At 70.0% G+C, this 53,529-nt stretch carries 51 protein-coding genes, 1 pseudogene and 1 riboswitch (1 of these 53 cut by a window edge); of the genes and pseudogenes, 32 read left to right on the top strand and 20 right to left on the bottom strand.

The features are described from left to right. Nucleotides 1–138 precede the first annotated feature (138 nt). A complete protein-coding gene (locus Afe05nite_RS10585) occupies nucleotides 139–1,653 on the bottom strand; it encodes a glycosyltransferase family 39 protein (protein WP_203816819.1) in 1,515 nt (504 codons plus the stop codon). Nucleotides 1,654–1,708: 55 nt separating this feature from the next. After that, entirely contained in the window at nucleotides 1,709–2,353 is a 645-nt protein-coding gene (locus Afe05nite_RS10580; RefSeq protein ID WP_239117708.1) for a hypothetical protein, read from the bottom strand. 169 nt (nucleotides 2,354–2,522) lie between these two features. Here Afe05nite_RS10580 and Afe05nite_RS10575 point away from each other — a divergent pair, with 169 nt between their 5' ends. Together Afe05nite_RS10575 and Afe05nite_RS10570 are read left to right on the top strand one after the other, a co-directional pair. Then, on the top strand, nucleotides 2,523–2,945 hold the full coding sequence (locus Afe05nite_RS10575; RefSeq protein WP_203816818.1) for a MarR family winged helix-turn-helix transcriptional regulator: 423 nt from the start codon (nucleotides 2,523–2,525) through the stop codon (nucleotides 2,943–2,945). Nucleotides 2,946–2,955: 10 nt separating this feature from the next. Continuing rightward, nucleotides 2,956–4,743: an MFS transporter gene (locus Afe05nite_RS10570; RefSeq protein ID WP_203816817.1), complete on the top strand. Its 1,788-nt coding sequence runs from the start codon at nucleotides 2,956–2,958 to the stop codon at nucleotides 4,741–4,743. A gap of 2 nt (nucleotides 4,744–4,745) precedes the next feature. On the opposite strand, the gene Afe05nite_RS10565 is transcribed toward Afe05nite_RS10570, so the two are convergent. Beyond that, nucleotides 4,746–5,348, bottom strand: a complete 603-nt coding sequence (locus tag Afe05nite_RS10565) for a TetR/AcrR family transcriptional regulator (RefSeq protein WP_203816816.1) — start codon at nucleotides 5,346–5,348, stop codon at nucleotides 4,746–4,748. Nucleotides 5,349–5,425: 77 nt separating this feature from the next. On the opposite strand from Afe05nite_RS10565, the gene Afe05nite_RS10560 reads away from it, so the two are divergent. The 6 genes from Afe05nite_RS10560 (at nucleotide 5,426) to Afe05nite_RS10535 (ending at nucleotide 12,074) form a co-directional block, all read left to right on the top strand. Next, nucleotides 5,426–6,643 (top strand): MFS transporter, encoded by a 1,218-nt coding sequence (locus Afe05nite_RS10560; protein WP_203816815.1) that lies wholly within the window; start codon nucleotides 5,426–5,428, stop codon nucleotides 6,641–6,643. Between the two features lie 96 nt (nucleotides 6,644–6,739). Continuing rightward, complete coding sequence (locus Afe05nite_RS10555) at nucleotides 6,740–8,338, top strand: alpha/beta hydrolase (protein ID WP_203816814.1); 1,599 nt, start codon at nucleotides 6,740–6,742, stop codon at nucleotides 8,336–8,338. A 254-nt stretch (nucleotides 8,339–8,592) separates the two neighbouring features. After that, entirely contained in the window at nucleotides 8,593–9,180 is a 588-nt protein-coding gene (locus tag Afe05nite_RS10550; RefSeq protein ID WP_203816837.1) for a TMEM165/GDT1 family protein, read from the top strand. Between the two features lie 9 nt (nucleotides 9,181–9,189). Further along, complete coding sequence (locus tag Afe05nite_RS10545) at nucleotides 9,190–10,137, top strand: cyclase family protein (protein WP_203816813.1); 948 nt, start codon at nucleotides 9,190–9,192, stop codon at nucleotides 10,135–10,137. Nucleotides 10,138–10,150: 13 nt separating this feature from the next. Continuing rightward, on the top strand, nucleotides 10,151–11,410 hold the full coding sequence (locus tag Afe05nite_RS10540) for a tetratricopeptide repeat protein (RefSeq protein ID WP_203816812.1): 1,260 nt from the start codon (nucleotides 10,151–10,153) through the stop codon (nucleotides 11,408–11,410). 28 nt (nucleotides 11,411–11,438) lie between these two features. Beyond that, nucleotides 11,439–12,074 carry a tetratricopeptide repeat protein gene (locus tag Afe05nite_RS10535; RefSeq protein WP_239117707.1) on the top strand — a complete coding sequence of 212 codons (636 nt, stop codon included), beginning with the start codon at nucleotides 11,439–11,441 and terminating at the stop codon, nucleotides 12,072–12,074. On the opposite strand, the gene Afe05nite_RS10530 is transcribed toward Afe05nite_RS10535, so the two are convergent. Together Afe05nite_RS10530 and Afe05nite_RS10525 are read right to left on the bottom strand one after the other, a co-directional pair. Further along, on the bottom strand, nucleotides 12,075–13,280 hold the full coding sequence (locus Afe05nite_RS10530) for a TolB-like translocation protein (protein ID WP_203816811.1): 1,206 nt from the start codon (nucleotides 13,278–13,280) through the stop codon (nucleotides 12,075–12,077). It lies immediately after the preceding gene. After that, nucleotides 13,277–13,795 carry a SigE family RNA polymerase sigma factor gene (locus Afe05nite_RS10525; protein WP_203816835.1) on the bottom strand — a complete coding sequence of 173 codons (519 nt, stop codon included), beginning with the start codon at nucleotides 13,793–13,795 and terminating at the stop codon, nucleotides 13,277–13,279. The genes Afe05nite_RS10530 and Afe05nite_RS10525 overlap by 4 nt, the downstream gene beginning before the upstream one ends. Before the next feature lie 243 nt (nucleotides 13,796–14,038). Between Afe05nite_RS10525 and Afe05nite_RS10520 the strand changes: the two genes are divergently transcribed. Further along, entirely contained in the window at nucleotides 14,039–15,331 is a 1,293-nt protein-coding gene (locus Afe05nite_RS10520; RefSeq protein WP_203816810.1) for an NAD(P)/FAD-dependent oxidoreductase, read from the top strand. Between the two features lie 61 nt (nucleotides 15,332–15,392). Beyond that, complete coding sequence (locus tag Afe05nite_RS10515) at nucleotides 15,393–16,121, top strand: LamG-like jellyroll fold domain-containing protein (protein ID WP_203816809.1); 729 nt, start codon at nucleotides 15,393–15,395, stop codon at nucleotides 16,119–16,121. Here Afe05nite_RS10515 and Afe05nite_RS10510 read toward each other — a convergent pair. After that, entirely contained in the window at nucleotides 16,118–17,308 is a 1,191-nt protein-coding gene (locus Afe05nite_RS10510; RefSeq protein WP_239117706.1) for a glycoside hydrolase family 18 protein, read from the bottom strand. The genes Afe05nite_RS10515 and Afe05nite_RS10510 overlap by 4 nt on opposite strands. A 114-nt stretch (nucleotides 17,309–17,422) precedes the next feature. On the opposite strand from Afe05nite_RS10510, the gene Afe05nite_RS10505 reads away from it, so the two are divergent. Together Afe05nite_RS10505 and Afe05nite_RS10500 are read left to right on the top strand one after the other, a co-directional pair. Next, nucleotides 17,423–19,477, top strand: coding sequence for an alkaline phosphatase family protein (locus Afe05nite_RS10505; RefSeq protein ID WP_203816807.1), 2,055 nt, complete (start codon nucleotides 17,423–17,425; stop codon nucleotides 19,475–19,477). Nucleotides 19,478–19,483: 6 nt separating this feature from the next. Beyond that, nucleotides 19,484–20,608 (top strand): outer membrane protein assembly factor BamB family protein, encoded by a 1,125-nt coding sequence (locus Afe05nite_RS10500; RefSeq protein ID WP_203816806.1) that lies wholly within the window; start codon nucleotides 19,484–19,486, stop codon nucleotides 20,606–20,608. 6 nt (nucleotides 20,609–20,614) lie between these two features. On the opposite strand, the gene Afe05nite_RS10495 is transcribed toward Afe05nite_RS10500, so the two are convergent. Further along, nucleotides 20,615–21,451, bottom strand: a complete 837-nt coding sequence (locus Afe05nite_RS10495; protein WP_203816805.1) for an SDR family NAD(P)-dependent oxidoreductase — start codon at nucleotides 21,449–21,451, stop codon at nucleotides 20,615–20,617. Nucleotides 21,452–21,555: 104 nt separating this feature from the next. On the opposite strand from Afe05nite_RS10495, the gene Afe05nite_RS10490 reads away from it, so the two are divergent. Beyond that, entirely contained in the window at nucleotides 21,556–22,500 is a 945-nt protein-coding gene (locus tag Afe05nite_RS10490; RefSeq protein WP_203816804.1) for a Dyp-type peroxidase, read from the top strand. Here Afe05nite_RS10490 and Afe05nite_RS10485 read toward each other — a convergent pair. The 4 genes and pseudogenes from Afe05nite_RS10485 to Afe05nite_RS10470 form a co-directional block, all read right to left on the bottom strand. After that, nucleotides 22,458–23,117, bottom strand: coding sequence for an HAD-IA family hydrolase (locus Afe05nite_RS10485; RefSeq protein WP_239117705.1), 660 nt, complete (start codon nucleotides 23,115–23,117; stop codon nucleotides 22,458–22,460). The two genes, Afe05nite_RS10490 and Afe05nite_RS10485, sit on opposite strands and share 43 nt — an antisense overlap. Before the next feature lie 173 nt (nucleotides 23,118–23,290). Further along, nucleotides 23,291–24,019, bottom strand: a complete 729-nt coding sequence (locus Afe05nite_RS10480; protein ID WP_203816803.1) for a hypothetical protein — start codon at nucleotides 24,017–24,019, stop codon at nucleotides 23,291–23,293. A gap of 34 nt (nucleotides 24,020–24,053) precedes the next feature. Beyond that, entirely contained in the window at nucleotides 24,054–24,764 is a 711-nt protein-coding gene (locus Afe05nite_RS10475; RefSeq protein WP_203816802.1) for a DedA family protein, read from the bottom strand. Nucleotides 24,765–24,859: 95 nt separating this feature from the next. Further along, nucleotides 24,860–25,498 (bottom strand): annotated as a pseudogene (locus Afe05nite_RS10470) (glycosyltransferase); the annotation flags it as partial. Between the two features lie 143 nt (nucleotides 25,499–25,641). Here Afe05nite_RS10470 and Afe05nite_RS10465 point away from each other — a divergent pair. Further along, nucleotides 25,642–25,797, top strand: coding sequence for a DUF6131 family protein (locus tag Afe05nite_RS10465; RefSeq protein WP_203816800.1), 156 nt, complete (start codon nucleotides 25,642–25,644; stop codon nucleotides 25,795–25,797). A gap of 124 nt (nucleotides 25,798–25,921) precedes the next feature. After that, nucleotides 25,922–27,517, top strand: a complete 1,596-nt coding sequence (locus Afe05nite_RS10460) for a glycoside hydrolase domain-containing protein (RefSeq protein ID WP_203816799.1) — start codon at nucleotides 25,922–25,924, stop codon at nucleotides 27,515–27,517. 60 nt (nucleotides 27,518–27,577) lie between these two features. Here the strand turns inward: Afe05nite_RS10460 and Afe05nite_RS10455 are convergent, their stop codons facing one another. Then, nucleotides 27,578–28,387, bottom strand: a complete 810-nt coding sequence (locus Afe05nite_RS10455) for a SigB/SigF/SigG family RNA polymerase sigma factor (RefSeq protein ID WP_203816798.1) — start codon at nucleotides 28,385–28,387, stop codon at nucleotides 27,578–27,580. Between the two features lie 388 nt (nucleotides 28,388–28,775). On the opposite strand from Afe05nite_RS10455, the gene Afe05nite_RS10450 reads away from it, so the two are divergent. The 3 genes from Afe05nite_RS10450 (at nucleotide 28,776) to Afe05nite_RS10440 (ending at nucleotide 30,606) form a co-directional block, all read left to right on the top strand. Further along, nucleotides 28,776–28,994: a hypothetical protein gene (locus Afe05nite_RS10450; protein WP_239117704.1), complete on the top strand. Its 219-nt coding sequence runs from the start codon at nucleotides 28,776–28,778 to the stop codon at nucleotides 28,992–28,994. Between the two features lie 61 nt (nucleotides 28,995–29,055). Beyond that, a complete protein-coding gene (locus tag Afe05nite_RS10445) occupies nucleotides 29,056–29,370 on the top strand; it encodes an STAS domain-containing protein (RefSeq protein ID WP_203816797.1) in 315 nt (104 codons plus the stop codon). 3 nt (nucleotides 29,371–29,373) lie between these two features. After that, the gene (locus Afe05nite_RS10440; RefSeq protein WP_203816796.1) at nucleotides 29,374–30,606 is read left to right on the top strand and encodes an SLC13 family permease; all 1,233 of its coding nucleotides are present in this window, start codon (nucleotides 29,374–29,376) and stop codon (nucleotides 30,604–30,606) included. Nucleotides 30,607–30,765: 159 nt separating this feature from the next. On the opposite strand, the gene Afe05nite_RS10435 is transcribed toward Afe05nite_RS10440, so the two are convergent. The 3 genes from Afe05nite_RS10435 to Afe05nite_RS10425 form a co-directional block, all read right to left on the bottom strand. Continuing rightward, entirely contained in the window at nucleotides 30,766–31,491 is a 726-nt protein-coding gene (locus Afe05nite_RS10435) for an SDR family NAD(P)-dependent oxidoreductase (RefSeq protein WP_203816795.1), read from the bottom strand. A gap of 14 nt (nucleotides 31,492–31,505) precedes the next feature. Further along, the gene (locus Afe05nite_RS10430) at nucleotides 31,506–32,321 is read right to left on the bottom strand and encodes a helix-turn-helix transcriptional regulator (protein WP_203816794.1); all 816 of its coding nucleotides are present in this window, start codon (nucleotides 32,319–32,321) and stop codon (nucleotides 31,506–31,508) included. A 92-nt stretch (nucleotides 32,322–32,413) separates the two neighbouring features. Further along, the gene (locus Afe05nite_RS10425) at nucleotides 32,414–33,976 is read right to left on the bottom strand and encodes a cation:proton antiporter (RefSeq protein WP_203816793.1); all 1,563 of its coding nucleotides are present in this window, start codon (nucleotides 33,974–33,976) and stop codon (nucleotides 32,414–32,416) included. A 101-nt stretch (nucleotides 33,977–34,077) separates the two neighbouring features. Next, a riboswitch (ZMP/ZTP riboswitch) is annotated at nucleotides 34,078–34,168 on the top strand. Nucleotides 34,169–34,186: 18 nt separating this feature from the next. On the opposite strand from Afe05nite_RS10425, the gene Afe05nite_RS10420 reads away from it, so the two are divergent. Further along, on the top strand, nucleotides 34,187–35,611 hold the full coding sequence (locus Afe05nite_RS10420; protein ID WP_203816792.1) for a glycine hydroxymethyltransferase: 1,425 nt from the start codon (nucleotides 34,187–34,189) through the stop codon (nucleotides 35,609–35,611). Nucleotides 35,612–35,681: 70 nt separating this feature from the next. On the opposite strand, the gene Afe05nite_RS10415 is transcribed toward Afe05nite_RS10420, so the two are convergent. After that, entirely contained in the window at nucleotides 35,682–36,179 is a 498-nt protein-coding gene (locus Afe05nite_RS10415; RefSeq protein ID WP_203816791.1) for a metallophosphoesterase family protein, read from the bottom strand. Nucleotides 36,180–36,588: 409 nt separating this feature from the next. On the opposite strand from Afe05nite_RS10415, the gene Afe05nite_RS10410 reads away from it, so the two are divergent. From Afe05nite_RS10410 to Afe05nite_RS10395, 4 genes are all read left to right on the top strand, one after another. Next, a complete protein-coding gene (locus tag Afe05nite_RS10410; protein WP_203816790.1) occupies nucleotides 36,589–38,820 on the top strand; it encodes a discoidin domain-containing protein in 2,232 nt (743 codons plus the stop codon). Between the two features lie 164 nt (nucleotides 38,821–38,984). Further along, nucleotides 38,985–40,019, top strand: a complete 1,035-nt coding sequence (locus tag Afe05nite_RS10405; protein WP_203816789.1) for a sugar ABC transporter substrate-binding protein — start codon at nucleotides 38,985–38,987, stop codon at nucleotides 40,017–40,019. 4 nt (nucleotides 40,020–40,023) lie between these two features. Then, on the top strand, nucleotides 40,024–41,043 hold the full coding sequence (locus Afe05nite_RS10400) for an ABC transporter permease (RefSeq protein ID WP_203816788.1): 1,020 nt from the start codon (nucleotides 40,024–40,026) through the stop codon (nucleotides 41,041–41,043). Next, nucleotides 41,040–41,816: an ATP-binding cassette domain-containing protein gene (locus tag Afe05nite_RS10395; RefSeq protein ID WP_203816787.1), complete on the top strand. Its 777-nt coding sequence runs from the start codon at nucleotides 41,040–41,042 to the stop codon at nucleotides 41,814–41,816. The genes Afe05nite_RS10400 and Afe05nite_RS10395 overlap by 4 nt, the downstream gene beginning before the upstream one ends. 144 nt (nucleotides 41,817–41,960) lie before the next feature. Here the strand turns inward: Afe05nite_RS10395 and Afe05nite_RS10390 are convergent, their stop codons facing one another. Further along, entirely contained in the window at nucleotides 41,961–42,191 is a 231-nt protein-coding gene (locus tag Afe05nite_RS10390) for a hypothetical protein (RefSeq protein ID WP_203816786.1), read from the bottom strand. A gap of 146 nt (nucleotides 42,192–42,337) precedes the next feature. Between Afe05nite_RS10390 and Afe05nite_RS10385 the strand changes: the two genes are divergently transcribed. After that, a complete protein-coding gene (locus tag Afe05nite_RS10385) occupies nucleotides 42,338–43,336 on the top strand; it encodes a LacI family DNA-binding transcriptional regulator (RefSeq protein WP_239117703.1) in 999 nt (332 codons plus the stop codon). Here Afe05nite_RS10385 and Afe05nite_RS10380 read toward each other — a convergent pair. Further along, a complete protein-coding gene (locus Afe05nite_RS10380; protein WP_203816784.1) occupies nucleotides 43,333–43,737 on the bottom strand; it encodes a roadblock/LC7 domain-containing protein in 405 nt (134 codons plus the stop codon). The two genes, Afe05nite_RS10385 and Afe05nite_RS10380, sit on opposite strands and share 4 nt — an antisense overlap. Beyond that, entirely contained in the window at nucleotides 43,734–44,099 is a 366-nt protein-coding gene (locus Afe05nite_RS10375; protein WP_203816783.1) for a hypothetical protein, read from the bottom strand. Before Afe05nite_RS10375 ends, Afe05nite_RS10380 begins: the two co-directional genes overlap by 4 nt. A gap of 237 nt (nucleotides 44,100–44,336) precedes the next feature. Between Afe05nite_RS10375 and Afe05nite_RS10370 the strand changes: the two genes are divergently transcribed. From Afe05nite_RS10370 to Afe05nite_RS10355, 4 genes are all read left to right on the top strand, one after another. Then, the gene (locus tag Afe05nite_RS10370; RefSeq protein WP_239117702.1) at nucleotides 44,337–45,572 is read left to right on the top strand and encodes an MFS transporter; all 1,236 of its coding nucleotides are present in this window, start codon (nucleotides 44,337–44,339) and stop codon (nucleotides 45,570–45,572) included. A 98-nt stretch (nucleotides 45,573–45,670) separates the two neighbouring features. Then, on the top strand, nucleotides 45,671–46,996 hold the full coding sequence (locus tag Afe05nite_RS10365) for a M14 family zinc carboxypeptidase (protein WP_203816781.1): 1,326 nt from the start codon (nucleotides 45,671–45,673) through the stop codon (nucleotides 46,994–46,996). A gap of 148 nt (nucleotides 46,997–47,144) precedes the next feature. Further along, nucleotides 47,145–48,287: an NHL repeat-containing protein gene (locus tag Afe05nite_RS10360; protein WP_203816780.1), complete on the top strand. Its 1,143-nt coding sequence runs from the start codon at nucleotides 47,145–47,147 to the stop codon at nucleotides 48,285–48,287. Further along, nucleotides 48,287–49,036 carry a LamG domain-containing protein gene (locus Afe05nite_RS10355; RefSeq protein WP_203816779.1) on the top strand — a complete coding sequence of 250 codons (750 nt, stop codon included), beginning with the start codon at nucleotides 48,287–48,289 and terminating at the stop codon, nucleotides 49,034–49,036. Before Afe05nite_RS10360 ends, Afe05nite_RS10355 begins: the two co-directional genes overlap by 1 nt. On the opposite strand, the gene Afe05nite_RS10350 is transcribed toward Afe05nite_RS10355, so the two are convergent. Then, nucleotides 49,030–49,590, bottom strand: coding sequence for a DUF1707 SHOCT-like domain-containing protein (locus Afe05nite_RS10350; RefSeq protein ID WP_203816778.1), 561 nt, complete (start codon nucleotides 49,588–49,590; stop codon nucleotides 49,030–49,032). The two genes, Afe05nite_RS10355 and Afe05nite_RS10350, sit on opposite strands and share 7 nt — an antisense overlap. A 454-nt stretch (nucleotides 49,591–50,044) precedes the next feature. Between Afe05nite_RS10350 and Afe05nite_RS10345 the strand changes: the two genes are divergently transcribed. The 4 genes in view from Afe05nite_RS10345 to Afe05nite_RS10330 are tightly spaced (at most 30 nt apart) and all read left to right on the top strand, a layout consistent with a single transcriptional unit that may run on beyond the window. After that, nucleotides 50,045–51,928 (top strand): putative bifunctional diguanylate cyclase/phosphodiesterase, encoded by a 1,884-nt coding sequence (locus Afe05nite_RS10345; protein WP_239117701.1) that lies wholly within the window; start codon nucleotides 50,045–50,047, stop codon nucleotides 51,926–51,928. Then, nucleotides 51,925–52,806 (top strand): ABC transporter substrate-binding protein, encoded by an 882-nt coding sequence (locus Afe05nite_RS10340; RefSeq protein ID WP_203816776.1) that lies wholly within the window; start codon nucleotides 51,925–51,927, stop codon nucleotides 52,804–52,806. Before Afe05nite_RS10345 ends, Afe05nite_RS10340 begins: the two co-directional genes overlap by 4 nt. A gap of 30 nt (nucleotides 52,807–52,836) precedes the next feature. Next, complete coding sequence (locus Afe05nite_RS10335) at nucleotides 52,837–53,454, top strand: TetR/AcrR family transcriptional regulator (RefSeq protein ID WP_203816775.1); 618 nt, start codon at nucleotides 52,837–52,839, stop codon at nucleotides 53,452–53,454. Then, nucleotides 53,451–53,529, top strand: partial view of an ABC transporter ATP-binding protein gene (locus tag Afe05nite_RS10330; protein WP_203816774.1) — the start only. 815 nt of this gene lie beyond the right edge of the window; 79 of the gene's 894 nt are visible here — the first part of the coding sequence; the start codon lies at nucleotides 53,451–53,453; its stop codon lies off the right edge, out of view. Before Afe05nite_RS10335 ends, Afe05nite_RS10330 begins: the two co-directional genes overlap by 4 nt.

Below are 53,529 nucleotides of genomic sequence, written 5' to 3'. Positions count from 1 at the left end.
CTTTTTCTTTCGCCTTTGAGACTCCTCCGGTCGGCGCGGGTGGACCCGGGCCCGAACTCCCGTCCTGGCAGGACCAAAGTCCCGGTGGCGCAAACCAGGACGGGCAGCCACTCCGCCAGGGGCCGATGGTGGCGAAGATCAGGCGCGCTTGCGTTCCAGCAGGGTGATGCCGAGCAGCAGGTAGTTCCAGCGTTGCACCGGCTGGTAACCGTCGGTCAGGCGCTTGCGCTTGGCGGGATTCATGTTCGCGTACGGGTCGGCGCTGTTGTCGACTCGCACCACCCAGATCCGGGGCGGGTTGCCGAGGCAGGTCGCGCCGGGGCACTCGGTGGCGAGGAAGCGGCCGTCGGTGCGCTGTGGGCTGGTCATCAGCACGTCGGGCGGGCGGGGCGTCGGCAGGTAGCGGTTGTAGATGTCGCGGGCCGCCCACGGGATGCTCGGGTGGGTGTCGGGGAAGACCACCACGTCGCCGGGGCGGTAGAGCGGGTGGATCACCGAGTAGATCTTCTCGGAGTCCTCGGAGTGGCCGTTCGGGGCCCGCGAGTCGAGTTGGTAGGGCCAGCCGACCAGAGCCAGCAGCAGCACGACGACGGCCGAGGGGCGGGCGCCGAAGCGCATCGCAGCCGCGGCGGCGAGCACGGCGAGGGCGGGCAGGGCCACGAGCACGTAGCGGGCCGCCCAGATCGGCTGGACCAGTCCCACGACGAACAGCAGCAGGATCGGCACGAAGCCGGCGGCGGCCAGGGTGGCGGTCCTGGGCGCCGCTCGCACGCCCAGGATGGCCAGGCCGAGCACGATGCCGGCGACCGCGCCGGACATGAAGATGCGCTCGGGGACGAGCTTCATCAGGTTGAGCGTCAGCACGCTGATCCACGAGAGCTGGTTGCGCTGGCCGTTGCCGAGTGCGGTCAGCACCAGGGCGGGCAGGCCGCCGAGCAGGGCGGCCGGGCCCCAGTGCAGGGCGGTGCGCCAGTCACGGCGCCAGGCGACCGCCACCAGGTGGCCGGCGAGCACGAGCAGGGCGCTGAGCGGATGGCTGAGCCCGGTCAGGATCGTCGCGCCGGCATAGGCCGCGGCGCGCAGCACGGTCGGCCGTTCGATCAGGCGCGTCAGGCAGAGCGTGGCGAGCGTGGCGGCGAACACGACGAGCGCGTAGGAGCGGGCCTCCTGGGCGTACCGGGAGGTGACCGGCAGCAGAGCGTAGATCAGCCCGGCGAACAGGCCGACCCATGGGCCGCCGAGGCGGCGGCCCAGCGCCGTCGTCAGCAGGACGGTCGCGATCATCGCGAGCAGAGCGGGAAGGCGCAGGGCGACCGTCGAGGTGCCGGCGATCGAGGTGTACGCCTTCATCGCCGCGTAGTAGGGGGCCAGCACGATGTCGACGTTGCCGGTCAGTTCGCGCAGCTGCGTCCAGCTGAGCCGGGCGGCACCCCAGGTGGCGAGCTCGTCGGCCCACAGGGCGGGCACGGTCAGCCGCCAGACGCCGAGCGCGGTGGCGACCACCGCGGGCAGCACCCAGAGGAGCCCGGCGAGGCGGGTCTGCTCGACCGGCGGCGGGGTGGCCGTCCAGGGGGTTTCCGGCTCCCGGACGACGATCTCCGTCGGCGCTTCTGACCAGGTGATACTGCTGGTCTCCGGGGGCCGCGTGTCCATCGAAGAGGAATAGTAGTCCGTCGTCGTGCCGAGCTCGGTGGTCAGTGCGGCCGACTCACCCGAAGAACTCCTGGATCTGGGTGAGGGTCAGATAGCCCTGGTGTTCCCTCTCGCCCGGCCGCTCGGGCAGGTGTTTGGTGGTGACCGCCACCTCCGGCACGTCAGCCGGCAGGCTCGGTACGTGCGGCGTCGGCGGCAGCCCGGGAAGCGACATGGCCTGCCTGATCACCTCGAACATCGACAGCACCTCGGTGGCCGCCCGGGCCGGCAGGTCGGCGTCGCCGGACGGCAGGGCGCAGGTGAAGTTGGCGCGCAACCGGTCGTTGAAGCGGCGGATGTCGGCGCTGGGACGCAGGTGGTCGAGCCGGCCCTCGGCGACTATGCCCAGCTCGCAGGCGGTCAGGCCGGACCGCAGCCACCAGGAGCGCCAGCCGGGGTCGGCGTCGAGGGTCAGTGCCACGTGCCGCAACGCGATCATGAAGTCCTGCGGTGCGTGCGGTTCGCCCGTGGTGGTGCCCATGTGCGGGTGCAGCCAGGAGTTGCCCCAGGCGGTGACGTTGGAGCCGGGGCGGGTGCCGACCGCGGTCCGGTGCTTGACGTCGGTGCGGGTGGAGGTGCGGTAGGCGCGCTCGGCGACCGGCAGCAGGTGGGCTCCGGGGGCGAGATGGTCGGCGAAGTCCCGGAAGGTCTGCTCGTCCATGACGGCATGCTGTCATCAGTGGCGCGCCGGGGAGCGAAGGCGAAAACGGCACGTTCGAGTTATTTGCCACATTTACCGGCGAGTAATGAGCGCTTCGTCACCGCCGGAGCGCCGGTTCATAAGCTAGTGATATAAAAATTGAGTGCGGCATACAGATAACCCTTCGCCGGTGGACGTGGCCATCGCCGGCGGCTTCGAGCGCTTCTACGAGGTGCTACGCCGGCTCACCCCGCGATCCGAGCTGAGCCTGACCGCGGCCTCGACCCTGCGCCGGCTCGAGCGGTCGGGCCCGCACCGGCTCTGCGAGCTGCACGTTCCCGAGGGGGTCAGCCAGCCCGCGATGACCCAGCTGGTCACCCGGCTGGAGAAGGAGGGCCTCGCGAGCCGGGGCAGCGACCCCGACGACGGGCGGGCCGTGGTCGTCACGATCACCGAGGCCGGCCGGGAAGCCGTGGCCAAGCGCCGCGAGGGTCGCACCCGGGCCCTGTCCGCCCTGCTGGAACAGCTTCCGGCGGAGGACCACGCGGCCATCGTGGCGGCGTTGCCCGCGCTGGAGCGGCTCGGCGAGCTGATCACCGAACAGTCGATTTGAGGGGCTCACTTTGATCACGGTCGACCACCCCCGGTACAAGTGGATCGCGCTGTCGAACACCACGCTCGGCAACCTGCTCGCGACGATCAACTCGTCGATCGTCCTGATCTCGCTGCCGGCGATCTTCAAGGGCATCCATGTCAACCCGCTCGACGCGGGCAACGTCAGCTATCTGCTGTGGATGCTGATGGGCTACATGCTGGTCACCGCGGTGCTGGTGGTCACGCTCGGCCGGCTCGGCGACATGTACGGCCGGGTCAAGATCTACAACGCCGGCTTCGCGATCTTCACGATCACCAGCGTCATCCTGTCGCTCGACCCGTTCGACGGGGGCGGCGGCGCGATCTGGTTGATCGGCTGGCGGGTGCTCCAGGCGGTCGGCGGCGCGATGCTGATGGCCAACTCGGCCGCGATCATCACCGACGCCTTCCCGGCCGAGAAGCGTGGCATGGCGCTCGGCGTCAACATCGTCTCGGCGCTGGCCGGCTCGTTCATCGGTCTCGTGCTCGGTGGCCTGCTCGCCGAGTGGGACTGGCGCTCGATCTTCTGGGTCAACATCCCGCTGGGCGTGCTCGGCACCATCTGGGCGTACCGGTCGCTGCACGACACCGGCCAGCGCCGCCCCGCGAAGATCGACTGGTGGGGCAACGCGACGTTCGCGATCGGCCTCACGGCCGTGCTGGCCGCGATCACCTACGGAATTCAGCCGTACGGCGGCCACACCATGGGCTGGTCGAACCCGTGGGTGCTGACCGGCCTGATCGGCGGCGCGGCGGTGCTCGTGGGGTTCGGCGTCATCGAGACCCGGGTGCCGGAACCGATGTTCCCCCTCAAGCTGTTCAAGAACGTCGGCTTCACCAGCGGTAATGCGGCCAACCTGCTGGCCAGCGTGGCCCGCGGCGGCCTCCAGTTCATGCTGATCATCTGGCTCCAGGGCATCTGGCTGCCGCTGCACGGCTACGACTACGAGTCGACCCCGCTGTGGGCCGGCATCTATCTGGTCCCGATGACTATCGGCTTCCTGGCCGCCGGTCCGCTCGCCGGCTACCTCTCCGACAAGTTCGGGCCGCGCCTGTTCGCCTCCGGCGGCCTGCTGGTGATGGCGGTCTCGTTCGTCGGGCTCCTGCTGCTGCCGGGCGACTTCAACTACGCCGTCTTCGCCACCCTGATCTTCATCAACGGCCTGGGCGGCGGCCTGTTCGCGGCGCCGAACACGTCCCTGATCATGTCGAGCGTGCCGGCCAACATGCGCGGCGCCGCCTCCGGCATGCGGGCCACCTTCCAGAACGCCGGCCAGGTGCTCTCCATCGGCGTCTTCTTCTCGCTGATGGTGGCCGGCCTGGCCGACTCGCTGCCGGGAACGCTCAGCACCGGCCTGTCGGCCCAGGGCGTACCGGCCCAGACCGCGGACGCGATCGCCCAGCTGCCGCCGGTCGGCACCCTGTTCGCCGCGTTCCTGGGCTTCAACCCGATAGGCGAGTTGCTCGGCCCGACGGTGCTGGGCGCCCTGCCCCCGGCCAACGCCGCGACCCTGACCGGTCTGCAGTTCTTCCCGCGTCTGATCGCCACCCCGTTCCACGACGGCCTGGTGATCGTCTTCTGGATGGCCATCGCGATGGCCGTGGTCGGCGCCCTGCTCTCGCTGCTGCGCAGCCGTAAGGCCCCGACCGCGGCAACCGGGACGGTCGCGACCGGGTTCGTGGCCCACGAGGCCGAGGTCAAGGCCGAACTGGCCGACGCGCAGCCGTTCACTCCCGCGACGGGCGTCGCCGAGCCGCTCGATCACGCGAAGCCGTAGCGCTAGGCAGTGGCGGCGTTCAGCATGTGCTCGGCCATCTGGCGGGAGAGCGTGGCGGCGCCCGGCTGCTTGTCCATCCGGGCGCCGACCGAGGCGCCGTCGTAGAGGATCATCAACTGGTCGGCCAGGGCCGGCGGGTCGGGGACGCCGGCGTCGCGGGCCAACTCGGTGAACAGGCCTCTGGTCCACGCGCGGTTGGCGTTGGAGACCTGTTCGACGGCGCCGCCCTCGGCCACCGACTCGGCGCTGGCGTTGTAGAAGGGGCAGCCTCGGAAGCCGGGCGTGGCGGTCAGGGCGCCCAGCACGTCGAAGACGCCGAGCAGCCGGTCGCGCGGACTCTCGAACCGCTCGAGGCCGGCCAGGATCCGCTGCCGCCGGATCTGGTGCCGGTTTTCCAGATAGGCCCGGACCAACTCCTCCTTGCTGCCGAAACAGCTGTAGAGGGAGGCCTTGGCGACCCCGGCGCGCTCGATGATCCGGTCGATGCCGACCGTGTGCACGCCCTCGGCGTAGAAGAGCTCGTCGGCGGCGGTCAGCAGGCGCTCGCGGGCGGACGGCTTGCGCCCGGTGCCGCGGGCGGTGGTGGTGGGTGACGCGGGTGACATGGCTTGACGATACCAGACAGGTCTGTCTAGTCTCGGCGAGTCAGACAGACCTGTCTGTCCGAAGAATCGGGGGAGACATGACCACCCTTGCCGAAGCGCCACCCGCTGTCCGCGGAAAGCGGTTGTCTCACCCGGTCGCGTTCGCGGCCATCGCGGCGATCTTCGTGACGTTCGCCGCCGCGTCCGCCGCGCCGTCCCCGCTCTACGTCGTCTACCAGCACCTCTGGGGCTTCTCGGCGACGACGCTCACCGTCGTCTTCGCGGTCTACGTGGTCGGCCTGATCGGGGCGCTGCTCACGCTCGGCGCACTCAGCGACCACGTCGGGCGCCGGCCGGTGCTGGCCGCGGCGATCGCGCTCGAGGCCGTTTCGCTGGTGTTGTTCCTGGCCGCAGGTGATGTGACGGTGCTGCTCGTGGCTCGGCTCCTGCAGGGCATCGCCACCGGTGTCGCGCTCACCACGCTCGGCGCCGCCCTGGTCGACCTCAACCCGCCGCACGCCCCGGGCCGGGCCGGGCTGATCAACGGCATCGCCCCGGTCGCCGGGCTGGCCGTCGGCGCGCTCGGCTGCGGCGCTCTCGTGCAGTTCGCCCCCGAGCCCACCCACCTGGTCTGGGCGCTGCTGCTGGCCGCCATGGGGTCGGCCGCGATAGTGGTGGCGCGGATCCCGGAGACCTCGGCCCGGCGTCCCGGCGCGGTCGGTTCGCTGGCCCCCAAGCTGGGAGTTCCGGCCCGGCTGCGGGGTGACGTGCTCGCCCTCACGCCGATCATCGTGGCGAGCTGGGCGATCGGCGGGCTCTACCTCTCGCTCGGTCCGTCCGTGGCGGCCGGTGTGTTCGGGCTGACCAACCACCTGGTCGGCGGCTTCGTGGTGACGCTGCTGTGCGGCACCGGCGCGATCACTTCGTACGCCATGCGCAAGCTCCCGACCCCGCGCGTTCTCACCGTGGCCGCCGCCCTGCTCACGGCCGGCTCGCTGATCAGCGTCGCCGGACTGGAGTGGTCGAACGTCTGGGTCGCGGCGGCCGGCACGGTGATCTCCGGGGTCGGCTTCGGCGCCTCCGCCCTCGCCTCCTTCGGCACGCTGGCGTTGCTGGCCGCGCCGCACGAGCGGGGTGAGCTGCTCGCAGTGGCGCTGACCATCGCGTACACCGCCTTCAGCGTCCCCGCGGTGATCGCCGGTCTCGCGGCAACCAGTGAGGGTCTGCACCGCACCGCGTTGGTCTACGGCTTGGTCGTCGCCGTGCTCGGGGCGGTGGCGACACTGGCCCAACGGCTGAGGTCACGAATCGGATAAACGGCCCATCTTTCGTGAAAACCGGCGTGGGCGGTCCTGAAGAGGGCCGCCCACGCCGCAGCATATGGGGGCAAAACCTATATGGAGGGCTTGAGGATGCGGAGAAGACTTCTGGCGGCGGCGGCCGCGCTTGCCGTGGCGGCGAGCGGTGCGGTGGCGACCGGGGCCGGTGCGCAGGCCCGGCTCAAGCCCGGTTACCCGAAGCTGACCTGGACGACCTGCACCGACTCGTCGCTGCTCAGCCGCAAGGCCGAGTGCGGCTTCGTGACGGTGCCGCTGGACTACAAGAAGCCGGACGGCGAGACCATCGAGCTGGCTGTCTCGCGGATCAAGCACACCGTCCCGGAGAAGCAGTACCAAGGCATCATGCTGGTCAACCCGGGTGGACCGGGCGCCAAGGGTCAGGGACTTTCGGTGATCGGGTCGCTGGTGCCGAAGGAGGCCGGCAGCGCGTACGACTGGATCGGTTTCGACCCGCGCGGGGTCGGCGCCAGCAAGCCGTCGCTGAGCTGCGACAGCGACTACGCCGGCTACAACCGGCCGGAGTACGTGCCGACCACCACCGCGATCGAGACGGCGTGGCTCAAGCGCACCGAGAAGTACGCGAAGGATTGCGCCGCGGCCGGTGGTGAGCTGCTCGACCACCTCCGCACCCAGGACACCGTGCGTGACATGGAGAGCATCCGCCTGGTTCTGGGCGCGACTCAGATCAACTTCTACGGCTTCTCGTACGGGACCTACCTGGGCCAGGTCTACTCGACGATGTTCCCGTCCCGGGTGCGGCGGATGGTGCTCGACGGCAACGTCAACCCCACCCGCGTCTGGTACGACTCGAACCTCGACCAGGATCTCGCGTTCGACAAGAACATCAAGATCTACTTTGCCTGGGTCGCCAAGTACGACCGGATCTACCACCTGGGCCGCACCGGCAAGGCAGTCGAGCGGCTCTACTACAGCCAGCGGGCGCGACTCGCCAAGAAGCCGGCCGGCGGGAAGATCGGCTCGTCCGAGTTCACCGACGTGCTGTTGCAGGCCGGCTACTACGTCTTCGGCTGGGAGGAGATCGCTCAGGCGTTCTCCGACTGGGTGCGCAAGCGCGACCCGGAACCGCTGAAGAAGCTCTACGACAAGAACAATTCCCTGGAGGCCGGCGGCGACAACGGGTACGCGATGTACCTCGCCACCCAGTGCTCCGACGTGCAGTGGCCGCTGAGCTGGACGAAGTGGACTTCCGACAACTGGGAGACGCACCGCCGGGCGCCGTTCGAGACCTGGGCCAACGCCTGGTACAACGCGCCGTGCCGAACCTGGGCCGGCAAGCCGGGCATCCCGACCACCGTCTCCGGCGAGACCGTGGCGCCGATCCTGCTGATCAGCGAGACGTTCGACGCGGCCACCCCGTTCAGCGGCAGCCTCGAGGTGCGCAAGCGGTTCCCCCGTTCGGCCCTGGTCGAGGGCGTCGGCGGCACCACGCACGCCGGCTCACTGTTCGGTGACGAGTGCGTCGACAACACGATCGCCGACTACCTCGCCACCGGCGCGCTGCCCAAGCGCAAGGCGGGCGAGCGGTCCGACAAACGGTGCGAGCCGGTGCCTGCGCCGGAACCGGGCAGCGGCCCGGTGGACGGCAAGGGCAAGCGGGCCGAAGCCGACCCCGCGCGGGCCGCACTGGAGCGGGCGATGATCCAACGGTGACGATCCGGCCGGCCGGGTGAGCCGCACCACCTCCCGGCCGGCCGGCGCTCCGCAGCGGCTAGACTCGATCACGCGAAGGGGAGTAGCTCCCAACGTCGCGGTCGACATGCTGACGCTCTCGGGCGTCCGGCCGCGCGGCCTCCGATTTCGGGGGCGAGCGAGACCTTCGACTTGGCTGTGCTTTTCACGACGGCCGGGTCGGGGTCGCCTTGGGCACACTTCCTCCCGGTCACGATGAGACCGGGAGTTTTTCTTTGTCTGGATTCCTCGCCGCGCTGGTGCTCAGCTTCGCTGTCATCTTCGTCGCCGAACTCGGCGACAAGTCGCAGCTCATGGCGCTGACCTTCGCCACCCGGTTCAAGACAGTGCCGGTTCTGATCGGCATCACGATCGCGACCGCGGTGGTGCACCTCGTCTCCGTCGGCATCGGCTACGGCCTCGGCGCCACCCTGCCGACCGGCTGGATCTCGCTGGTCGCGGGCATCGCGTTCCTGGCCTTCGGCGCCTGGACGCTGCGCGGCGACAAGCTCACCGACGACGAGAAGACCAAGGCCGAGCGCACCACCGGCTCGGCGATCTGGGCCGTCGGTGGTGCCTTCTTCCTGGCCGAGCTCGGCGACAAGACGATGCTCGCGACGATCACGCTGGCGACGCAGCACGGCTGGTTCGGCACCTGGGTCGGTTCGACGCTCGGGATGGTCGCGGCCGACGCGCTCGCCATTCTGGTGGGCCGGCTGCTCGGCAAACATCTTCCGGAGAAGGCCATCAAGTGGGGCGCCGCCGTTCTCTTCGCTATCTTCGGCATCTGGTTGATCGTGGAAGCGATCATCGAACTGCGATAGGGAGCTGCCGTGCTGCTGTACCGGGCGGAGCTGGACGCGGACCTCACCCTGACCGGTGGCGGCCACCTGCAGGCGCGGGGCCTGCTGGTGGAGGTGCCGCACGCCGACGTCACCCGCCCCGAGATCGCCGCCTGCCTGGTCACCTCGCTCGGCCTGCGCAACGTCGATCGGGTCGCCCTCACCGCGGTGCGGATCTTCGGTGCGCCGGCGACGATCAAAGGCCGGAGCGAGAGCCGGATCGAGTACGTCGAACTCAGTCACGTCATCGAGTCGGGCATGACCACCTACCCCGGTCTGCCCGCCCCGGTCATCTCCGCCTACCGCACGTGGGCCGAGTCACGGGCGGCCTACGCCGAGGGCACCGAGTTCAGCTTCGACCGGATCGACCTGATCGGGCAGACCGGCACCTATCTGGACAGTCCCCGGCACCGCTACGTCGACGGCGCCGACCTGGCCGGCATCCCGCTCGGCCGGCTCGCCGACCTGCCCGCCGTCGTGGTCCGGCTGGTCGGCGCCGAGCGCCGGGGGATCGACGCGGCCGACCTCGAGCCGTACGTGGTGGCCGGCCGGGCGGTGCTCCTGCACACCGGCGCCGACCGGCACTGGGCGTCCGAGCGGTACGGCGTCGACTCGCCGTTCCTGACCGAGGCCGGCGCCCGCCTGCTGGCCGACCGCGGAGCCGCCCTGGTCGGCATCGACGCGGCCAACCTCGACGACGCGGTGCCGGGTGGGGCGCGGCCCGCGCACAGCGTGCTGCTGGCCGCCGAGATCCCGATCGTCGAGCACCTCACCAACCTCAGCGAACTGCCGCCGCTCGGCGCCCGGTTCACGGCCGCGCCACCGCGGATCGCCGGCTTCGGGACCTTCCCGGTGCGGGCGTTCGCGACCATGCCGTGGTTCGAGCCGCACGATCACACCCGCTCGGCGGGTTGGCTCCCCACCTCGGCTCAGCAGTGACCGAGACTGAGCCATGACCGAAACTGGCACGGCCGTCGCGATGGCGGCCATGCAGTTCCAGCGGGGCGACCCGGACGCGGCGGCCGACCTGCTGGGCCCGGTGCTCGCGGCCGAGCCGGACAACCTGCGTGCCCTGGTGCTGATGACCCACGCCCAGCTCGCCCGCAAGGAGCCGGTGCTCGCCTACGAGGTGGCGCTGCGAGCGGTCGAGGTGGCGCCCGACTCGGCCGAGGCCCTCGGCGCGCTCAGCCGGGCCCTGACCGGGCTCGACCGGCACGACGAGGCGATCGAGGTGGCGCAGCGGGCCACCCGGCTCGAACCGGACAACGCGTACCGGCACAACCGGCTGGCCTGGGCCCTGCTCGGCGACGGGCGGCGGGCGGTGGAGGCCGAGCAGGCGGCCCGGCTCGCGGTTCAGCTCGACCCGAACGAGGCGGACTTCCGGATCACCTACGCGATGGTGATGAAGCAACTCGACTACACCGACCGGGCCCGGCAGGCGCTGCGGGACGCGCTCGCGATCGAGCCCGACAACGCGGTCGCCCAGCACGAGCTCGCCACCCTCGACGTGGTGCACCGCAATCCGTTCGCGCTGGGCCGGCTCGCCCGGGGGGCCAGCGGACTGGCCGGGGCGCTGCGCTCCGACCCGCGCCAGCAGGCCAGCCGGTTCATGCTCGACGTGGCGCTGCGGCGCTTCCTGGTCTACACGGCGGTGCTGCTCGCGGTGCTGGCGTACGTGGGCTGGCGGATGACCGAGTTCTCGGTGTCCGGCGCGCGCCTGCTGGCGGGCGGGTCGGCGCTGGTCACGATGGGGTTCGCGGCCTACTTCGTGGCTCGGCTGGACCGCTCCCTGCGTACGTACCTGATGAGTGTGCTCACCACCGGCCGGCAGCGGATCGCGGCGATCGGCTTCGCGCTCTGCCTGCTTCTGCTGCTCAGCGCGACCGTCGCGCCGGCCGGATGGCTCGCGTGGCTGCTCGGGGCGGCCGCCCTGGGTGGGTTCGCGGTGCGGTTGCTCACCGTCTCGGCCACCAACGCGCATGTCCGGGCGGCCGGGGTCGGCGCGCCGGTGGACCGGGTCACGGTGGTGCTGTGGTGGGTGATCATCTCCTGCATGGTCGCGGCGATCCTGCTGCAGATCGGCACCACCGACGCCGCCTGGTGGTTCTCGGTGGCGGCGTTGACGCTGGTGGCGGCGGCCCTGGTGTGCCTCGCGGTGATCGTGCGGCGGCGTCGTGCCCGACGGGAAGCTTTCCGGGGAATCCGCAGATGAATTGCGGCATTTCGCCGAGAATGGGCGAGTGACCCCCTCGACCGAGCAGACCCCCACGACGCTGGGCATCGCCCGCGCCGCGGCCCTGTTCGAGCGACTGGACGTGCCGAACGCGATCGCCATGCTGGAACCGGTGCTGGCCGCCGACCCGGGCTCGCTCGACGGGTGGCACCTGATGGCCCGGCTGCGGCTCGCCGCCGGCGAGGCCGCCGCCGCGTTCGACGCCGCCGGCCGGGCGATCGCCCTCGCCCCCGACAACCCGCGGTCGCTGGCCACCGCGAGCCGGGCGCTGTCCCTGCTCGGGCGGCACGAGGAGGCCGTCACGACGGCCTACCGGGCGGTGATCGCCGAGCCGATGAACCCGCTCTGGCACGACCGGGTGGCCTGGGCGCTGATCGCCGCCGACCGCCAGTTCGCCGACGCCGAGCAGGCCGCCCGCACGGCGATCGGCCTCGACCCGAACGAGGCGCACTACTACTTCACCCACGGCGTGACCCTCGACGCGATGGGCCACGTCGACCAGGCCCGGCAGGCGCTGCTGACCTCGCTGAAGATGGAGCCGGACAACCCGATCGCCCAGCACCGGCTGGCCGTGCTCAACGGCGAGGCGGCCCGCGAGCCGGAGCCCCGCAAGCGCGGCTGGCGGCCCTTCAAACGGCGCTAGCTAGCGGGTGTAGGTCAGCAGGTCGAGGTCGTTCAACGCGGCCGGCTCGAGGGCCTGCACCAGCAGTTTCCGGTTGGCCGAGAAGAGCGAGAGGACCGTGCCGTCCGCGGTGCGGCTGCGCACGAGCAGGTTGCCGTCGGGGTTGAACACCGCACCCACCACGCTGCCGGCCACCGCGATCGGCTCCAGGTCGCCGGTGTTCGTGTCGATCACGGCGTCAGCTGTGTCCGGACTCGTCGTGCCGAGGTCGCCGGTGGTCGCCAAGGGCGCCGTCACGTGGTCGCCGGTCGCGTCCACGCTTGTCGGCTTGCAGGCGGCCAGGCCGTCCGGGTTGTCCACCGGCTGCCGGTCGCCGAGCACCGGCACGGTGGCGTCGGAGTCGGCGGTGGCGACCCGCAGCGAGCAGTGCGCGGTCGCGTAAACCAGCTTGGCCCCGTCGCCCGACCAGCGGAAATGTTTTCCGTCGGCGAGTCCGCCGGGCAGCGGGGTCAACATGCCGGAGTCGACCTGCAGGATCGCCGGACCGCTCGTGACGACGAGCAGGCGGTCGCCGGCCGGGGACCACACCGGAGCCTGGGCGGCGGTGCGCACCCCGGTGGCCAGCCGCCGGTTGCCCGGGCTGCCGGTCTCGCCGACCATCAAAGCACCGTCCACGGCGTAGGCGATGCGGCTGCCGTCGGGCGAGATACCGACCGCCGACGGGGCGGCCGACAGCACCGTCTCGGTGCCGCCCCGGCCGGGTGACAACCGCACGACGTCGGGCGGGGTGGTGGTCTGCTGATAGAAGACGTGGCCCGGGAGGTCGGTGAGCGATCGGGACTTCGGGGCGGCGGTGGTCGCGGCGACCCTCGGCTGATCCTTGCGGCGGGCCGGGGGGCGGGAACGGTCGCCGGCCGGGCGCTCCGGACCCGACGAATGCGGAATCGCGGTCGGGGCCGGCCACGGCTCCCGATCCACCGTCGGCGCCGGTGCCGACGGTGCCGCAGACGAGTGCCGGGCGAGCGGAGCGGCGTCGTCGGAATCCCGCGACGGGAGCCGTCCCAGGCCGCTGACCAGCAGAGCGAGCACGGCCAGCGCGGCCACGGTGCCGACCGCGGCCTCCCGGTGGGCGATGCGGCGGGAGCGGTGCACCGCCCGGGCGTACAGGTCGGTGCGAGTGACCTCGTCGGCCAGCTCGTGCAGGGAATCGCGCAGGTGGTCGGTCATCGCGGCGGCTCCCGCGTCAGCACCCGGAGGTCGGGCAGGAGCGTGCGGAGGCGGTCGAGCGCGCGGCCGGTCTGGGTCTTGACGGTGCTCACCGAGACGCCGAGGACCTGGGCGGCCTCGGCCTCGGTGTGGTCCTCGAAGTAGCGCAGCACGATCACGGCGCGTTGCTTGGCGCTGAGCGCGAGCAGGGCCCGGCGCAGGGTGAGCCGCTGGACGGCGGCCTCGGCCGGGTCGTCGATCCGGCCGGCGCCGGCCGGCAGAGTCTCCGCGGGGATCTCGGCCACCCGCGGCCGGCGCCAGAAGGACACCTGCGCGTGGTACATCACCTTGCGGGCGTACGCCTCGGCGTTCTCCGGCTTCGCCAACCGCGACCAGGCGCGATGGGTGCGGGCGAGGGCCTCCTGGACGAGGTCCTCGGCGAGGTGCTGATCCCCGGTCAAGAGGTACGCCGAGCGCAACAATGCGTGGGTCCGGGTGCGGACGAAACGCGCATAGTCGGCCTCGCGGGCGTCCATCAGATGTCCGATCGAGGGGTGTTGGGAGACGTGAGCGTACTCACGCGGGTCAAGCACCGCGCTGCCCGTCACGTCCCCCTCCGATCGATCGCCCCAGCAATCGAAACCCCTGCCGATCGATGCCTCCCCGTGTGGGCACCGCCCGGCACAGATCAAGACGCGAATCGGCGAGCGGGTGGCCGACACCCGTTCGGCCGATTCTTGGCGTCCGCCGAACGGTCAGGCCGGGCTAGGGTCGGTCGTATGGCTCGTCCTCGCATCGTGATCGTCGGCGCCGGGTTCGCCGGTTTCGCGGCGGCCCGTGAATTGGCCAAGTTGTCCCGTGGCGGCGCGGACATCGTGGTCGTCAACCCGACCGACTATTTCCTCTACCTGCCGTTGCTCCCCGAGGTGGCGACCGGTCTGCTCGAACCACGGCGGGTCACGGTGCCGCTGGCGACCGCGCTGCCCGGCGTACGGGTGGTGCTCGGCACGGTGGAGACGTTCGACCTCGACGGGCGCTCCGTCACGGTGCGCGACCCCGAGGGCGGCAAGCGCACCCTCGGTTACCACAAGCTGGTCATGGCGATGGGCAGCGTCAACAAGCTGCTGCCGGTGCCCGGCGTGGTCGAGCACGCACACGGCTTCCGGGGCCTCTCCGAGGCGCTCTACCTGCGTGATCACCTCACCCGGCAGATCGAGATGGCGGCCAACGCGAGCGACGAGGCGGAGCGCCAAGCCCGCTGCACGTTCGTGGTGGTCGGCGCCGGCTACACCGGCACGGAGGTGGCGGCCCAGGGCGTGCTCTACACCGAGGACCTGGTCAAGCCCTATCCCAACCTGCGCGGCAGGCCTCGCTGGCTGCTGCTGGACACCGCCGAGCGGGTGCTGCCGTCGCTTGACGGGCGGCTGGCCGACGCCGCCGACCAGGTGCTCGAGCAGCGCGGCGTCGAGGTGCTGATGAAGACCAGCGTGGCCGAGGCGACCTCGGCCGGGGTGCGGTTGTCCACCGGCGACTTCGTGCCTTCGCGGTCGCTGATCTGGTGCGTCGGCGTGCGGCCGGACCCGCTCATCGAGAGCCTGGGGCTGCCCACCGAGCAGGGCCGGCTGGTCGTCGACGAGTTCCTGTCGGTGCCGGGTCATCCGGAGGTGTACGCGATCGGCGATGCCGCCGCGGTGCCCGACCTGACCATGCCGGGGCAGATCACCGGGATGACCGCGCAGCACGCGACCCGGCACGGCACGGCGGCGGCGCGGAACATCGCGGCCTCCTACGGGCACGGGCGCCGGCGTGCCTACAAGCATCACGATCTGGGCTTCGTCGTCGACCTGGGCGGGCTCGACTCCGCCGCCAACCCGCTTCATCTGCCGCTTCGCGGCCTACCCGCCAAGGTGGTGACCCGCGGTTACCACCTGCTGTCGATGCCGGGCAACCGGACCAGGGTGGCCAGTGACTGGCTGTTGGACACAGTGCTCGGCCGGCACGGCGTGCAGCTGGGTCTGATCCGGGGCCAGTCCGTGCCGTTGGACAGCGGTAAGCCGATAAGTCAGGGATGACTCGGCGGTTGGCGGCGCTGTTGTTGCCTCGGATATAAGCCTCACAAGTAATAATTCGGGCATGCGATCTCGTTGGTTCGGCGTGCTTCTCGTAGCGGCCGCCACCGTCGCCGGGGCCACCCCGGCGACGGCGCTGGCGGATGCGCCCGGCGGCGTGACGGCCCGGTACACGTTCGACGGACGGGCCGGCGCCATCCTCGACGGTTCCGGGCGCGGACACACTCTCCTCGTCGTCTCCGGCCACGGTGGCGCGGTGCGGTCGGTCGTGCACGGCCAGGGTGCGGCGCTCGCCTTCCCGGCCCGATGCGCGGCCCGGGTGGCGATCTGCCCGCACGTCGCGCTTCAGGCGCCGAGCTCGGCCGACCTCAACCCGGGGACCCGCGACATCTCGTACGGCGCCGACGTGCTGCTCGCCGCCGGGCAGACCAGCAAGGGCCAGAACATCGTGCAGAAGGGCTACTCGGCCACGAGCAGTCAGTGGAAGCTCCAGGTCGACGGGGCGGCCGGCCGGCCCAGCTGCGCGCTGGTCGACGACAAGAAGCCGGCCATCCGCCTGGTGACCAGCTCGGTAAGTGTCGCGGACGGCAGGTGGCACGCGATCGTCTGCCGCCGGACCGGCACCACCCTGGCGGTGACGGTCGACGGTGTCGAACGGGGCAGCGTGGTCGTGCCGGCCCAGCTGACGGTGACCAACAACCTGCCGCTGAGCATCGGCGGCAAGGGTGCCTACGTCGACAACGACCAGTTCAACGGGGCCCTCGACAACGTCTGGGTGCAGATCGCCGGCTAGGCCGGTGGTTCGAGGCCGGTGGCGACGGCCCCGAGCAGGTCGGCCCGCGCGGTGTCGCCCGACAGCTCCCAGGCGAAGGCGCCGCCCAGCGACTTCTCCCGCGCGTACGCCATCTTGGTCCTGATGGTCGTGGGGGTGTCGTAGGACCACCACTCGGTGCCGCAGTGCGCATAGGCGGTGCCGCCGATCGTGCCGGTCGGTGGGCAGCGGAAGATCAGCACCGCGTAGTCCTCGAGCCCCTTCTCGAAGCGGCCGGCCGCCGGACCGGTCGCGGTGCCGCCCGGCGCCGCCGACGTGACGCCGGTCCAGCCGCGGCCGTAGAAACCGATGCCGAGCAGCACTTTCCGGGCCGGTACGCCGAGCCGGAGCAGCTCGTCGACGGTCGACGTGGTGGTCGCCGTCGGCCGGGGGATGCCCGGGTAGGACGTCAGCGGCGAGTGCGGGGCGGTGTGGTTCGAGTCGTCGGTGCCGAAGTAGTCGTAGGTCATCGCGCTGAGCCAGTTCGCGGTGCGGGACGCGGCGAGGTAGTCGGCCGCCTCGAGCTTGCCGAGGTCGGCCGGGACGGCCGCGCTGATCAGGGCCTGGCTGCCGAGGGAGCCCCGGAGCGCTTGCAGCAGACGAGGCAGGGCGGCCGGCCCGCTCCGGTCGCACTGCCGGCCGCACGCGTTCGGATATTCCCAGTCCACCTCGATACCGTCGAACAGGCCGGCCCAGCGCCGGTCGGTCAGCAGGGCGTGACAGGACGTGCCGAAGGTCTCCGGGGCGCGGGCCGCGGCGGTGAAGCCGGCCGAACCGTTCCAGCCGCCGAACGACCAGATCAGCTTCAACCCCGGATGCTTCGCCTTGAGCTTGCGGAGCTGGCCGAAGTTGCCACGCAGCGGGGCGTCGGGGGCATCGCCGACCCCGTCCACACTGTCCGCGGCCGAGATCGGCTTGGCATGGTCGGCCCAGGCGTCGGCGACCGCGCACCGGCCGTCGGTGACCTTGCCGAACGCGTACACCAGATGGGTGAGCCGGGCCCCGGACCCGCTCGTGTCGAGGTCTTTCACCTGGAAGTCGCGACCGTAGACACCCCAGTCGGTGAAGTAGCCGACGATCTTGACGGACGGGGCGGTCCTGGTCGGTGGCGGGGGCGCGCCGGAACAGGCCGCGAGCAACAGCACGAGCAGAAGGGCTGGTCGGCGCACCGGGCCGAAGCTAGCCGGGCGGACCGGGCGGCCGGCCGGTCCGTCCCCCGAACGGGTGTCGTGATTCCGGGCACGCCCGGCCCTCGAAACCGAGGTCTGTGCGATCGTTTCCCGGTGGCCGTAGCCCCGCATGAGCCGTCGCCCGCGCCGACCACCCGGGACGTGCGGGCCGAGGTGCGTGCCCTGCTGAGCTGGCGGCGCATCGTCAAGCGGACGCGAGCCGTGCTGCGCAGCGCCGTCGTCACGTTCGTGGTGCTGACCGCGACCCTGTGGTTGATGCCGGGAGTGGCCAGCGCCGATCTCGTCGACACGCTGGGCCTGGTGCTGCTGGTCGCCGGGGTCGGCGCGGTAGTGCGGCCGCTGCTGCTGGTCGGCATCGTGGCGCTGGGCGGCTGGGGGGCGATGCTGCTCGGCGTGGTCGCCCAGATCACCGTCATCGTGGTGGCCCTCGAACTCGACCCGGCCGAGCGGATCAGCGGCCTGCCGTCGCTGGTCTTCGCCGCGATCATGGCGGTGGTCTTCGCCGCCATCATCGACTGGATGCTCGACTCCGGCTCCGACGACACCTTCGTCAGGGAGGCCAAGCGCCTCATGCGCGGCGTGCGGCGGCGCCAGGCCCGGCAGGCCGGCGGATCGTTCCTGAGTCTGCACCGGCCCCGGCCCGGCACCGAGCCGGGCCTGCTCCTGCTCCAGTTCGACGGGTTGAGCGAGCCGGTGCTGCGCTGGGCGATCCGGGCCGGGAACCTGCCGACGCTCGGACACTGGCTGCGCTCCGGCAGCCACACCATGGTCGGCTGGCACACCGGGATGCCGGCCACCACCCCCGCGTCGCAGGCGGGCATCCTGCACGGCGCCAGCCGGCAGATCCCCGGGTTCCGGTGGTTCGAGAAGGACACCGGCAAGCTCATGGTCACCAGCCGGCCCCGGGACGCGGCGGTGATCGAGCCGCGGCTGTCCGACGGGCGCGGGCTGCTGCGCGACGGCGGGGTGAGCATCGGTAACGCGTTCAGCGGGGACGCGGTGGTCAGCCTGCTCACGGTCAGCCGCGCGGCCCTGCCCGGCCGGTCGGCCCGGGGCTGGGCGGCGTTCATGGCCTCGCCGTACGGCTTCACCCGCGCCCTCGTGCTCGGTGTCGGCGAGGTCTTCACCGAGTTGCACCAGGCCCGCCTCCAGCGCCGGCGCAACCTGCAACCCCGGGTGAGCCGGTCCGGGAAGTTCCTGGCCCTGCGGCCGGCCTCGATGCTGCTGCGCGACGTCAACATCTCGCTGATCGCCGAGCAGATGGCCCGCGGCGCCCCGGTCGTCTACTGCGACCTGGTCGACTACGACGAGGTGGCGCACCACGCCGGCCCGGCCCGGCCGGAGTCGATGCGGCAGCTGGAAAGCCTCGACCGGATGCTCGGCGTGCTCGAACGGCTCGCCCCCGAGGCGGCCCGCCGCTATCACATCGTCGTGCTCTCCGATCACGGTCAGAGCCAGGGCGCCACGTTCCGGCAGCGCTACGGCGAGACGCTGAAGAACCTGGTGGAGAGGCTGTCCGCGGCCGAGTCGAACGCACTCGACACGCCGGCCGAGGAGGAGGCGGCCCCGACCGCGCCGCTGCTCGTGGCCTCGTCCGGCAATCTGTCGCTGCTCTACCTGACCCGTTACCCGCACCGGCTCAGCCGCGCCGAGATCGACGACGCCTATCCGAAACTGGTGCCGGGCCTGGTCGCGCATCCGGGGATCGGTCTCGTGGTGGTGCGCGACGAGGACGGCCCGGTGGCGCTCGGCACCTCCGGCCGGCACCGGCTGCGGGACGGCCACGTCGAGGGCGTCGACCCGCTGCTGCCGTACGGTCCGCAGGCCCGCACCGACCTGCTGCGCCACCAGGAGTCCGCGCACGTCGGTGACCTCGTGCTGATCTCGTCGGTCGACCCGGTGACCGAGGAGGTGGCCGCGTTCGAGGAGCTGGTCGGCTCGCACGGCGGGCTCGGCGGCTGGCAGACCGACGCGGTGCTGGTGCACCCGGCCCGGTGGCCGGTCGGCCGGCCGGAGCTGGACGGCCCGGACGCGGTCCACCGGCAGCTCGTCGAGTGGCTGGACATGCTCGGACTGCGCACCCAGCCGGTCGAGGCCGACGAAGCGGGATCTTCGACCCCGAGACTTTCCCGTGCGCATGACGGTTAAGACTTTGTGCCCGCCCTCCGCAAAGCCGCCGTTGCCCTGTTCGTCCTCGTCCTAGGCCTGGCCACGCCGGCCTCGGCGGTCGGCGTGCGGGTGCGGGACCAGGCGCCGACATTCAACGGGGGCGTCTATGCGATCGCCCATCGTGGACCGATCGTCTACCTCGGTGGCGCGTTCACCAGCGCCACCTATCGCGGCCGGATCTATCCGCGGCTGCGGCTGGCCGCTCTCGACGCCCGTACCGGCGCGCTGCTGAGCTGGGCGCCCGCCGCCGACGGCACGGTACGTGCCCTCCAGTCGGCCGGGGACACCATCTATGCCGCCGGCGACTTCCACGCGGTGGGCGGGCAGGTGCGTGATTCGCTGGCGGCGCTCAGCCCCGGAAGTGGTGCGGTGCTCTCGTTCCGGCACACGCTCACCGGCACCGCCTACACGCTGACAAGTGGGAACGGCCGGCTCTACCTGGGTGGCTCGTTCTCCGATGTGGATGGTCACCGGCGGGCCGGGCTCGCCGCCTTCACCCTCGCGGACGGCGAACTGGACGCAGTGTGGCGGCCGCGGGCTGACGACACGGTGCACACGCTTGTCTCGTACGGCGGGCGCGTCTTCGTCGGCGGTAGCTTCCACAGCATCGACGAGGTGCACGGCACCCTGCGGCTGGCCGCGTTGCACGGCCGGACCGGCAGGGTGCAGGAGAAGTTCCTGCCCCGGCCGCCGGCCGAGGTGCGGTCCATCGCGGTCGACCAGGCCGGCGTCTATGTGGCCACGGCCGGGCTCGGCGGCCGGGCCATCGCCTACTCGTTCAACGGTGCGGTGCGCTGGCAGCGGGTGTTCGACGGGGATGCGGCCACGATCGCCACCGTAGGCGGCCTCACCTATGTCGGCGGGCACTTCGACAGCGCCTGCCTGACGAGCCGGAACGGCGCTCACGGCGTCTGCGTGGACGGCTCGCAGCCGCGTTACAAACTGGCCGCGGTGACCGCCACCGGAGGGCTGGCGTCGTGGGCGCCGAAGGGCAACGGCGTGATCGGGGTGCGGGTGCTGAGCGTCAACCAGGCCACCGGCACGCTGGAGGCGGGTGGCGACTTCACCACCATCGACGGCCAGGACCGGCGCCGGCTGGCCGTCTTCTGACCGTCCTCAGAGGATTCCCCGGCGCTTGCCGAATCGCTGGGTCACCGCCCACCACCGGGTCGGGGTGAGCCGGACGAGCCAGTCGCCGGCTTTCGCCTCCTTGGTGAGCACCAGGCGGGGCCGGCGTGCCTGGATCGCGGCGACGATCTGGCGGGCGGCCTCCTCGGCCGGCAGGGTCAGCGCCGCCTCGGCGAACCGCTGAGCCTGTTCGATCTGTTCGCCGTCGGGGTCGGCACCACTGACCCGGGCCGCGGCGGCGATGTTGGTCTTGATGCCGCCCGGGTGCACGACGGTGACGCCGACGTCGCGCGGTTCCAGCTCGTGGCGCAGCGCGTCGGTGAAACCGCGCACGCCGAACTTGCTTGTCGCGTAAGCCACCTGACCCGGTGGCGCGACCAGACCGAACAGGCTGCTGATGTTCACCAGGTGGGCGCCCGGCCGAGCCAGCAGCTGCGGCAGGAACGCCTTAGTCATCCGGATCACGGCATGCAGGTTGATCTCGAGCAGCCAATCGAAATCGGACATCTGGTTCTGCTCGAACGTGCCCATCAAGGTCACGCCGGCGTTGTTGATCAAAAGGTCGACCCCGCCGTGCCGAGCGGCGATCTCGGCGGCCAGATCGAGCCGGTCGGCCCCGTCGCTCAGATCGACGACGTACGTCGTGACCTCCGCCGCCCCCATCTCGCGGGCGAGGGCCGCGACCCGCTCCACCCCGGGCGCGTCGATGTCGAGCAGCGCCAGCACCGCCCGCCGCTTGGCCAGCTCGAGCGCGAGGGCCGCGCCGATGCCGCTGGCGGCCCCGGTGATCAGGCAGACGCGCCCGGCGAAGGCGAACCTCTTCATCGCTTTTCCACCGGTGCGAACCGCATCTTCCCGGCACCGATCCGGCCGTCAACCCGATCACTCATCCGCCCATTATCGGGCCGCCGGACCGTAAGCTGCGGATCATGACAGCGCCCCGTTCGCTCGGCCCGCTCGTTAGCCCGCAAGCCGTGCTCGCCCCGCTCACCGACGCCGCCGTCTTCCTGGTGCTGACCGTCCGGCCGGGCGGCGAGGCGGCCGTCCGGGACCTGCTCGAAGACCTCAGCGGCCTGCAACGATCCGTGGGCTTCCGACTGCCGGCCGCCCAGCTGTCCTGCGTCACCGGCATCGGCCGCGAACTGTGGGACCGGTTGTTCACCGGCCCGCGACCGGCCCAGCTGCATAAGTTCCGGGCCTGGAAAGGACCGCGGCACACCGCCCCCGCCACCCCCGGTGACCTGCTTCTGCACATCCGGGCCGGGCAGATGGACGTCTGTTTCGAGCTCGCCTCGAAGATCGCCGAGCGGCTGCGCGACGTGGCCGACGTGGTCGACGAGACGCACGGCTTCAAGTACTTCGACGAGCGCGACCTGCTCGGTTTCGTCGACGGCACCGAGAACCCGACAGGTGCCGAGGCGTCCCGGCACGTGCTGGTCGGTGCGGAGGACCCGGACTTCGCCGGCGGAAGCTACGTGCTGGTGCAGAAATATCTGCACGACCTGACCGCGTGGAACGCGCTCACGGTGGAGCAGCAGGAGGCGGTGATCGGGCGGACGAAACTCGACAACATCGAGATCGCCGACAAGGCCGCCAACTCGCACGTCGCCCTCAACACGGTCGACGACCCGGACGGCAACGAGCTGAAGATCCTGCGCGACAACATGCCGTTCGGCTCGATCAAATCGGGTGAGTTCGGGACCTACTACATCGCCTACGCGGCCACGCCCGACGTCCCGGAACTGATGCTGCGCCGGATGTTCCTGGGCGAGCCGGCCGGCAACCACGACCGGATCCTCGACTTCTCCGTCGCCACCACCGGCTCGCTGTTCTACGTCCCGACCGCCGAGTTCCTGGACGACCTCCCCGGCTGATCACCGAGCAGACCGGCCAGATCGAAGAGCGACGTCAGGCGTACGTCTCCCGACAGCCCCCGCAGCGCGGCGGTGCGCGCCCCCGCCGCCCGAGCCGCCTCCAGCCCCACCTCGGCATCCTCCACGACCAGGCAGTTCGCCGGGGCGACGCCGAGCAGCTCGGCCGCTTTGCGGTAACCGGCCGGATCGGGCTTGCCGACCGCCACGTCGTCGGTGGTCACCAGCACCTGCGGGGCGATCCCGGCGGCGGCCAGCCGGGCCTTCGCCAGCCGCCCGTCAGCGCTGGTCACCACCGCCCACGGCAGTCCGAGCCGGGCCAGCACCTCGAGCGTCTCGAGCGCGCCCGGCGCGGCCACGACGTCGGACAGATCGTCGTACTGAAGCTCCAGCTGCCGGATCGAGGCCCGCGTCAGGTCCGCGTCGCTCAGGTCCGGGAGCAGCTTGCGGACGGTGGCCGAACTCGGGGCGCCGTGCGCCATCCGGTGAGCGGTGGGGCCGTCCACGCCGTACTCCACGCCCCAGGCCAGCCAGGAACGCTCGACCGCCCGGTCGGAGTCGACCAGGGTGCCGTCCATGTCGAAGAGGACCGCTGCGATCTCTGCCTTGATCTCCGCCACCTGAAGCCTCCACAGCTCGGACGTGGTCGCCGCCGTCAGTCTTCATCTTGCCCGCCGAAGCCGCGGCGGAGCCCCGGGCCGGGGTCGGTCCGGGCGCCGGGACGCCGGGACGCCCGGGACGCCACAGCCCGCCCGCCCGTGGGACGGGCGGGCTGTGGCGGTCTCGTGGTTCGTCAGCGACCGGTGGTCCGGCGCGTGTTTCGTGGGGTGGCGGCCGGCTCGGCGGTGGCCTTGCGCGTCCGGCTCGCGGCGGGGCGGCCGGCCGCCGCACCGGCAGCCGAGTCGAGCGCCTTGGTCGCCGCGCTGCGCGTCCCCGACCCGCGGGTCCGGGAGGTGCCGGCCGGCGGCGTGATCGGCTGGGTGATCGGCTCGGCGTCCGATTCGGCCGCGGGCTCGGCGGGAGCGGCCGACGCCGGGGCCGTGGCGGGGATCGTGGCGGCCGGCGCGGGGGAGGCGGGGGCCGGCGCGACCGCGATGGCCGAGGGGGCCGGGGCGACCGAGGGGGCCGGGGCGACCGAGGGGGCCGGGGCGACCGCGCCGGCTGGAGTGGAGGCGGCCTGCTGGTCGCGTTCCTTCTCGCGGCGGATCAGTTCGGCCAGCACCGCTTTGTCGTACTTCGCGTCTGTTTCGGCCGACTTGGCGGAAGCCTTCTTGGCTCGGGTGACCGCCTTCCGGCGCGCCTTGGTCAGGCGGTCGCGGTCGCGCTTCTGCGTCTTGAGCGCACGCTTGAGGCGCTTGGCCTCGGCCTCCGCGTTGCGCAGGGCCTGCGCCTGCTGCCGGCCGAGGTCGGCGTTGGTGCGGAGCCGGTTGTCCAGGTCGGTGACGGCTTCGCGGGCCTTCGCGGCGGACGCTCCGGCGGTGGCGGACCGGGCCCGGCGACGGTCGAGCTGAGGGGTGGTCACGAACTCTCCTTCCGTTTCGCGACCTCCGGCGCGCCTAGGCCTGTTTCTCTTCGACAGGATCTTCGACGGGACCGTCGGCGGCTGCCTCTGCGGCTGCGTCCGTAGCTGCGGCAGTGCGAGCGCGCCGGCGTCTGATGTGCCGGAGGTGCAAGGTGACGTAGGCGATCACCGCGAGGGTGACGGCGGCGATCGCCCACCACTTGTATCGGTGTGCGTGCTCGATGATCTCGACCAGATGGGTCCCGAGCGCGTACGCGATGCCGGTCCACCAACCGACCCAGATCGCCGCCCCGATCGTGTTGTAGATCAGGAACGTGCGCCACGGCATCGCGGTGATCCCGGCGATCACTCCGTTGAACTGCCGGAGGCCGTCGATGAACCGGGCGATGACGACGATCCGACTCCCGCGTCGGGCGAAGAAGCCCTCGGCCCGAGCCAGGCGTTCCGGGGTCAGGAAGACATATTTCCCCCAGCGGTGCACTGCCTTGCGGCCGCCGCGCACGCCGATCCAGTAACCGACGTTGTCGCCGAGAACGGCGGCGACGAACGCGATCGCCGCCACGGCGAAGATGTTGAGGCGCCCGGCACCGGCGTAGATGGCCGCGGCCACCATGAACGTCTGACCGGGGGCGGGCACGCCGAAACTTTCCACGCCGATGGTCGCCGCTACGGACAGGTAGCCCCACCGATCGAGGATCGGGGCGACTCCGTGCAGGAATCCGGGAAGGTCAGGAGAAGGTGGCATCGCGTACCTACGGTAGCCGGACCCGGGTGTGTGAAACCTGCGGAGTCACTTCTTCTGGCTGATCCCTAACGAGTGGCGAGTTCGCTCGCTCGTGGCATGGTGCGCCGGAGCCGGGCGATGCCGCGCAGGTCCTCCTGCGCGGTGGCGAGGATGTCGACCTTGCTGTTCGGGTCGTCCACCCAGTCGACCGGCACCTCGTGCGTGCGCAGCCCGGCCCGTTCGGCCAGCACCAGCATCTCGGTGTCGAAGAACCAGTTGGTGTCCTGCACCAGTGGTAACAGCTGCCGCGCGACGTCGGCCCGGGTGGCCTTGAACCCGCACTGGGCGTCGGAGAAGCGCGCGCCGAGGGTGGCTTTGAGGATCATGTTGTAGGCGCGCGAGAGGAACTCCCGTTTGGGTCCGCGCACCACCTGCGAGCCGCGCTTGAGTCGCGACCCGATGGCCAGGTCGATGTCCAGGTAGGCGAGCACATCGGCATCCGAGTTGAGCCAGGCGTACTTGAGCGCCCGGCCGCGGCCCCTGGCGGCCAGGTGGACCGCGGTGACCTCGGGCAGGTCGACGGCGAGCCGCCCGGCCAGCAGCGGGGTCGCGTCGCTGCTGGCGTTGTCGGCGATGGTGATGCGGAACGGGAACGGCAGCACCGAGAGCAGGTAACCGTGGAGCCGGTGCACGCTTCGCTCGAGGTCGGCGGCTTCGTTGTAGACGGGGAGGACGACGTCGAGTACTGGTCTCATGGGCTCCACGGTCGGCGCGACCGCTTTCCGCGCGGTGTGCCGTCACTGTGCCGGGTCTGTGAATGTTGGCAGGCGGTTTCAGCGACGGGGACTCATGGGTATCACTCGGCCGGAGGCAACCCCCCGCTGATTGGAGCGCTCCCATGTTGGTCGTCGGCCTGATTCTTCTGCTGATCGGCATCTTCGCCCATATTTCGATCCTCACCACGATCGGCACCATCCTGCTGATCGTCGGCGCCGTGTTCTGGATCCTCGGCTCGGTGGGCCGTCCCATCGGCGGTCGCAAGTATTGGTATTAATGCATTTGTGCCATAGATGAGTATCTTTCCGCCGAGCGGCTCGCGACAACGAGCCGTTCGGCGGAGGCGTCTCTGTTGATCAACTGCTTAGCTCGGTGGTCATTTCCGGCCGAGAAGGGCGATCATGGGGGCTCACCGGCTCATCCCGGCGCGCAAAAACAGTGTCAAGATCAAGGCGACGTTCTGCGCGCTGATTCTTCTGGCGTCGTCATTCACTCTGGCTCAGACGAACGCCGGCGCCGCCGACGCGTTCTCGACCGTCCAACCCGGCTCGTTCACCGGTTACGCGTTCGACGCGTGCACCGCGCCGTCGAGCGCGTCGATGAAAGCCTGGCGGGCGAGCTCGCCCTACAAGGCGATCGGCATCTACATCGGAGGCGTCTCGCGCGGCTGCACGCAGGCGAACCTCACCGCCTCGTGGGTGCAGGAGCAGGTGAACGCCGGGTGGAAGCTGCTGCCGATCTACGTCGGGCCGCAGGCCAGTTGTGCCACCTCGCCCAAGAAGAACGTGATCGACAACCCGAACGCGTACGCGCAGGGAGTCGACGCCGGCGGTGATGCCATCGTCCAGGCCGTCTCGCTCGGGCTGGCCCGCAACAGCGTCCTGATCTACGACATGGAGTCGTACAACACCAACGACGCCACCTGCCGGTCCGGGGTCATGAACTTCATGAACGGCTGGTCGTCGCGTCTGCACAACGGCGGTTACTTCTCCGGTTACTACTCGAGCGTCAGCTCCGGTATCGCCGACCAGATCGCCTATTACAACGTGCCCGGCTACGTGAAGCCCGACTACATCGACTTCGCGCGGTGGGACTCGGTCGTCGGGATCGGCGACGCGAGCATCCCGACCGCCAACTGGCCCGGCCGGCGCCGGATGAAGCAGTACCGCGGCGGGCACACCGAGACGTACGGCGGCGTGACCATCAACATCGACAACAACTACGTCGACTTCGCCCCGCTGCCCGGTCCCACGATGGCCGACTTCACGAACAACGGCTGGTCGGACTTCCTCGCCAAGGACTGGCGGACCGGCGACGTCTATCTGCACTACGGCAACGGCGCGGCCGCGGGCGGACGCTCGGTCTTCGGCACCAACTGGGGGATGATGAACTCGATCATCCGGATCGGGGATCTGAACCGGGACGGCAAGGAAGACGTCGTCGCCCGGCAGAGCAACGGCGACCTGTGGTTCTATCCCGGCACCACGGCTGTCCACGGTGCCCGCAAGAAGCTGATGTCCGGCACCGGCGCGCTGCGCGAGATCACCCCGGCCGGCGACCTGAACAAGGACGGCTACCCGGACATGGTGGCGATCCAGGGTTCCAACCTGTACTTCTACCCGGGGGCGGCGGGCGCCAAGTTCGGCGCTCGCAAGGTGATCGTCAGCGGCGGCTTCAACACGCTCTACGAGTTGGCCGGCATCGGTGACTTCAACCGGGACGGTTACCCCGACCTGGTGGCGCGGCAGAACTCCAGCGGCACGCTGTACCTCTATCCGGGTCGCAAGGGCGCCTACGCCGGTCGTACGTCGCTCGGCACCGGGTGGAACGGCACGCGCGACCTCGTCGGCGTGGGCGACTTCGACCGGGACGGCTACACCGACATGATCGCGGTCCGGACGAGCGACGGTGCGCTGGTGCTGTACCGGGGCAACGGCAAGACGCTGACGGCGCGGACGCTGATCTCGTACTTCCCGTACATGTCACCTCTGCTCTGAGACAGCTTCAGGCCGGCCCGAACCGGGCCGGCCTGAAGCTGTCCAGGAGGTGTGAAGCTCTTAGATCTCGTCGCCGACCAGCTGGCCGCGCAGCTTGGTGAGCGCCTTGGTCAGCAGGCGGGACACGTGCATCTGGGAGATGCCGATGCGGTCCGCGATCTGCGACTGGGTCAGGTTGCCGTAGAACCGCAGGGTCAGGATCCTCTGCTCACGCTCGTCGAGCGTGGCGAGCGCGGGGCCCAGGGCGACGCGGGTCTCGGCCAGCTCGAACTCGTAGTCGGTGCCACCGAGGGTGTCGCCCAGCTCGGTCGTGCCGTCCGCCGAGATCGGCGTGCTCAGCGACGTGGCGTTGTAGGCCCGCGCACCCTCGAGACCCTCGAGGACCTCTTCCTCGGTGATGCTGAGGTGGGCGGCGATGTCGGTGACCGTCGGCGAGCGGCCGAGCGAGTGGGTCAGGGTGCTGTTGGCCTCGGTGATGGCCAGCCGCAGCTCCTGGAGGCGGCGCGGCACCCGCACCGACCAGGTGCGGTCGCGGAAGTGGCGCTTGATCTCGCCGATGATCGTCGGGATCGCGTAACCGGCGAAGTCGACACCGCGCTCGGGGTCGAACTTGTCGACGGCCTTGATGAGACCGACGGTGGCGGTCTGGATCAGGTCGTCGGTGGGCTCGCCGCGGCCGGCGTAACGGTTGGCGAGGTGGCGGGCCAGCGGCAGCCAGGCCTCGATCGCCGCGTCGCGCAGGCCTGCGCGGGACGGGTGACCGATCGGCATCGCGGCCATCGCGTTGAGCAGGTCGGCGGCGCTGTCCACCGGAGCCTCGGCGCCGGTCGAAGTGACCGACGAGGTTTGCGACGTCTGGGTGACGGTCATTACTTGGTCCTCCCTGGAACCTGGCCGGAGAGCCGGTCCGATGTTGCTGGACCCGGGCGGTCGGGTATCCCTATCGAATGACGACGGCAGTCGGTGAGACGTCCGTCGACCATGCACAGTAGGCCGTTCGGATACGCAGACACTAGCCGAGGGGAGGAGAAAAGACTAGCCGAAAGTATGAGTGACTTTGCGTGATGACAAGTAATACAACGTGATCATCGGCCACCGGGGTCCGGCTGTACGAATCCGGGTGGACTGGTCGGTCAATACCCATTTCCGCCGGTCCAGGCAAGATGGACGGGACGACCTCGCTGTCCTCCACAACGCGTACCCGAGGGCCGTCGAGATATGCAGTTGGACCCTCGCCGTTTTCGGTGACCTGGGTAACTTGCGGGCCGGGCTGCGGGAAGTCGGGTCGGCCGCCATCGCCACCGATCCGGGTGACTCCGTCGAGTGGATGCCCCTGGTCATGACCGAACTCGCCACCAACGCGCTGCGGCACGGACTCCCGCCGACCGTGGTGCGGCTGCTCCGCGAGGGAGATCGGCTGATCATCGACGTCGCCGAACGTTCGCACTCGACCTCGGTTGGTACTCGACCGATGTGACCAGACACGTCTGGGCCGGCTTCCCGAGCTGATTCCGTCCGGGGCTGGTAAAAATTCTTCCGTGGCGGACTCTTACAAGATCGGTCAGGAGCGCGCGGCCGACGGAGCCGCGACTCTTCTGCACATCAGCGGCGAGCTGGACATCACGGCACGCGACGACCTCGAGGACGCGATCCTGGCCGCGCTCCGCGCCGGCGGCGACGTCGTCGTGGACCTGGCCGGGGTGACCTTTCTGGACTCCGAGGCTCTCGGCGCGCTGATCGACGGTTACAACGAGGCCCGGGCCCGTCCCGCCGGCTTCCGCGTGGTCAACGCCCGCGGCCTGGTCGCTCGAGTGCTCCGGGTGTCCGGGGCACACGAGATTTTCGGCGCGTAGCGGATGGCCCTTCTCCTCACCTCGGCGCTGCTCGCCGGCGTACTCGTCTGGGCCGTCACCCGGCCCCGTGGCCTGCCCGAAGCGGCTCTGGCCGTCCCGGCCGCGCTGCTCGTCGTCGCGACCGGACTGCTGCCGTGGCGGGACGCGGTGGCCGAGACGCGCGAGCTCGGCCCGACCGTCGGCTTCCTCGCGGCGGTCCTTCTCCTCGCCTATCTCGCGGGGGAGCACGGTGTCTTCACGTACGCCGGAGCCCTGACCGCCCGGATCAGTGGGCATCGGCCGACCCGGCTGCTCACCGCGGTGTTCGTGGCCGCCTCGCTGACCACCGCCGTGCTCAGCCTCGACGCCACGGTGGTGCTGCTCACCCCGGTCGTGCTGGCCACGGCCGCGCGCACCGGCGCGCGACCGCGACCGGCCGCCTATGCTTCGGCGCACCTGGCCAACTCGGCCTCGCTGCTGCTGCCGGTGTCCAACCTGACGAACCTGCTGGCTTTCGCGGCGAGTGGGCTGACGTTCCTCGGCTTCGCGGCGGTGATGGCTCTGCCCTGGGTGGCGGTGATCCTCGCCGAGTACGTCATCTTCCGCTGGTTCTTCCGCACCGACCTGCGGGCGCCGACCGGCCGCACCGATGTCGGCTCGGCCCCCGCCGCACCGAAGTACGCCCTGGTCGTCCTTGTCCTGACGCTCGCCGGTTTCGCGGTGGCGGAGCCGCTCGGCGTACATCCCGCCTGGGTCGCCGCGGCCGGCGCGATCGCCCTCGCGGTGCCCCGCCGGGTGTCCCCGAAGGTCCTGCTCCGGGAGGCCAACCTGCCGTTCTGCGCCTTCGTGCTGGCGCTCGGCGTCGTGGTGCTCGCGGTTCGGCAGCACGGACTCGACAGCCTGGTCGGGGTGCTGGTGCCGGAGCGGAACGGGCTGCTGCAACTGCTCGCGGTGGCCGGCCTCGCCGCCCTGCTGGCGAACATTGTGAACAACCTACCGGCCACGCTGGTGCTGGTCCCGGCCGTCCAGGCGCGGCCGGCGCTGCTGCTGGCCGTGCTGATCGGGGTGAACGTCGGGCCGAACCTGACCTATGTCGGCTCGCTGGCGACGCTGCTGTGGCGGCAGATTCTGTACTCTCGGGAGCACCCGCCGGATGCCGGCGAGTTCACCCGGCTGGGCCTGCTGACGGTGCCGGTCGCGCTGCTCGCCGGGGTGCTCGCGCTCTGGCTCTCGCTTCGCTTCTTCCCGGTCGGTTAGGCCCGGACCGGAGAGGAGAACGCACCTCCGCCGCCGCGCCGGTGCCGATCCGGGGAACGACCGGGGTGATCCGGTGGGGGATCGGCGGCGGGGTGCGTTCGACTCAGCCAGTCTTATCGATGCATCTCGTAACATGCAAGAAATCTGAGTTACGGAACCTCAGAGAAGCATGCCGCCCGAGGCCTCGACGCGCTGGCCGGTGATCCACTTGGTGTTGTCGGCGAGCATCGCCACCAGCACGCCGGCGATGTCCTCGGGCTCGCCCATCCGGCCCAACGCGACCTGCCCGCTGATGTGCTCGCGGACCGCCTCGTTGCTGCGCAGCGCGCCGCCGCCGAAGTCGGTGCCGGTCGCGCCGGGGGCGACGACGTTGACACTGATCCCGCGTGGGCCGAGTTCCTTGGCGAGATAGCGGGTGAACACCTCGACCGCACCCTTGATCGACCCGTACGCGGCATAGACGCCATCACCGGTGAAGCGGGCCAGGCCGGTGGAGAGGTTGAGAATCCGCCCGCCGTCGGCGATGACCGGCAGCAGGCTCTGGGTCAGGAAGAACATCCCGCGCCAGTGCACGTTCACCAACTCGTCGAAGTCCTCGACGCTGAAGTCGGCGACCTTGCCGCCCTTGCCGACGCCGGCGTTGTTGATGAGGAAATCGAAGTTCTCCCGGTCGAACCGGTCCCGCAGGACTCCGCGAAGATCCTCGACGAACGACGGGTACGAGTCGAGGTCGCCGACGGTCAGCTTGAGCGCGACCGCGTCGATCTTTTCGCCCGGGTCGTCCCGGTAGGTGTAGATGACCTCGACGCCGGCGTCGATCAGGGCGAGCGCCGTGGCGCGGCCGAGACCGCGGTTGCCGCCGGTGATGAGTGCGATCTTTGACATGTCCTGCCTCTTCGTCAGACGGCCGCGAGCAACTGGAGCTTCTCGTAGCTCGGTGTACTCGGGGTGGCGGTGAAGACCAGCAGCACCTGCGACTGGTCGGGGTCGAACAACGTCTGGCAGTAGAGCTCCATGGCACCGAGCTCGGCGTGCTGGAATCGCTTGCGGTCGAGGTGGGTGAGACCGATCTCGTGGGACTTCCAGATCTCGGCGAACTCGGCACTGATCGTGCGGAGTTCGGCGACGATCTCGCCCGCTCGGCCGGCCGGCGCCGCCGCGTACGCCTCCCGCAGTTGCGCCGTGAAGATCCGCCCGTGCAGCGGGTGGTCCTCGGGCGGGTAGATCAGCCGCGACGCCGGCTCGGTGAACCACCGGTAGACCATGTAACGAGCCATGCCGGTCCAGCGCGTCTCGTCGCCCAGCAGCGCCACCGCCGGCCTGGTCTGGCGCAACGTCTCGCCGAAGCGGGACAGCACCATGGCCGGGGTGTCCTCGAGCCGGTCCAGGATCCGCATCATGCCGGGGCTGATGTGGTCGTCGCGCCGCATCCGGTGCGGCGCCGGGTGGCCGCCCAGCCGGAACAGGTGGTCGCGCTCCTCCAGGTTGAGGTGCAGGGCGCGGGCGAGCGCGGCCAGCATCTGCTCGGACGGAATCGGCCCGCGCTGCTGCTCGATCCGGCTGTAGTAGTCGGTCGACATGCCGGCGAGCGCGGCCACCTCCTCGCGGCGCAGGCCGCCGGTGCGCCGGCGCTGCCCCCGCGGCAGGCCGACGTCCTCGGGCTGGAGCGCCTCGCGGCGGGCCCGGAGAAAGTCGGCGAGCTGTGTCCGGTCCATGTCCGCACCCTCCCGTGTTCGACCTGACAAGACTGGCCCGAACCGCGGATCCGATGAAGGCCGGATCTATCCGGGGACAACCTGTCCCTGGCTCAGGCCGGCGGCGTCGTGGTGTGGTGCGCGGCCTGCCGCAGGTCGATCTCCTCGATCATCTCGCGGGCGATGTCCTCGGTGAGCCGGCGCTCCATCACCGCCTTGCCGAGCGCCGCCCGCTGGGCCTCGAACCGGGCGTCGTCGGTCTCGGCCGGCCCGGCGTCGGCCGCCGCGATGATCTGCCGCCCGACCTCGTGCTGGGCCCGGGTCTCGGCCCGCTCCGCGGTCAGGTCGAAGTCGAGCTTCCGGGACAGCCGGCCGACCGTGGTGCCCTGGATGAGCAGCGTGCCGAGGGTGACGATCAGGGCGATCGCCTGAATCGCGTCGCGGCCGGGGAACGGCTCGGTGGTGTGCTCGATCGTCTCCGGGATGGCCGCGGCGGCCGCCAGGGTGAGGATGCCGCGCATCCCGGTCCAGCCGACGAGCAGCGTCTGTTTCCTGGTCGGCGGGTCCAGCGGCGCGCCGCGCCGGCGGTTGCGCCGCTCCGACAGACGCTCGAACCGCGCCCGGAAGTAGACGTCCTCCTTGATCCGGCGCTGGGTCCGCTCGAACTGCCGGCGCCAGCGGCCGAACAGCACCCACACCGCCAGCATCCGGAACAGGATCGCGACGACGAGCAGCACCCCGGCCGCCACCAGGGTGCGCAGCAGTCCCGGGTCGTCCGACTCGGCAAGATCTTCAAGGACGAACCTCAACTGCAGGCCGATGTACGCGAATACGAACGTCTCCAGCAGGAAGTCCGCCACCGGCCAGAACGACTCCTCCTGCAGCCGGGTCCGGTAGGCGCCCGGGTATTGATGCTTCGGGTCGAGGGCCAGGTTGAGGCTCACCGAGAACGCGGCCGCCACCACCGCCAGGATGCCCGACGCGTGCGCCTCCTCGGCCAGCAGGAACGCGGTGAACGGCAGCAGCAGGACGAGCGTGGTCTCCAGCGTCGGGTTGCCGAGCCGCTTGCGCAGCCACAGCGTCGGTACCGACATAGCGGTGCCGATGAGGAGCCCGATACCGGCGTTGCGCACCAGGTCGACGGCACCCGACCCGAACGACGCGTGCTGGCCGTTGGCCGTGCCGAGGGCGATGGCGAACAGGGTCAGCGCCGTCGCGTCGTTCACCAGGCTCTCGCCGGTGAGGATCGAGGTGACCCGTTTCGGCAGCCCGATCTCGTCGCCGTGGGAGACCGTGGTGATCGTGTCGGGCGGCGCGAGCACCGAGCCGAGCAGGAACGCCGCCGCCCCACCGATCGTCGGCAGCAGCCACGTCGCCACCACCCCGAGCACTCCCGCGGTGATCAGCACGAGCAGGACGCCGAGCGTGAAGATCGCGTTCATGTTCGCGCCGAACGAGGAGAACGACGCGTTGCGGGTCGCCGAGTAGAGCAGTGGCGGCACCACGATCGCGAGGATCATCTCGCTGTCCAGTTCGAGGCGCGGCACCCCGGGAATGAACGACGCCGCGGCGGCCAGCACCACGATGATCCAGCCGGGTTCGATGTTTCGTTTGCGGGCCACGGCCGAGACCGCGATCCCCGCACCGATGATGAGCAGAAGCTGAACGCCGTTCACAGAAGATCAGATTAGTGAACTTCTCGCCCCGAGCAGACCCACCGCCACTATGCCGTGCGACCAATTCGGGGAGGTCCCGGAACGGCCGACCGGGTATGCTTTCCGCGGGCCGTGACTGGCGCGTTCGGATGGGGAAACCATCGGGGAGCGGCTCCGTCGCCTGACGACCTGCCGTGCGCCTGGGCCTCTGCACCGTGATAGAGAGGTCCTATGTCTGAGCTGTCTGCCGAGTCCGTCGCCTTCCGCTCCGCGCTCGAGGTGGTGCGCTCCGTCGAGCCCCGCATCGCCGACGCGATCGCCAAGGAGCTGAGTGATCAGCGCGAGTCGCTGAAGCTGATCGCCAGTGAGAACTACGCCTCGCCGGCGGTCCTGCTGGCGATGGGCAACTGGCTCTCCGACAAATACGCCGAGGGCACCATCGGGCGCCGCTTCTACGCCGGCTGCCAGAACGTCGACACCGTCGAGGCGATCGCGGTCGAGCACGCCAAGGCCCTGTTCGGCGCGCCCTACGCCTATGTCCAGCCGCACTCCGGCATCGACGCCAACCTGGTCGCCTACTGGGCGATCCTGGCCGACCGGGTCGAGGTTCCGGCGCTCAAGAAGTTCGCGAAGCGGCAGATCAACGACCTGACCGACGCCGAGTGGGCCGAGCTGCGGCAGGCCTTCGGCAACCAGCGCATGCTCGGCATGTCGCTCGACGCCGGTGGCCATCTCACCCACGGCTTCCGGCCGAACATCTCCGGCAAGATGTTCGACCAGCGGTCCTACGGCGTCGACTCGGCCACCGGGCAGATCGACTACAAGGCGCTGCGTGACACGGCCCGCGAATTCAAGCCGCTGATCATCGTGGGCGGCTATTCGGCGTACCCCCGCAAGGTGAACTTCGCGACCATGCGCGAGATCGCCGACGAGGTGGGCGCCACCTTCATGGTCGACATGGCGCACTTCGCCGGTCTGGTCGCGGGCAAGGTCTTCACCGGCGACTTCAACCCGATCGAGCACGCCCACATCGTCACCACCACCACGCACAAGTCGCTGCGGGGTCCGCGTGGCGGCGCTGTGCTGGCCCAGCCCGAGCTCGCCGACCAGGTCGACCGGGGCTGCCCGATGGTCCTGGGCGGGCCGCTCAGCCACGTGATGGCGGCGAAGGCGGTCGCGTTCGCCGAGGCTCGCCAGCCGTCCTTCGCGACCTACGCGCAGCAGATCGTCACCAACTCGCAGGCGCTCGCCGAGGGCCTGCTCAAGCGGGGCGTCCAGCTGGTCAGCGGGGGCACCGACAACCACCTGGTGCTGCTGGACGTGCACCCGTTCGGCCTCACCGGCCGCCAGGCCGAGCAGGCGCTGCTCGACTCGGGCGTGGTGACCAACCGCAACGCGATCCCGCAGGACCCGAACGGTGCCTGGTACACCTCCGGCATCCGCGTCGGCACCCCCGCGCTGACCTCCCGCGGCCTCGGCACCGCCGAGATGGACCAGATCGCCGACCTGATCCACACGGTCCTCACCAACACGACGCCGGCCGAGGGCTCCAAGGCCAAGTACAACCTCGACCCGGCCCTGTCCGACCGGGTGAGCAAGCAGGCGACCGAGTTGCTGGCCCCGTTCCCGCTCTACCCCAGCGTCACCCTGGACTGAGCTCGACGAACCACCACCGCCCCGAGGACGCGCGAGCTTCCTCGGGGCGTTGTTCGGTCCACCGGTCAGTTCAGCGAGGCAGTTCGTGGGTGGACACGCCGGCCAGCCGGCCGTCGGTGAGCTGTGCGGTCATGAACGTGGCGACGGGCTGGCGGCGGCGGTCGGTGGGCGAGCCGGGGTTGAGCAGCCGCAGGCCCGAGGCCGCCGTGGTGTCCCAGGGAATGTGCGAGTGGCCGAAGACCAGCAGGTCGGTGTCGGGGAACCGGGCGGCGCACCGCTCGGTGCGGCCGGTGGACGGACCGGTCTCGTGGATCACCGCGATGCGGAGGCCGGCCAGTTCGACCCGGGCGATCTCCGGCAGCCGCGCGCGCAGGGCCGGCCCGTCGTTGTTGCCGTAGCACGCGATCAGCCGAGCGGCCCGCGCCGACAGCGCGTCGAGGGCGGCCTCGTCGACCCAGTCGCCGGCGTGGATCACCACGTCGGCGGCGTCGATCGCCTTCCACAGCGGTGCCGGGAGGTCGCGGGCCCGCTTGGGCAGATGGGTGTCAGTAGTAAGTACCAGCCGCACCCGTACACGATAGAGGGCCCGTTCCGGGGAAGCGCTTCCCGGCAGCGGAACGCGCAGAATGCCGGGATCGATGGGCGATGGTGTTTTTGCTGATCTGCGGCGGAACCGGTTCCGGGGTCTTGGTTATCGATGTTCCGCAGCGCCGTCGGCAACCACAAAAGGGCACCTGTGAAGATGCCATGAGCAGGTCATCTGCCCTAAAGGGCAATCGGCTATCCCGCATCGTTGTGACATCCACAAGTACGCCCGGGTTATCGATCGGTTCCGGAACCGTGGCCACCTATGGACATGGCATGAACCCCTACCTAACTTCGATGGCGGGGGAGCGCTCTCCCCGTATGTGTGGAGAGTTCCGCCTCCCCGAGGGTGCAAGCAGTCCCCCTTGCAAGTCCCCGCCCTAGGAGAAGCAATGACCATCCCCGTTAGCTCCGCACCCCCGCGGAGACGCTCCCCCTGGCGCCTCGGAGCGGTCGGTGGCCTCGTCGCCGCCGTCGTCGCCGGGTACGCCGCGTTCACCACCGTCGGCGCCAGTGCCGCGGAAACCCTCCTTTCCCAAGGCAAGCCGGCCACCGCGTCGTCGACCGAAGCGGCCGGGGCCTACCTCGCCTCCGAAGCTGTCGACGGCAACACCGGCACCCGCTGGGCGTCGGCGTTCGCCGACCCGCAGTGGCTGCAGGTCGACCTCGGCAGCTCCCAGTCGATCAGCCGGGTCGAGCTGAACTGGGAGACTGCGGCGGCCAAGGCGTTCCAGATCCAGGTGTCGGCCAACGCGTCCACCTGGACCTCGATCTACTCCACCACCACGTCGACAGGTGGGAACCAGTCGCTGTCAGTGAGCGGCACCGGGCGCTACGTCCGGATGTACGGCACCCAGCGGACCACCGGTTACGGCTACTCGCTCTGGGAGTTCAAGGTTTACGGCGGCGGCACGACCACACCCACCACCCCGCCGGCGACCCCCACGACCACGCCGCCGACCGGACCGACCGTCCCCGCGGGCGGCTCACTCGGCGCCAATGTGATCGTCTTCGACCCGAGCCAGTCGAGCGCGTCGATCCAGAGCCAGGCCGACACGATCTTCAAGCAGCAGGAGTCCAACCAGTTCGGCACCCAGCGTTACGTCCTGGCGTTCAAGCCGGGCACCTACAACGGGCTGAACATCCAGGTCGGCTTCTACACCTCGGTCGTCGGCCTCGGGCAGAACCCGCAGGACACTCGGATCAACGGTGACATCACCGTCGACGCCGGCTGGTTCCAGGGCAACGCGACGCAGAACTTCTGGCGGTCGGTGGAGAACCTCTCGCTCTACCCGGTGTCCGGCGACGACCGGTGGGCCGTCTCGCAGGCGGCGCCGTTCCGGCGGATGGACGTCCACGGTGGCGTCAACCTGGCCCCCAACGGCTACGGCTGGGCGTCCGGCGGCTACATCGCCGACTCGCGGATCAGCGGTGTCGAGGGGCAGTACTCGCAGCAGCAATGGTTCACCCGGAACAGCCAGATCGGGTCCAACTCGAACGCGGTCTGGAACCAGGTGTTCGTGGGGGTGCAGGGCGCTCCGGCGACCAGCTTCCCGAACCCGCCGTACACCACCATCGGGTCGGCGCCGGTGATCCGGGAGAAGCCCTACCTCTACCAGACCGGCGGCAGCTACGCCGTCTTCGTCCCCAACCTGCAGACCAACGCCTCCGGCGCGTCGTGGGTGAACGGCAACACGCCGGGCACCTCGCTGCCGCTGAGCCAGTTCTATGTGGCCAAGCCGGGTGACTCGGCCGCGACGATCAACCAGGCGCTCGCCCAGGGCCTGAACCTGATCTTCACCCCTGGGATCTACCACGTGCAGCAGACGATCAACGTGACCCGGGCCAACACCGTCGTGCTCGGCCTCGGTTACGCGACGATCATCCCGGACAACGGCGTCACCGCGATGCAGGTGGCCGACGTCGACGGGGTGAAGATCGCCGGCGTCCTCTTCGACGCGGGCACCACCAACTCGCCGAACCTGCTGGTGCTCGGACCGAACGGCTCATCCGCCAACCACGCCGGCAACCCCACCACCGTGCAGGACGTCTTCTTCCGGATCGGTGGCTACATCGCCGGCAAGGCCACCAACAGCCTGCTGGTCAACAGCAACAACGTGATCATCGACCACATCTGGGCGTGGCGTGCCGACCACGGCAACGCCGGCACCTACGGCTGGACGGTCAACACGGCGGACAGCGGCCTGATCGTGAACGGTCAGAATGTCACCGCGTACGGCCTGTTCGTCGAGCACTACCAGAAGACCGAGGTGCTCTGGAACGGCAACGGCGGACGGACGTACTTCCTGCAGAACGAGCAGCCGTACGACCCGCCGTCGAACGCCGCCTGGCGCGGTGACGGCACCGGCTACCCGGCCTACAAGGTCGCCGACAGCGTGACCAGCCACGAGGCGTGGGGCATGGGCAGCTACGCGTTCTTCCAGAACAACCCGGCCGTGCACTCGGCGAACGGGTTCCAGGCACCGGCCAACGGCGGGGTGAAGCTGCACAACATCTTCACCATCTCGCTGGCCTCCGGCACGATCGACCACGTCGTCAACAACATCGGCGACGCGGCCACGGCGGACGCGGTGGTTCCCCGTACCGTCACGAATTTCCCGTGACCGAATAGCTAGCTCACCGCAGCCGCGCGGGATCGGGGTCGTGATGACCCCGGTCCCGCGCGGTTTTACGTAGCGCAACGCGATCGCAACACACCGTTGACATGTGGTCAACTCGGCCGTGTACTGCATAGGCAGCGATGTTGCTCAATCGATTTGGAGGAGGCATGCGGGATCCCACCAAATCAATCTCGGTCCTGTCGGTGCTGGTGCTGGCCCTGAGCGGGGCCGCGGCCTGCAACCGAGGGTCCGGGCAGGACGTCGTCGGGCTGATCACCAAGACCGACACCAACCCGTTCTTCGTGCAGATGAGAAAGGGCGCCCAGGGCGAGGCGAAGGCCCAGGGCGTGGAGTTGCAGAGCTTCGCCGGCAAACAGGACGGCGACAACGAGGCCCAGGTGCAGGCCATCGAGAACCTGATGTCGTTCGGCGCCAAAGGTTTCCTGATCACCCCCAACGACTCGAAGGCCATCGTCCCGGCACTTGACCAAGCCCACGAGCAGAAAATGCTGGTGATCGCCCTCGACACCCCGGTCGACCCGCCGAACGCCGCGGACGCCACCTTCGCCACCGACAACTACCAGGCCGGCAAGCTCATCGGGCAATGGGCGAAGGCCAAGTTCGAGAAGGACGGCAAGTCGGCGAAGATCGCCATGCTGGACCTCAACGCCAACCAGGTATCCGTCGACGTCAAACGGGACCAGGGATTCCTCGACGGCTTCGGGATCTCGGTCGGCGACCCCGACAAGATCGGCGACGAGAACGACCCGCGGATCGTCGGGCACGACGTCACCGACGGCGCCGAGGACGGCGGACGCACCGCGATGGAGAACCTGCTCCAGAAGGACCCGTCGATCAACCTGGTCTACACCATCAACGAACCCGCCGCGGCCGGCGCCTACCAGGCCCTCAAGTCGGCCGGCAGGGACAAGGACGTCGTGATCGTCTCGATCGACGGCGGCTGCCCCGGCGTGGACAACGTCGGCAAGGGCGTCATCGGCGCCACCTCGATGCAGTTCCCGCTCAAGATGGCCCAACTCGGTGTCGACGCCATCGCGCAGTTCGCCAAGAACGGCACCAAGCCACAGGTGACGCCGGGCAAGGACTTCTTCGACACCGGCACCCAACTGATCACCGACGACCCGCAGGCCGGCGTGGAGGCCAAGGACTCCGCGTGGGGCAAGCAGAACTGCTGGGGGTGACAACATGGCCACAGCCACCACCGCTACCGACTTCGACGTACGCCGGCACGACTCGTTCGGCCTGCGCGTACAACATCTTCTGCACTCGAACCCGGTCCTCGGGCCACTGGCCGTACTGATCGTCGCGATCATCGCGTTCTCGATCGTCAACGCCCGGTTCCTGACCGCGACGAACATGTCCCTCGTGCTTCAGCAGGTCACGGTCATCGCCGTACTCGCCCTGGGGCAGACGTTGATCATTCTGACCGCCGGCATCGACCTGTCGGCCGGCGCGATCGCCGTCTTCTCCTCGATCCTGGCCGCGACCTTCTGCACCCGCGCCGGCCTGCCCGGCGTTCTCGCCCTGGTGCTGGGACTCGGATTCGGCACCCTGATGGGCGCGATCAACGGGTTCCTGGTGACCCGGATCAAACTCCCGCCGTTCATCGTCACGCTGGGCACCCTGACCATCTTCTTCTCACTGAACTCGGTGGTCAGCGGCAGCGAGACGGTACGCGGCTCGGACATGCCCGGCATCATGACGTGGACCGGCGAGTCGATCCCGATCGGGAACTTCCGCCTCACCTACGGCTCGATCATCATGCTGCTGCTGTTCGCCTACTTCTTCTACGCCCTGTCCCGCACCGCCTGGGGCAAACACGTCTACGCGACCGGTGACGACGCCGAAGCGGCCCGGCTCGCCGGCATCCAGACCAGCCGGGTGCTGTTCTCCGTCTACACCGTGGCCGGCCTGCTCTACGCGGTCGGCGGCTGGATCCTGATCGGCCGGCTCGCCTCGGCCAGCCCCAACGTCGGCACCGAGTACAACCTCGACTCGATCACCGCCGTCGTGCTCGGCGGCACCAGCCTTTTCGGCGGCCGGGGCAGCGTGCTCGGCACGCTTATCGGTGCCCTGATCGTCGGCTTCTTCCGCAACGGCCTCCAACTGGCCGGCGTGGAAGTCGTCTGGCAGGGCTTCGCGATCGGCCTGCTGGTCCTCATCGCGGTCTCCCTCGACCAGTGGATCAGGAAGGTGAAGACGTGACGGCACCCGTACTCGAAGCCCGCGGGCTCACCAAGCGCTACGGCCGCGTCGTCGCGATCGACGGCAGCGACCTGTCCCTCTACCCGGGCGAGATCCTCGCCGTCATCGGCGACAACGGCGCCGGCAAGTCCAGCCTGATCAAAGCCCTGTCGGGGGCACTCATCCCGGACAGCGGCGACATCCTCCTGGACGGAAAACCAGTCCATTTCCGTACGCCGATGGACGCGCGCGCCGCCGGCATCGAAACCGTCTACCAGACCCTGGCCGTCGCCCCCGGCCTCGACATCGCCGACAACCTGTTCCTGGGCCGGGAACAGCGCAAACCCGGTGTGCTGGGCTCCGTCTTCCGGATGCTCGACCGCTCGCACATGCGCGACGAGGCCAAGCGCCACATGAGCGAACTGGGCGTCGCCACCCTGCAGAACATCGGGCAGGCCGTCGAGTCCCTTTCCGGCGGCCAACGCCAAGCCGTCGCCGTCGCCCGGTCCGCCGCCTTCGGCAGCAAAGTCGTGATCCTGGACGAGCCCACCGCGGCCCTGGGCGTCAAGGAGGGCAACCGAGTCCTCCAGCTGATCCGCGACGTCCGCGATCGAGGTCTCCCGGTGATCCTGATCAGCCACAACATGCCCCACGTCTTCGAAGTGGCCGACCGCATCCACATCCAGCGCCTGGGCCGCCGGGCGACCGTCATAACCCCGAAATCCCATTCCATGTCCGACGCCGTGGCCATCATGACCGGCGCCGCCGACCCGCCACCCGAACCAGCCGCCTGACGTCGCCGGTTGCCGTTCCTCCCCGGGGCGGCAACCACCTCTCCCCAGAGGCCGCCCGTTACGAATCGCCCATAACAACCAAGACGGCGCAAACGCGCGAGAGAACAGCGAAACGGCCCCGTGGGGAGCGGGGCCGTTTCGTTGTTACTTCTTCTTTTTGGCCTTCTTGCCGGTTCCGCCGTCGCCGGCGAAGAGTTCGGCGAGCATTTGTTCGTCTCGTTCGGCGCTGCGCTGCTGGGCGGTCTTCTGTTCGGGGATCAGGACCTTCCAGAAGATGCCGAGAAGGATGAATGTCCATGCCCACCAGGGGATGCCGGACTCCGGCCCGAACAGGTTGCTGGTCACGGCGTAGGTATGGTCCAACACCTGGTCCATCGGGCGCTCCTCGTTGTCGGGGACGGCCGCAAGGATCGGTTGCGGGGACGGGCGGCTTAGGGTTTACGCGCGGCCGGATACCGTAAAGTCCTGCTTCCACGTCTCTGCGGGAGGTCCGCACAGTGCTGAACGGCAGGACGCCGTCCGTGAAGGACGTGGCCGCGGCCGCCGGCGTCTCGCTCGGCACCGTCTCCAACGTGATGAACAGGCCCGCGGTGGTCAGCGCCCGCACCCGGGAGCGGGTCGAGCGGGCCATGTCCGAGCTGGGTTTCGTCCGCAACGAGTCGGCCCGGCAGTTGCGCGCGGGCACCAGCCGCACCCTCGCCTACGTGATGCTCGACGGCAGCAACCCGTTCTTCCACGACGTGGCGCACGGCATCGAGCTCGCGGCCGAGGACGCCGATCTGTCGCTGTTCATCTGCAACAGCAACAGCCGCGCCGATCGCGAGGAGACCCACCTCGACCGTCTGCTCCAGCAGCGCGTCCAGGGCATCCTGATCACTCCGGTCGACCCCGAGGCGCCGCACCTGCGCGCGCTGACCCGCCGTGGCGTGCCGTTGGTGATCGTCGACCGCCGCCGGGCCGACGGGAGCTGCTGCTCGGTCGCGGTCGACGATGTGCACGGTGGCCGGGTCGCCGTCGAGCACCTGGCCGAGCAGGGCCATCAGCGGGTCGCGTTCATCGGCGGGCCCGACTCGCTCGGTCAGGTGCGTGAGCGGCTCCAGGGCGCCCGGGCGGTCTGGGCCGAGCTCGGCCGGCCCGCCGACCACCTGGTCTACCTGCCGACCGCGGCGATGACTGTCGCGGAAGGACGGTCGGCCGGCGAGCGACTGGCCGGCCTCCCGGCCCGCCGCCGCCCGACGGCCGCGTTCTGTGCCAACGACCTGCTCGCCCTCGGCCTGCTCCAGCAGGGCATCGGCGCCGGTCTGCGGGTGCCCGAGGAGCTGGCCATCGTCGGCTTCGACGACATCGAGTTCGCGGCCGCGGCCGCCGTCCCGCTGACGTCGGTGCGGCAGCCCCGGCAGGAGCTCGGCCGGGCCGCCGCCCAGCTGGTGCTCGACGAGGCCACCAACCCCACGCACGAGCACCAGCAGCTGTTCTTCACTCCCGAGCTGGTCGCCCGGGCCTCCTCGCGAGCCCGCTAACCGAAGGGGTGCGAGGTTTCGATGGCCAGTTTCTCGGCCAGCCGCTGGGTCACCGGGCGGGCCTCCAGGTGCAGGCGGGCGATGTTCGAGCCGCTGTCGCCGATCACCGCCAGCAGGGCCAGCTCGCCGACCGCGTAGACCGCCAGGTAGCCGTCCTTGCTGCGGATCGTCACCTCGCTGAACGCGCCCTGCCCGAGGACCGAACCGGTGGTGCGGCTGATGCCGTAGGCGCCGGCGGACAGGGCCGCGACGTCGTGCGGTTCGAAGCCGGTTATCGAGTCGTGCAGGATCAGCAGACCGTCGACGCCGGCGATGACGCAGCCGCGTACCCCGGTCAGCTGTTGTCGTAGGGCGGCCAACTCGTCGCGGACCGACTGGTAGGGGTCGGAGCCGGAAGTCATATCTCGAGCTCGGCCTCGATCTTGCGCAGCTGGTGGCGCGCGAGTCCCAGGTTGGCCCGGCTCTTGCTGAGCGACAGGTACAGGAACAGGCCCTGGCTGCCGGCGAGCAGCCGGATCAGGTGATATTGCGAGTCGAGGGTGATCAGGATGTCCTCGATGCCGTCGCTGAAGCCGAGCATCTCGAGCGTGCGCAGCTTGGCCCGGACGACGTCGGTGTTGCCGGCCGCCGCGATGTTCATGTCCATCGTCGTGCCGCCGCCGAGCGTGCCGAGCGTCAGCCCGCTGGTGTAGTCGACGAGCGCGACGCCGATGGCGCCGTCAATCGTCATGGCTTCCTTGAGGGAAGTCTCGATGTTCGCCACATGTCCTCCTTGGTAGATGGCAACGATGCCACCGACGGAGTTGGTCGCAGCCCTGCCCGATACGGAATCGGTGCAGGTCAGGACGAAGATCGACATCATCTGGGTGATCGACCCCGGAGGGGGTCGGACGACCGGTCGGAGAGATCATCGGCTTGTCGGATGGACTTACCGACCGGTAACCATGGTGGCCGGGCGTCGGTGCTTGTCGTGGTCTCCGGGGTCTGCGAAGGTCGCGGCGTGGCCACAACTTCCGAGCAGGTCGACTGGCGGGCCGACTTCCGGCGTCGATGGGCGGCCTTCGCGGCCGGTGAAGTGGGCAGTGCGCTCGGCTATTCGGCCCTGCCGATCGTGGCCGTACTCGTGCTGGGGGCCTCGGATTTTCAGGTCTCACTTCTGACCGTGCTGGCCGGGCTCGTCAGTGCCGGCATCGCGCTGCCGCTCGGACCGTGGATCGAGCACCACCGCAAGCTGCCGGTCATGGTGGCGTCCGATCTGCTGCGGTTCGCCGCCGTCGTCTCGGTGCCGGTCGCGGCGGTCTTCGACGTGCTGACCTACTGGCATCTGTGCGTCGTGGCGGTGGTGCAGACGGCGGCTCGGCTCGCGTTCGACTCGGCCGGGGTGGCGCAGCTGCGCACGCTTGTGCCCGAGGCGCACCGGGCCGAGGCCAACGGAAAGTTCGAGACCACGCTGTGGACCGCCAACGCGGCCGGGCCGCCCCTCGGCGGGGTGCTGATCTCGTGGCTCGGTGCGACCGCCACGATGGTTCTCGACGCGGTCAGTTTTCTGGTCTCCGCCCTCACCCTGCGCGGCCTGCGCGTCTCGGAGCCGGTGCCGCCGCAGCGGACGCCCGAGCGGCACTGGCGGCGCGATCTGACCGCCGGTTGGCGCTACATCCAGCGGCATCGCGGGCTGGCCGCGCTCTTCTGGAACTCGATGATCTTCGGGGGCTGCGTCATGGCTCTCGTCCCGCTGCTCACCGTCTTCGTGCTGCGCGATCTCGGGCTCGCGGCCTGGCAGTTCGGCCTGGTCACCGGCCTCTCCAGCGGGGCCGGCATCCTCGGCTCGATGCTCGTCAAGCCGCTGCGTGAGCGACTCGGCGAGCACCGGGTGCTGCTGCTCGGCGGCGTCGGGCGCAACCTGTGGATGTTTCTGATCCCGTTCGCCCCGGGCAACCTGGTCGGCCTGATCATGCTGACCGCCGCCGAGTTCCTGATGGTGCTGTTCGCCGGGATGTTCAGCCCGACGTTCGCGACCTATCGGATGAACGCCACCGACGACGCCCACATGTCGCGGGTGGTGCTGGCCTGGGCGATCACCAACAAGGTCGTCCAACCGGTGTTCATCGCGGCGGCGGGCGCGCTGGCCGTGGCGACGAGCGCACGGACCGCCCTGCTCGTGCTCGCCGGCCTGCTGTTGACCGGCGTCGTCTTCCTGCCTTGGCGACGCGATCGGGCGGCGACGCCATCGAGATAGGTCCCTTCTGGGATGGTGACGAGAGCCGCGGAATCGATGATTGTGGATTGTTAACGGCCGGGCGCACGGTGACGCCGGCCCCCACGATCGAGGTACCGATGACCAGGTTCTCGCGTCTCCGGCGGCTGACCGTCGCCGGAGCAGCCGTACTGCTCGGGCTCACGACGCCCGGCACCGCCACCGCGGCCACCCCGAGCACTGCCGAACTGGCTTACTACGACGTCACATCGCCGACCGCCGACCCCGCCGACCTCGCCCGGCGCGGTTACGACGTGCTGGAAGGGCCGCTGACCAACGGCGTACCGATCCTGGCCGGCGCGGCCGACGTCCAGCGGCTGCGGCGCGAGGGGCTGACAGTGCGTTACGTCGGACCGCTCTACCAGCCGGTTGCGGCGTCGTTCGTGGCGGCGGCCGACACCTACTACGGCGGCTACCACACCGCGGCCGGGCACGAGAACCACAATCAGGCGGTCGCCGCCGCCCACCCCGACCTGGCCGTCCTGCGCACCATCGGTCAGTCGTGGCGAAAGACCCAGAACCAGGGCGGCCACAACCTGCAGGCGCTGTGCATCACCAAGATCACGACCGGTGACTGCGCGTCGAACACCAGCGGGACGAAGCCGAAGTTCACCCTGATGGCCCAGATGCACGCCCGTGAGCTGGCGACCGGCGAGCTCGCCTACAAGTGGATCGACTACCTCGTCGGCAACTACGGCACCAACACCGCCGTGACCCAGTTGATGAACACCACCGAACTGTGGGTCATCCCGATCGCCAACCCGGACGGCGTCGACATCGTCTCGTCGAACTCGACCCGGCCCGTCTCCCAGCGCAAGAACGCCCACCCGAACGGCTGCTCCGGCACCGGGCTCGGCGTCGACCTCAACCGCAACTCCAGCTACCACTGGGACGTCAACCAGGGCACCAAGTGCAGCGAGACCTACCCGGGCGCGAGCGCGGCCAGTGAACCGGAGACCCAGGGCATCCAGGGCCTTCTCAGCTCGATCTACCGCGACACCAAACCCGCCGCCGACTTCTCGCCGGCGACGACGGCCACCACCGGTACCTTCCTCACCCTGCACAGCTACTCCGAGCTCAACATCTATCCGTACGGGTGGACCAACTCGCTCGCGCCGAACAACACCGACCTCAAGGCGATCGCCACGGCCATGGGCAAGGCCAACAAGTACGACGTCGTGCACGGCGACGGCGGCCTGAACTACTTCGCCCCGGGCGCCACCGACGACTGGATCTACGGCACGCTCGGCGTTCCCGGTTACACGATCGAGGTCGGTCCGAACGCCTCCAGTTGCGGCGGGTTCTTCCCGGCGTACTCCTGCATGTCGTCGTTCTGGAACTTGAATCTGCCCGCCTTCATGACCTTGGCCAACGCGGCGGCGAAACCGCTTCCCACCGGCAAATGAGCTAGCCGACGTGGCCGCCGGCGACCGTGACTCGACGAAGATCACGTCACGGTCGCCGGCGACCCGGGGAGCCGAGTTGACCTTGGTGCGCGTTTTCCGGCGGCAGGACGCCGCGCATCCTGGAGCGGGGGACGCGCGTTAGCCCGTCGTGCGTATCTCCCAGCATGTCCGCCGGGTCGCGATCGGTGGCGCGGTGACTCTCGCGGCCTGCGTCGGCGCGCAGCCTGCCCACGCGGCGGTCGGCCAGTCCGTCCGGACGACGCCCTCGTTCAACGGTTCGGTGTACGCGATCGCCTACCGCGGCGACACCGTCTACGTGGGCGGCTCCTTCACGAGCACCACCGTCAACGGCCGTACCGTCTCCCGGGACCGGCTCGCCGCGTTCGACGCCGGCACCGGCGCCCTGCGTGACTGGGCGCCCCGGGCCGACGACACCGTCCGTGCCCTGGCGATCTCCGGCTCGTCGGTCTACGCGGCCGGCGAGTTCGCCCGGGTCTCCGGGCGCGCCCGGGACTCGCTCGCCCGCATCGACGCCGGCTCCGGCGCGGTCGGCGACTTCCAGCACGCCGTCGAGGGCAGCCCGCGGGCCCTCGCCGTGGGCGACGGCCGGCTCTACCTCGCCGGCACGATCAGCCGGGTGGACCAGCAGCGCCGGGACCGGCTCGCCGCCTTCTCGCTGGACAGCGGTGAGCTCGACGACGGCTGGACGCCGGCCGCCGACAACACCGTCTATTCGCTCGCCTACCGGGACGCCAAGGTCTACCTGGGCGGGGCTTTCCACAAAGCGGGTGACCAACAGGCGCGGCTTCGGCTCGCCGCCGTCGACGCCTCGTCCGGCGATCTCGACGACTCGTTCCGCCCGTCCGCACCGGCGGTGGTCTACTCGATCGCGGCCGACGACAGCGGCGTGTACGCGGCCATGGGCGGCCAGGGTGGCCGGGCGGCCTCGTTCAGCAAGACCGGTCGTACCCGATGGACCCGGTTCTTCGACGGTGACGCCCAGGCCATCGCCGTGCTCAACGGCACCGCCTATGTCGGCGGCCACTTCGACCGCGCCTGCACCACCAGCTCGCTCGGCGCCCACGGCGCCTGCACGCAGGGCTCGGAGTCGCGGGTCAAGCTGGCGGCGGTCAACGGTGACGGCAGCCTCTCGGGGTGGGCACCCCAGGCCAACGGCGTCACCGGCGTTCGCGCCATCGGTATCGACCGGCAGCGCGGCACCGTCGCGGTGGGCGGCGACTTCACCACGATCGGCGGCCAGGCCCAGCGGCGCTTCGCCTCCTTCGGCTGATGAGGCGCGCGCTCCTGTTCGTGGTGGCGCTGGCGGTGGCCGGCATCACCGGGCCGTCGGCCGCCGCGACCCCTGTCCGGGACAAGCCCGGCGCGCCGGCCGAGCCCGGCGCGCGTGCCGTCCCCGACGTGGTCCGGTACGACTTCGACGGTGCCTCGCCGCTTGCCGACGTCACCGGTAACGGGCACGACCTGAGCCCGGTGGCCCGGCACGGCGGTTCGCTCTCGACCGTCACCCACGCCGGTGGGAGTGCCCTGGAGTTTCCGGCGCCGTGTGAGCGCGAGCCCTGCCCGCGGATCGCACTGCGGGCGCCCACCTCGGACGATCTCAACCCCGGTCAGCGTGACCTCCGCTTCGGGGCCTCGGTGCAACTCGCCCCGAACCAGACCACCAAGGGCGAGAACGTGCTGCAGAAGGGTTTCTCGGCCCGGGGCAGTCAGTACAAGCTGCAGATCGACGGGGCGCTGGGACACCCGAGCTGCGTACTTGTCGACGACGAACGGCCGGAGATCCACGTGGCGATGAGCGGGGTCGGCGTGGCCGACGGCAGATGGCACACGCTGGAGTGTCGCCGGTCCGGGCCGAGGCTCTCCATCCTGGTGGACGGCCGGCGGATGGGCCGCACGCTGGTGCCCGAGGATCTGTCGATCATCAACCGGATCCCGTTGAGCGTCGGCGGGAAGGGCTCGTTCACCGACAACGACCAGTTCCAGGGAACGATGGACGAGGTGTGGGTGCGGATCTACTGACTCGGCAGTGAGCGCTTGCTGCGCACGTGCACCTGACCGAACCAGGTGGCGATGTCGACCCGGATCTCCGGCGTGCCCGGCACCCGCGGCACCGGCGCCAGCCGCAGATCATGGTTGGCGAAGACGACCGCGCCGGACAGGTCGACCTCGACGCCCTCCGGCACGATGACCGTCACCTGCCCGAACAGGCACAGCCCGCCGATCTCGATGGTCGGTTCGCTGGTCAGCACCTCCCGCAGATCGAGCGTGGTCTGCCCGAAGAACGTGCGCAACCACAGCCGGGACGACCGCAGCCGCCACCGCCCGCGCCGCTTGCTCTCACTGAAGATCGTGGTGACGCTGTCGATCGTCTGCGCCGACCCGACGATCGGCGTGATCGCCAGGCCCGACGTGGCCAGCTCGAGTTCCTGCCCCGAGTTGGCCGCCCAGACGGCACCCACCCGCACGCTGAACTCCTCGAGGGTCAGGCGGCCGTCACCGCAGGCCCGTTGCAACAGCTCAGCGGCCCGCTCACGCTCATCGTCGGACGGCGGCAGGGGTACGGGTGTGCTCACGGCGCCGACACTAGCCCGTCCACGCTCGATTATCAGTCCGATCAGGACGGACGCGCTGTCCCGTCGTTCGTCCGCGACCACCCTCGTAGTGGGGTGGCTCTTGTCCCGCTCGCCGGTTTCGGCCTGGCCGTGCTGGGCGTCCTGCTGGTCGTCCTGATCGCCGCCGTCCTGGCCGCCGTCCTGCTCCGCATCCGGGGACCGCCACTACAGGTGCCTGCAGTCGGCCCCGGACCTCGTCTGAACAGCAAGTTTGCCAGAAACCCCGAGTTTTCCGGTGACCGAAAACCCGCGCTTTGTGGCACCTTTTCGGGAAGGCCACCAGATCACGGCTCGAGGTGGTTGCCTAGCTTTTTCTCAACCGAACGGCAACCGAGCCGATTGGCGGCGCGTGTGGGGACGTGGAGCCGGGCGGCGAGTGGCGCGATCTAGTTCGCGGCTGTTCGCTACGTACCTCGTGGCCAGCCTTCTGCCGTTGGGGGCGCTGGCCGCGGTGCTGCTCCACGGCGTGCGCGAGGACGCCACGAAGCAGGGGCAGGACCAGGGGATGGCGCAGGCCGCGGTGATCGCCGAGATGGCCGTCGCGCCGGCTCTGGACGATGCCGATCTGGCCCGGGGGCTCACCGAGGACCAGCGCGAGTCGCTTGCCAAGTCCACCGATCTGGCGCTCTATCACGGCACCGTGCTGCGGATGCGCCTGCGTAACTTCGCCGGGCAGGTCGTCTATTCGGACGACGGCTCGACGTCGGGTGGGGTGCCGGTGTCCGATCCGTCGTTCCAGTCGGCAAACGCCGGGCAGGCGGCGGCCACCCTGGTCACGGACGGGTCGGCGGCCGGCGGGCGGATCATCCGGGTGCTGCAGCCGGTCTTCGCGCGGGCGTCCGGGGAGGCGATCGGCGTGCTGGAGCTCTACCTCCCGTACGACAAGATCGATCAGCGGTTGCACGAGCAGATGGTCGTGACCTATTGGCGGCTCGGGGGCGGCCTCGGGGTGCTCTATCTGGCGCTCGGGTTGATCTCGTGGTCGACGACGCGGTCGTTGCGCCGCTACGCCGCCCGGCAGGAGTACGAGGCGCTGCACGACGGCCTGACCGGGCTGCCCAACCGGGAGTCGTTCCGGCAGCGGGCCGCGGCGGCGGTCGAGGCGGGGCGGGGCGCGGTGGTGGTGGTCGACCTCAACCGGTTCAAGGAGGTCAACGACACGCTCGGGCATCACGCCGGCGACGAGCTGCTGCGGGTGATCACCGAACGTCTGCGGGGCGGCGGCCTGCGGCCGCAGGACACGGCGGCACGGCTGGGCGGGGACGAGTTCGCTCTGATCCTGCCGGGGCTCGCCGCCGAGGGCGTACGCGATCTGCTCGAATCCCTGCGCTCCGTCCTGACCGCCGAGATGGTCCTCGACGACGTGCCGTTGTCGATCGAGGCGAGTTTCGGCGTCGCGATGTACCCCGAGCACGGCAGTGGGGTCGAGGAGTTGCTGCGGCACGCCGACGCCGCCATGTACCAGGGCAAGCGGGGCACCGCCGACATCGTGTTCTACACCGGTGAGCGGACCGTCCAGCCGACCCGGGCGCTGATGGTGCAGGCCCAGTTGCGGCATGCCCTGGAGCGCGCCGAGTTGGTGTTGTTCTACCAGCCCAAGGTGCGCCTGGACGACGGCGTGATCGTGGGTGTGGAAGCGCTGGTGCGTTGGCAGCACCCGGAGCGGGGTTTGTTGCCGCCGTCGGAGTTCCTGCCGGCCGCCGAGCAGTCGGGCCTGATCGAGCCGCTGACCGCGTGGGTGCTGCGGCGGGCGCTGGCCGATCAGGCGGCGTGGACGGCGGCCGGCCGGGACTGGACCGTGTCGGTGAACGTGTCGGCCCGCAACCTGGGCGCCGACGACTTCGCCGGGGTGGTGGAGCCGTTGCTCGCCGAGTTCGGGACGGCGCCGGGCCGGCTGATCCTGGAGATCACCGAGACGGCCATGGTCGAGGACGAGGTGGCCGCGATGTCGGCGGTCCAGCGGCTGGTCGACCGGGGCGTCGGGTTCTCGGTGGACGACTTCGGCACCGGCTACACGAGTCTGGCGCGGTTGCGCGGGGTGCCGCTGGTCGAGTTGAAGATCGACCGTACGTTCGTCGCGTCGGTGCTCGACGAGCCGGAGAACCAGGCCATCGTGCACGCGGTGATCGCCCTGTCGCGGGGCCTGGGCTGCGCGGTGACCGCGGAGGGCGTCGAGACCGTGGAGATCGCCGATTGGCTCGCCGCGGCGGGTTGTGACGAGGCGCAGGGCTACCTCTATTCCCGGCCGGTTCCGTGGCCGCAGATTTCCGTTCCGATGCTCAAGGAAGCGGTCCGATGAAGAAGATGCTGGTAGCGGTGCTCGCCCTGGCCACCCTGGCGGGTTGTGGGGACAAGGCCGAGAAGGTGGCCAGCAGCACCAGCGCGGTGCAGTTCGACCAGGCGCTGCACGACTCGCTGCCGCCGGCGGTGCGCAACAAGGGCTACGTCCGGTTCGTCACGGACGCCAGCTATGCGCCGATGGAGTCGTTCGCCGCCGACGGCCGTACCATCGTCGGTTTCGAACCGGACCTGGCCGATGCCATCGGGCAGGTTCTCGGGATCAAGGTCGAGATCGTCACCGGCCCCTTCCAGACCGCCCTCGACAAGGTCGCCGACGGCACCTACGAGGGGGTGTTGTCGGCGATGACCGACACCGTGGAGCGGGAGAAGAAGGCCGACTTCGTCAATTACCTGTCGGCCGGCACGTCGATCATCGTGCAGCGCGGCAATCCGCATGCCGTCAACGATCTGACGAACCTGTGCGGCAACGTGGTGGCGATCGAGAAAGGCACCATCCAGGCCGACCTGCTGCATCGTTCGCAGGGGGTCTGCGGTGAGCGGTCGATGAAGATCAACGAGTACAGGACGAACGCCGACGCGCTGCTCCAGTTGCGTACGGGGCGGGCGATCGCGGTGCTCAACGACTTCCCGGCGGCGAGCTTCCTGACCACTGACGCGCGCACCAGCAACTACTACGAGCTGGCGTCGGCGGCGCAGTACGAGCCGGGCCTGATCGGCATCCCGTTCGCCAAGAACAACAGTCAACTTCGCGACGCCGTCAAGGGTGCGCTCGACCAGATCATCAGCTCCGGGGCGTACGCCGACCTGCTGCAACGCTGGGGTCTGCGCAGTGGCGCGGTGCCGGCCGCATCGATGAACGCCGCTTCCCAGGATTGACGTTACACGCGCGTGTAATAAGCTGCACGCGTGAGTAGTCAGAGCGATCTGACCGCGCGAGCCCGCATCCGGGACGCCGCGATCGACCTGTTCGCCGACCGTGGCATCGCCCGCGCCACCATCCGTGACATCGCGCTCGAGGCCGGCGTCTCCTCCGGCCTGCTGCGCCACCATTTCGGGTCCAAGGAGGGCCTGCGCGACGCCTGCGACGAGTTCAGCGTCAACGAGCTCGCCGCCGCCGGTGCCCGGTTCATCGAGCTGCCCACGCTCGACCGGGTGCGCCCGGAGTGGCTGCGTATGCAGCGTTATCTGCTCGCCTCGCTGGCGGACGGCTCGCCCACCGCCGAGGCCCTGTTCGACCGTCTTGTCGACTACGGCGAGCAGTGGCTGCGCTCGACCGATCTCGACGTTCCCGACCCCCGGGCGTGGTCGGCGGTCATGTGCGTGATGAAGATGTCCTTGTTCACCATGAGCGCCCAGCTGTCGCGCGTGCTCGGCACCGACGTCACCGAGCCCGCGGGCTGGGCCCGCATGCTGGCCGCCTCCGTCGACATCTTCTCGAAACCGCTTGTCACACCCGAGCAGGCCGAGCAGCTGCGCGAGGCAGTCGCTCGATTCCGATTCGCTGCGGAAGGCGAGCAATCATGACCGAGGCCATCGACGCCGAGGGACTGATCAAACGGTTCGGCAAGGTCACCGCCCTCGACGGGCTCGACCTGCGGG

It is taken from the genome of Paractinoplanes ferrugineus (assembly GCF_016862195.1).
Lineage (GTDB): Bacteria > Actinomycetota > Actinomycetes > Mycobacteriales > Micromonosporaceae > Actinoplanes > Actinoplanes ferrugineus.
Note: the sequence above shows the minus strand (reverse complement) of the source record. Positions and strands in the feature narration are given on the sequence as shown.

Bases quoted from the DNA above. Each gene is read 5' to 3' on its own strand.
- Afe05nite_RS10515 (WP_203816809.1), top strand. From the start codon at position 15,393: ATGCGATCTCGTTGGTTCGGCGTGCTTCTCGTAGCGGCCGCCACCGTC.
- Afe05nite_RS10585 (WP_203816819.1), bottom strand. From the start codon at position 1,653: ATGGACACGCGGCCCCCGGAGACCAGCAGTATCACCTGGTCAGAAGCG.
- Afe05nite_RS10380 (WP_203816784.1), bottom strand. From the start codon at position 43,737: ATGACTTCCGGCTCCGACCCCTACCAGTCGGTCCGCGACGAGTTGGCC.
- Afe05nite_RS10435 (WP_203816795.1), bottom strand. From the start codon at position 31,491: ATGTCAAAGATCGCACTCATCACCGGCGGCAACCGCGGTCTCGGCCGC.
- Afe05nite_RS10490 (WP_203816804.1), top strand. From the start codon at position 21,556: ATGACAGCGCCCCGTTCGCTCGGCCCGCTCGTTAGCCCGCAAGCCGTG.
- Afe05nite_RS10410 (WP_203816790.1), top strand. From the start codon at position 36,589: ATGACCATCCCCGTTAGCTCCGCACCCCCGCGGAGACGCTCCCCCTGG.
- Afe05nite_RS10455 (WP_203816798.1), bottom strand. From the start codon at position 28,387: ATGACCGTCACCCAGACGTCGCAAACCTCGTCGGTCACTTCGACCGGC.
- Afe05nite_RS10465 (WP_203816800.1), top strand. From the start codon at position 25,642: ATGTTGGTCGTCGGCCTGATTCTTCTGCTGATCGGCATCTTCGCCCAT.
- Afe05nite_RS10555 (WP_203816814.1), top strand. From the start codon at position 6,740: ATGCGGAGAAGACTTCTGGCGGCGGCGGCCGCGCTTGCCGTGGCGGCG.
- Afe05nite_RS10355 (WP_203816779.1), top strand. From the start codon at position 48,287: ATGAGGCGCGCGCTCCTGTTCGTGGTGGCGCTGGCGGTGGCCGGCATC.
- Afe05nite_RS10400 (WP_203816788.1), top strand. From the start codon at position 40,024: ATGGCCACAGCCACCACCGCTACCGACTTCGACGTACGCCGGCACGAC.
- Afe05nite_RS10365 (WP_203816781.1), top strand. From the start codon at position 45,671: ATGACCAGGTTCTCGCGTCTCCGGCGGCTGACCGTCGCCGGAGCAGCC.
- Afe05nite_RS10565 (WP_203816816.1), bottom strand. From the start codon at position 5,348: ATGTCACCCGCGTCACCCACCACCACCGCCCGCGGCACCGGGCGCAAG.
- Afe05nite_RS10560 (WP_203816815.1), top strand. From the start codon at position 5,426: ATGACCACCCTTGCCGAAGCGCCACCCGCTGTCCGCGGAAAGCGGTTG.
- Afe05nite_RS10340 (WP_203816776.1), top strand. From the start codon at position 51,925: ATGAAGAAGATGCTGGTAGCGGTGCTCGCCCTGGCCACCCTGGCGGGT.
- Afe05nite_RS10430 (WP_203816794.1), bottom strand. From the start codon at position 32,321: ATGGACCGGACACAGCTCGCCGACTTTCTCCGGGCCCGCCGCGAGGCG.
- Afe05nite_RS10460 (WP_203816799.1), top strand. From the start codon at position 25,922: ATGGGGGCTCACCGGCTCATCCCGGCGCGCAAAAACAGTGTCAAGATC.
- Afe05nite_RS10495 (WP_203816805.1), bottom strand. From the start codon at position 21,451: ATGAAGAGGTTCGCCTTCGCCGGGCGCGTCTGCCTGATCACCGGGGCC.
- Afe05nite_RS10530 (WP_203816811.1), bottom strand. From the start codon at position 13,280: ATGACCGACCACCTGCGCGATTCCCTGCACGAGCTGGCCGACGAGGTC.
- Afe05nite_RS10525 (WP_203816835.1), bottom strand. From the start codon at position 13,795: ATGGACGCCCGCGAGGCCGACTATGCGCGTTTCGTCCGCACCCGGACC.
- Afe05nite_RS10405 (WP_203816789.1), top strand. From the start codon at position 38,985: ATGCGGGATCCCACCAAATCAATCTCGGTCCTGTCGGTGCTGGTGCTG.
- Afe05nite_RS10475 (WP_203816802.1), bottom strand. From the start codon at position 24,764: ATGCCACCTTCTCCTGACCTTCCCGGATTCCTGCACGGAGTCGCCCCG.
- Afe05nite_RS10540 (WP_203816812.1), top strand. From the start codon at position 10,151: ATGACCGAAACTGGCACGGCCGTCGCGATGGCGGCCATGCAGTTCCAG.
- Afe05nite_RS10580 (WP_239117708.1), bottom strand. From the start codon at position 2,353: ATGGACGAGCAGACCTTCCGGGACTTCGCCGACCATCTCGCCCCCGGA.
- Afe05nite_RS10440 (WP_203816796.1), top strand. From the start codon at position 29,374: ATGGCCCTTCTCCTCACCTCGGCGCTGCTCGCCGGCGTACTCGTCTGG.
- Afe05nite_RS10420 (WP_203816792.1), top strand. From the start codon at position 34,187: ATGTCTGAGCTGTCTGCCGAGTCCGTCGCCTTCCGCTCCGCGCTCGAG.
- Afe05nite_RS10390 (WP_203816786.1), bottom strand. From the start codon at position 42,191: ATGGACCAGGTGTTGGACCATACCTACGCCGTGACCAGCAACCTGTTC.
- Afe05nite_RS10520 (WP_203816810.1), top strand. From the start codon at position 14,039: ATGGCTCGTCCTCGCATCGTGATCGTCGGCGCCGGGTTCGCCGGTTTC.